55 protein-coding genes and 1 riboswitch (1 of these 56 running past the window's edge) are annotated in these 57054 nt (G+C 61.9%); of the genes, 22 read left to right on the top strand and 33 right to left on the bottom strand.

What is annotated here, in order from left to right; genetic code table 11:
• Window positions 1-62: 62 nt before the first annotated feature.
• From RhoBH5_RS25200 to RhoBH5_RS25185, 4 genes are all read left to right on the top strand, one after another.
• Entirely contained in the window at window positions 63-1502 is a 1440-nt protein-coding gene (locus tag RhoBH5_RS25200; RefSeq protein ID WP_042451887.1) for an aldehyde dehydrogenase, read from the top strand.
• Between the two features lie 121 nt (window positions 1503-1623).
• Window positions 1624-3030 (top strand): 4-hydroxyphenylacetate 3-hydroxylase N-terminal domain-containing protein, encoded by a 1407-nt coding sequence (locus tag RhoBH5_RS25195; protein WP_064443079.1) that lies wholly within the window; start codon window positions 1624-1626, stop codon window positions 3028-3030.
• Window positions 3031-3062: 32 nt separating this feature from the next.
• Entirely contained in the window at window positions 3063-4046 is a 984-nt protein-coding gene (locus RhoBH5_RS25190; RefSeq protein ID WP_042451892.1) for an NAD(P)H-dependent flavin oxidoreductase, read from the top strand.
• Window positions 4047-4062: 16 nt separating this feature from the next.
• Window positions 4063-5214: an acyl-CoA dehydrogenase family protein gene (locus RhoBH5_RS25185; RefSeq protein WP_054826793.1), complete on the top strand. Its 1152-nt coding sequence runs from the start codon at window positions 4063-4065 to the stop codon at window positions 5212-5214.
• Between the two features lie 78 nt (window positions 5215-5292).
• On the opposite strand, the gene RhoBH5_RS25180 is transcribed toward RhoBH5_RS25185, so the two are convergent.
• The 7 genes from RhoBH5_RS25180 to RhoBH5_RS25150 form a co-directional block, all read right to left on the bottom strand.
• On the bottom strand, window positions 5293-6069 hold the full coding sequence (locus RhoBH5_RS25180; RefSeq protein ID WP_042451896.1) for an enoyl-CoA hydratase: 777 nt from the start codon (window positions 6067-6069) through the stop codon (window positions 5293-5295).
• Between the two features lie 137 nt (window positions 6070-6206).
• A complete protein-coding gene (locus RhoBH5_RS25175; protein ID WP_270008919.1) occupies window positions 6207-7301 on the bottom strand; it encodes a CaiB/BaiF CoA transferase family protein in 1095 nt (364 codons plus the stop codon).
• Window positions 7298-8845, bottom strand: a complete 1548-nt coding sequence (locus RhoBH5_RS25170; RefSeq protein WP_064111573.1) for an acyl-CoA synthetase — start codon at window positions 8843-8845, stop codon at window positions 7298-7300. Before RhoBH5_RS25170 ends, RhoBH5_RS25175 begins: the two co-directional genes overlap by 4 nt.
• A gap of 59 nt (window positions 8846-8904) precedes the next feature.
• Entirely contained in the window at window positions 8905-9873 is a 969-nt protein-coding gene (locus tag RhoBH5_RS25165) for an NADPH:quinone oxidoreductase family protein (RefSeq protein ID WP_270008918.1), read from the bottom strand.
• Window positions 9874-10072: 199 nt separating this feature from the next.
• Window positions 10073-10909 carry an SDR family oxidoreductase gene (locus RhoBH5_RS25160; RefSeq protein ID WP_019749697.1) on the bottom strand — a complete coding sequence of 279 codons (837 nt, stop codon included), beginning with the start codon at window positions 10907-10909 and terminating at the stop codon, window positions 10073-10075.
• Between the two features lie 40 nt (window positions 10910-10949).
• Window positions 10950-11741, bottom strand: coding sequence for a maleylpyruvate isomerase N-terminal domain-containing protein (locus tag RhoBH5_RS25155; RefSeq protein WP_218749094.1), 792 nt, complete (start codon window positions 11739-11741; stop codon window positions 10950-10952).
• 13 nt (window positions 11742-11754) lie between these two features.
• A complete protein-coding gene (locus RhoBH5_RS25150) occupies window positions 11755-13209 on the bottom strand; it encodes an aldehyde dehydrogenase (protein ID WP_073512052.1) in 1455 nt (484 codons plus the stop codon).
• 115 nt (window positions 13210-13324) lie between these two features.
• Between RhoBH5_RS25150 and RhoBH5_RS25145 the strand changes: the two genes are divergently transcribed.
• Window positions 13325-14329: an AraC family transcriptional regulator gene (locus RhoBH5_RS25145; protein WP_064443074.1), complete on the top strand. Its 1005-nt coding sequence runs from the start codon at window positions 13325-13327 to the stop codon at window positions 14327-14329.
• Between the two features lie 42 nt (window positions 14330-14371).
• Here RhoBH5_RS25145 and RhoBH5_RS25140 read toward each other — a convergent pair whose 3' ends face one another.
• The gene (locus RhoBH5_RS25140) at window positions 14372-15259 is read right to left on the bottom strand and encodes a crotonase/enoyl-CoA hydratase family protein (protein ID WP_064111586.1); all 888 of its coding nucleotides are present in this window, start codon (window positions 15257-15259) and stop codon (window positions 14372-14374) included.
• 160 nt (window positions 15260-15419) lie between these two features.
• Here RhoBH5_RS25140 and RhoBH5_RS25135 point away from each other — a divergent pair, with 160 nt between their 5' ends.
• The 4 genes from RhoBH5_RS25135 to RhoBH5_RS25120 all read left to right on the top strand — a co-directional run bounded on the left by RhoBH5_RS25135 (window position 15420) and on the right by RhoBH5_RS25120 (window position 19044).
• The gene (locus tag RhoBH5_RS25135) at window positions 15420-16007 is read left to right on the top strand and encodes a TetR/AcrR family transcriptional regulator (RefSeq protein ID WP_211921402.1); all 588 of its coding nucleotides are present in this window, start codon (window positions 15420-15422) and stop codon (window positions 16005-16007) included.
• 334 nt (window positions 16008-16341) lie between these two features.
• Entirely contained in the window at window positions 16342-16623 is a 282-nt protein-coding gene (locus RhoBH5_RS25130; protein WP_211921400.1) for a hypothetical protein, read from the top strand.
• 25 nt (window positions 16624-16648) lie between these two features.
• A complete protein-coding gene (locus RhoBH5_RS25125; RefSeq protein ID WP_042451923.1) occupies window positions 16649-18013 on the top strand; it encodes an MFS transporter in 1365 nt (454 codons plus the stop codon).
• Window positions 18014-18162: 149 nt separating this feature from the next.
• Window positions 18163-19044 (top strand): A/G-specific adenine glycosylase, encoded by an 882-nt coding sequence (locus RhoBH5_RS25120; protein WP_007726916.1) that lies wholly within the window; start codon window positions 18163-18165, stop codon window positions 19042-19044.
• Here RhoBH5_RS25120 and RhoBH5_RS25115 read toward each other — a convergent pair.
• Window positions 19041-20066, bottom strand: coding sequence for a hypothetical protein (locus tag RhoBH5_RS25115; RefSeq protein WP_270008917.1), 1026 nt, complete (start codon window positions 20064-20066; stop codon window positions 19041-19043). The genes RhoBH5_RS25120 and RhoBH5_RS25115 overlap by 4 nt on opposite strands.
• 59 nt (window positions 20067-20125) lie before the next feature.
• A complete protein-coding gene (locus tag RhoBH5_RS25110; RefSeq protein WP_230359481.1) occupies window positions 20126-21037 on the bottom strand; it encodes a hypothetical protein in 912 nt (303 codons plus the stop codon).
• Between the two features lie 224 nt (window positions 21038-21261).
• On the opposite strand from RhoBH5_RS25110, the gene RhoBH5_RS25105 reads away from it, so the two are divergent.
• A complete protein-coding gene (locus RhoBH5_RS25105; protein WP_270008916.1) occupies window positions 21262-23949 on the top strand; it encodes a helix-turn-helix transcriptional regulator in 2688 nt (895 codons plus the stop codon).
• 38 nt (window positions 23950-23987) lie between these two features.
• Window positions 23988-24413, top strand: coding sequence for an HIT family protein (locus RhoBH5_RS25100; RefSeq protein ID WP_003945905.1), 426 nt, complete (start codon window positions 23988-23990; stop codon window positions 24411-24413).
• Here RhoBH5_RS25100 and RhoBH5_RS25095 read toward each other — a convergent pair.
• The gene (locus RhoBH5_RS25095) at window positions 24398-25135 is read right to left on the bottom strand and encodes an alpha/beta fold hydrolase (protein WP_065352849.1); all 738 of its coding nucleotides are present in this window, start codon (window positions 25133-25135) and stop codon (window positions 24398-24400) included. The two genes, RhoBH5_RS25100 and RhoBH5_RS25095, sit on opposite strands and share 16 nt — an antisense overlap.
• A 45-nt stretch (window positions 25136-25180) precedes the next feature.
• Between RhoBH5_RS25095 and mhuD the strand changes: the two genes are divergently transcribed.
• The 3 genes from mhuD (at window position 25181) to RhoBH5_RS25080 (ending at window position 26703) form a co-directional block, all read left to right on the top strand.
• Entirely contained in the window at window positions 25181-25489 is a 309-nt protein-coding gene (gene mhuD / locus RhoBH5_RS25090; RefSeq protein WP_007726927.1) for a mycobilin-forming heme oxygenase MhuD, read from the top strand.
• A gap of 88 nt (window positions 25490-25577) precedes the next feature.
• Window positions 25578-25716, top strand: a riboswitch (cobalamin riboswitch).
• 25 nt (window positions 25717-25741) lie between these two features.
• Entirely contained in the window at window positions 25742-25936 is a 195-nt protein-coding gene (locus RhoBH5_RS25085) for a CbtB domain-containing protein (RefSeq protein WP_003945915.1), read from the top strand.
• The gene (locus RhoBH5_RS25080) at window positions 25927-26703 is read left to right on the top strand and encodes a CbtA family protein (RefSeq protein ID WP_007726928.1); all 777 of its coding nucleotides are present in this window, start codon (window positions 25927-25929) and stop codon (window positions 26701-26703) included. The genes RhoBH5_RS25085 and RhoBH5_RS25080 overlap by 10 nt, the downstream gene beginning before the upstream one ends.
• Before the next feature lie 59 nt (window positions 26704-26762).
• Here the strand turns inward: RhoBH5_RS25080 and RhoBH5_RS25075 are convergent, their stop codons facing one another.
• Together RhoBH5_RS25075 and RhoBH5_RS25070 are read right to left on the bottom strand one after the other, a co-directional pair.
• Window positions 26763-28598 (bottom strand): flavin-containing monooxygenase, encoded by a 1836-nt coding sequence (locus RhoBH5_RS25075; RefSeq protein ID WP_270008915.1) that lies wholly within the window; start codon window positions 28596-28598, stop codon window positions 26763-26765.
• Window positions 28599-28739: 141 nt separating this feature from the next.
• Window positions 28740-29885 carry a hypothetical protein gene (locus tag RhoBH5_RS25070; protein ID WP_042451931.1) on the bottom strand — a complete coding sequence of 382 codons (1146 nt, stop codon included), beginning with the start codon at window positions 29883-29885 and terminating at the stop codon, window positions 28740-28742.
• A 220-nt stretch (window positions 29886-30105) separates the two neighbouring features.
• Here RhoBH5_RS25070 and RhoBH5_RS25065 point away from each other — a divergent pair, with 220 nt between their 5' ends.
• Window positions 30106-30885 (top strand): acetoin reductase, encoded by a 780-nt coding sequence (locus RhoBH5_RS25065; RefSeq protein WP_054826788.1) that lies wholly within the window; start codon window positions 30106-30108, stop codon window positions 30883-30885.
• A gap of 77 nt (window positions 30886-30962) precedes the next feature.
• On the top strand, window positions 30963-32231 hold the full coding sequence (locus RhoBH5_RS25060; protein ID WP_058039317.1) for a GAF domain-containing protein: 1269 nt from the start codon (window positions 30963-30965) through the stop codon (window positions 32229-32231).
• On the opposite strand, the gene RhoBH5_RS25055 is transcribed toward RhoBH5_RS25060, so the two are convergent.
• The 3 genes from RhoBH5_RS25055 to RhoBH5_RS25045 form a co-directional block, all read right to left on the bottom strand.
• Window positions 32210-32839 carry a DsbA family oxidoreductase gene (locus tag RhoBH5_RS25055; protein WP_228232432.1) on the bottom strand — a complete coding sequence of 210 codons (630 nt, stop codon included), beginning with the start codon at window positions 32837-32839 and terminating at the stop codon, window positions 32210-32212. The genes RhoBH5_RS25060 and RhoBH5_RS25055 overlap by 22 nt on opposite strands.
• Before the next feature lie 91 nt (window positions 32840-32930).
• Window positions 32931-33584 (bottom strand): response regulator, encoded by a 654-nt coding sequence (locus tag RhoBH5_RS25050; RefSeq protein WP_218749079.1) that lies wholly within the window; start codon window positions 33582-33584, stop codon window positions 32931-32933.
• Between the two features lie 48 nt (window positions 33585-33632).
• On the bottom strand, window positions 33633-34988 hold the full coding sequence (locus RhoBH5_RS25045) for a sensor histidine kinase (protein WP_230359477.1): 1356 nt from the start codon (window positions 34986-34988) through the stop codon (window positions 33633-33635).
• 24 nt (window positions 34989-35012) lie between these two features.
• On the opposite strand from RhoBH5_RS25045, the gene RhoBH5_RS25040 reads away from it, so the two are divergent.
• Together RhoBH5_RS25040 and RhoBH5_RS25035 are read left to right on the top strand one after the other, a co-directional pair.
• Entirely contained in the window at window positions 35013-35528 is a 516-nt protein-coding gene (locus RhoBH5_RS25040; protein WP_270008913.1) for a DUF4352 domain-containing protein, read from the top strand.
• A complete protein-coding gene (locus RhoBH5_RS25035) occupies window positions 35525-36007 on the top strand; it encodes a hypothetical protein (RefSeq protein ID WP_042923589.1) in 483 nt (160 codons plus the stop codon). Before RhoBH5_RS25040 ends, RhoBH5_RS25035 begins: the two co-directional genes overlap by 4 nt.
• On the opposite strand, the gene RhoBH5_RS25030 is transcribed toward RhoBH5_RS25035, so the two are convergent.
• Window positions 35982-36416: an OsmC family protein gene (locus RhoBH5_RS25030; protein ID WP_007726950.1), complete on the bottom strand. Its 435-nt coding sequence runs from the start codon at window positions 36414-36416 to the stop codon at window positions 35982-35984. The two genes, RhoBH5_RS25035 and RhoBH5_RS25030, sit on opposite strands and share 26 nt — an antisense overlap.
• A gap of 98 nt (window positions 36417-36514) precedes the next feature.
• Window positions 36515-37738: a TetR/AcrR family transcriptional regulator gene (locus RhoBH5_RS25025; RefSeq protein WP_039972781.1), complete on the bottom strand. Its 1224-nt coding sequence runs from the start codon at window positions 37736-37738 to the stop codon at window positions 36515-36517.
• Window positions 37739-38077: 339 nt separating this feature from the next.
• Here RhoBH5_RS25025 and RhoBH5_RS25020 point away from each other — a divergent pair, with 339 nt between their 5' ends.
• The 3 genes from RhoBH5_RS25020 (at window position 38078) to fadD5 (ending at window position 41528) form a co-directional block, all read left to right on the top strand.
• Window positions 38078-39067 (top strand): NAD(P)H-dependent flavin oxidoreductase, encoded by a 990-nt coding sequence (locus RhoBH5_RS25020; RefSeq protein ID WP_064075123.1) that lies wholly within the window; start codon window positions 38078-38080, stop codon window positions 39065-39067.
• Window positions 39064-39843: an enoyl-CoA hydratase gene (locus tag RhoBH5_RS25015; protein WP_270008912.1), complete on the top strand. Its 780-nt coding sequence runs from the start codon at window positions 39064-39066 to the stop codon at window positions 39841-39843. Before RhoBH5_RS25020 ends, RhoBH5_RS25015 begins: the two co-directional genes overlap by 4 nt.
• Window positions 39844-39938: 95 nt before the next feature.
• A complete protein-coding gene (gene fadD5, locus RhoBH5_RS25010; protein ID WP_042451945.1) occupies window positions 39939-41528 on the top strand; it encodes a fatty-acid--CoA ligase FadD5 in 1590 nt (529 codons plus the stop codon).
• Between the two features lie 57 nt (window positions 41529-41585).
• Here the strand turns inward: fadD5 and RhoBH5_RS25005 are convergent, their stop codons facing one another.
• The 8 genes from RhoBH5_RS25005 to RhoBH5_RS24970 form a co-directional block, all read right to left on the bottom strand.
• Complete coding sequence (locus tag RhoBH5_RS25005; RefSeq protein ID WP_007726965.1) at window positions 41586-42065, bottom strand: nucleoside deaminase; 480 nt, start codon at window positions 42063-42065, stop codon at window positions 41586-41588.
• A 77-nt stretch (window positions 42066-42142) separates the two neighbouring features.
• On the bottom strand, window positions 42143-44686 hold the full coding sequence (locus RhoBH5_RS25000; protein ID WP_003945604.1) for an ATP-dependent Clp protease ATP-binding subunit: 2544 nt from the start codon (window positions 44684-44686) through the stop codon (window positions 42143-42145).
• Window positions 44687-44983: 297 nt separating this feature from the next.
• Window positions 44984-45841 carry an esterase/lipase family protein gene (locus tag RhoBH5_RS24995; protein WP_270008911.1) on the bottom strand — a complete coding sequence of 286 codons (858 nt, stop codon included), beginning with the start codon at window positions 45839-45841 and terminating at the stop codon, window positions 44984-44986.
• A 38-nt stretch (window positions 45842-45879) separates the two neighbouring features.
• The gene (locus tag RhoBH5_RS24990; protein ID WP_047269726.1) at window positions 45880-46776 is read right to left on the bottom strand and encodes an esterase/lipase family protein; all 897 of its coding nucleotides are present in this window, start codon (window positions 46774-46776) and stop codon (window positions 45880-45882) included.
• A gap of 150 nt (window positions 46777-46926) precedes the next feature.
• Entirely contained in the window at window positions 46927-47265 is a 339-nt protein-coding gene (locus tag RhoBH5_RS24985; protein WP_333482270.1) for a histone-like nucleoid-structuring protein Lsr2, read from the bottom strand.
• A gap of 642 nt (window positions 47266-47907) precedes the next feature.
• The gene (lysS, locus tag RhoBH5_RS24980; RefSeq protein ID WP_065456175.1) at window positions 47908-49419 is read right to left on the bottom strand and encodes a lysine--tRNA ligase; all 1512 of its coding nucleotides are present in this window, start codon (window positions 49417-49419) and stop codon (window positions 47908-47910) included.
• Between the two features lie 11 nt (window positions 49420-49430).
• Window positions 49431-49934 (bottom strand): anthrone oxygenase family protein, encoded by a 504-nt coding sequence (locus RhoBH5_RS24975; protein WP_054826783.1) that lies wholly within the window; start codon window positions 49932-49934, stop codon window positions 49431-49433.
• Entirely contained in the window at window positions 49931-50764 is an 834-nt protein-coding gene (locus RhoBH5_RS24970) for an NAD(P)H-binding protein (RefSeq protein ID WP_270008909.1), read from the bottom strand. Before RhoBH5_RS24970 ends, RhoBH5_RS24975 begins: the two co-directional genes overlap by 4 nt.
• Before the next feature lie 80 nt (window positions 50765-50844).
• Here RhoBH5_RS24970 and RhoBH5_RS24965 point away from each other — a divergent pair, with 80 nt between their 5' ends.
• The gene (locus RhoBH5_RS24965; RefSeq protein WP_270008908.1) at window positions 50845-51804 is read left to right on the top strand and encodes an AraC family transcriptional regulator; all 960 of its coding nucleotides are present in this window, start codon (window positions 50845-50847) and stop codon (window positions 51802-51804) included.
• A 21-nt stretch (window positions 51805-51825) separates the two neighbouring features.
• Here RhoBH5_RS24965 and RhoBH5_RS24960 read toward each other — a convergent pair whose 3' ends face one another.
• The 7 genes from RhoBH5_RS24960 to RhoBH5_RS24930 all read right to left on the bottom strand — a co-directional run.
• On the bottom strand, window positions 51826-52248 hold the full coding sequence (locus RhoBH5_RS24960; RefSeq protein WP_003945445.1) for a rhodanese-like domain-containing protein: 423 nt from the start codon (window positions 52246-52248) through the stop codon (window positions 51826-51828).
• On the bottom strand, window positions 52245-52763 hold the full coding sequence (locus RhoBH5_RS24955; RefSeq protein WP_007726989.1) for a cysteine dioxygenase: 519 nt from the start codon (window positions 52761-52763) through the stop codon (window positions 52245-52247). The genes RhoBH5_RS24960 and RhoBH5_RS24955 overlap by 4 nt, the downstream gene beginning before the upstream one ends.
• A 261-nt stretch (window positions 52764-53024) precedes the next feature.
• Window positions 53025-53840 (bottom strand): type III pantothenate kinase, encoded by an 816-nt coding sequence (locus tag RhoBH5_RS24950; protein ID WP_007726991.1) that lies wholly within the window; start codon window positions 53838-53840, stop codon window positions 53025-53027.
• A gap of 3 nt (window positions 53841-53843) precedes the next feature.
• On the bottom strand, window positions 53844-54290 hold the full coding sequence (gene panD / locus RhoBH5_RS24945) for an aspartate 1-decarboxylase (protein WP_003945761.1): 447 nt from the start codon (window positions 54288-54290) through the stop codon (window positions 53844-53846).
• A 27-nt stretch (window positions 54291-54317) separates the two neighbouring features.
• A complete protein-coding gene (panC, locus tag RhoBH5_RS24940; protein ID WP_175280118.1) occupies window positions 54318-55250 on the bottom strand; it encodes a pantoate--beta-alanine ligase in 933 nt (310 codons plus the stop codon).
• Window positions 55243-56184 (bottom strand): Rossmann-like and DUF2520 domain-containing protein, encoded by a 942-nt coding sequence (locus RhoBH5_RS24935; protein ID WP_003945822.1) that lies wholly within the window; start codon window positions 56182-56184, stop codon window positions 55243-55245. The genes panC and RhoBH5_RS24935 overlap by 8 nt, the downstream gene beginning before the upstream one ends.
• Window positions 56185-56294: 110 nt before the next feature.
• Window positions 56295-57054 carry the 3' portion of a DUF6779 domain-containing protein gene (locus RhoBH5_RS24930; RefSeq protein ID WP_197486205.1) on the bottom strand. 362 nt of this gene lie beyond the right edge of the window, so the window shows 760 of its 1122 coding nt (coding positions 363-1122); the start codon falls outside the window, past its right edge; its stop codon occupies window positions 56295-56297.

The following is a 57054-nucleotide window of genomic DNA, read 5'->3' as shown; positions in this document are numbered from 1 at the left end:
GTTTGCCTACGTCCACGTGAGCGCCCCGATCCCCGCACACCCACCCACCGCAAGGAGCCTGCATGATTCTCACTCACTCCGCCCTTTACATAGACGGAACCTGGCAATCACCGACGATTTCGGACGCCATCTCGGTGCACTCGGCCAGTACAGAAGAGAAGATCGGCAGCGTGCCGGGCAGCGCAACAAACGACGTCGATTCTGCCGTCGCGGCGGCGGGCCGGGCCTTTCGTACGTGGTCGCGACTCGAGCCTGCCGACCGAGCCGACGCCTTGGATCGATTTGCCACAGCCTTGGGGCGTCGCGCCGACCTCACAGCCCGATTGGTCAGCCAGCAGAACGGAATGCCCGTATCGATCTCCACTGTCGCTGAAGGACAGGGACCTTCAGGGCTTTTGAGCTATTACGCCGCGCTTGCCCGCACGACCGAGCTCGAAGAACCCCGTCACGCGCTGGCCGGAACGGGAACCACCATCGTTCGGAAAGAACCGATCGGTGTTGTTGCCGCGATTGCACCGTGGAACTTCCCATCTCTTCTCGCAATGATGAAAATCGCCCCCGCGCTCGCATCGGGATGCACCGTCGTACTGAAGCCGTCACCCGAGACCTTGCTCGACGCGTTCGTCCTCGCCGAGGCCGCAATGGAGGCCGGTCTTCCTGCCGGTGTTCTCAACATCGTCACCGGCGGACCCGAAATCGGCAAATACCTCGTCGCTCATCCGGGTGTACACAAGGTCGCGTTCACTGGCTCTACACCGGCAGGCCGACACATCGGAGCAACCTGCGGACGACTTCTGCGTCCGGTATCGCTCGAACTCGGCGGCAAGTCCGCCGCAGTCATTCTCGACGATGCGGACCTCGACGCGACGATGGCAGGTTTGGCGACGGCATCGTTGATCAACACTGGACAAACCTGCTACGCCTCGACAAGAATTCTCGCGCCCGTCGGACGCTACGAGGAAGTGCTCGATGCCGTCACCGCAATGGTCGAGTCGCTGCCGGTGGGCGACCCGTTGGATCCCACCACCTTTATCGGCCCTCTCGTGAGCGCCGGGCAGCGCGAACGTGTCGAGTCCTTCATCGCCGCAGGCACTGCGGAAGGCGCACGGATCACGACCGGCGGATCACGACCGCGCACACTCGAGCGCGGATGGTTCCTGGAGCCAACCGTTTTCGGTAACGTCTCCGCAAACCACACGATTGCAACCGAAGAGATCTTCGGCCCCGTACTCTCTGTCATTCCATACACCGACGAGGCACAGGCCATCGCAATCGCCAACGACTCCGAGTACGGCCTCGGTGGAACCGTGTGGACTGCCGACTTCGACCGCGGGATGGAAATAGCCCGCTCAGTCGATACCGGTTCGTTCGGGATCAACGGCTACACACTCGATTTCGGGGCACCGTTCGGAGGCACCAAGGCCAGCGGCATCGGTCGCGAGCTTGGACCGGAAGGCCTGGCCGCATACTTCCAGACCAAATCGATCTTCACCACGGCCTGATTCGTCACCTGCGCCATCAATGGCCGGAAATCGTCGAGCACATGATGATTGCACACTTACTTAACGATCGTTAATCTAAGTTGAATGCAATAACCGCGACAGAAGATCAAGGAAGTATCCAGTGGCCGTGCGATCCAGTGACCAGTACCGAAAAGGGCTCAGCGACGATCGCCGAGTCTTCTACCGAGGCAAGAAGATTTCCGATGTCTACGCCGAACCCGAACTGACTCTCGCAGTAGATCATTCAGCACTGTGCTACGACATCGCCGACGATCGACCCGACCTCGCGGTCACCGATGTCGACGGCGACCCAGTCAGCGCGTTCTACGTGGCGCCGACATCTGCGGACGACCTGATTCGTCGCGGCGCCCTGATCGAGGAAGTATCGCGGCGCGGCGGCGGAACCATCGTCCTCAAAGAGGTGGGCAGCGATGCGCTGTTCGCCCTTCTTCGTGCAACCAGCGGTGAAGGTCTCGAGAATGCGCGCGCTTTCTACAAGCGGGTCTGCGACGGCGATCTCGCACTCGCCGTCGCGCAAACCGACGTCAAGGGTGACCGGTCACTTGGACCGCGCCAACAGGCAGACCCAGACCTCTACCTGCACATCGTCGACGAGGACGCCGACTCCATCACCGTGCGCGGCGCGAAGTGCCACACTTCGTTCTCGGCGAACGCCGACGAGTTGATCGTGCTGCCCACCCGCGCAATGGGCCCCGAAGACGCCGACTACGCAGTGTCCTTCGCCATCCCGATCGACACACCAGGTCTCGAGCTGTACGTCTCTCCCTACGCAGCCGGAGAACGCAACTCCTTCGAATTTCCGATCTCCACGAAACACAAACTCCTCGAATCGCTCACCGTCTTCAACGATGTCCGAGTACCGAAAAATCGAGTCTTCCTCAACCGTCAACCCGAACTTGCCGGACCACTCGCGTTGGCGTTTGTCGATTACCACCGTTTCACCGCCATCAACTACAAGTTGCCCCTACTCGACATCATGGTCGGAGCAGCTTCACTGATCGCCGAGGCCAACGGCATCAACAAGGCAGGCCACGTGAAGGGCAAGATCACCGAACTGATCACCTGGAGCGAGACCGTGCGCGGACTGGCTCAACTCGCCGCCGTTCGATCAAAGCCAGGAGCACACGGTGTCAGGCAACCAGATCCGCTTGCCGTCAACATGGCCAAATACCACTTCGCACATGGATTCCACAACGCGGTCGCCATCCTCACCGATCTCTCAGGTGGCCTCCTCGCCACCGGCCCCGGCGGTGAAGACTGGGAGAATCCCGAAATTCGTGTAGTTCTCGAAAAATACTACGCTGCAGCAGTTCCTGCCGAAAAGCGTCTCCGTCTACTCAACTTCATTGCGGATCTGACCGCCCGCGACTACGGCGGATATCAGTCAGTCCTGGCCACGCACGCAGAAGGATCACTCGAGGCCGAGAAACTGCAGATCTCACGCTCCTTCGATCCGACGAGGGCACGCGAATACGTCAGTGACCTCGCCGGAATATCCCACCTCTGACCATTCGTCCCGAGAGAACAACAAGGATTTTCATGATCTCGACAGCATTCACGGAAACGTTCGGCGTTCGCCACCCCATCGTCCAAGGTGGAATGCAGTGGGTCGGCAGAGCAGAACTCGTCGCAGCCGTTGCCAATGCCGGCGCATTGGGATTCATCACTGCACTCACGCAGCCGACGCCGGCCGACCTGGCGAACGAAATCGCCCGATGCCGCGACCTGACCGACCAACCGTTCGGCGTCAACCTCACAATTCTGCCGTCGATCACGCCACCGCCGTACGACGAGTACCGCCAGGTGATCGTCGACTCAGGCGTGAAGATCGTCGAGACCGCAGGTTCCAATCCCGGTCCTCACCTGCCGATCTTCCATGACGCCGGAATCAAAGTGCTCCACAAGTGCACAACAGTCCGACATGCGGTCAAAGCACAGGATCTCGGTGTCGACGGAATCAGTATCGACGGATTCGAGTGCGCCGGCCATCCAGGGGAAGACGATGTCGCAGGCTTGGTCTTGATTCCAGCTGCCGCAGAAAAGATTTCGATACCCATGATCGCTTCCGGCGGCTTCGCCGATGCACGTGGTCTGGTCGCCGCGCTGGCGCTCGGAGCAGACGGCATCAACATGGGTACGCGATTCATGTGCACCACCGAGTCTCCGATCCACCAGAACATCAAAGAAGCCATCGTCGCTGCAGACGAAACACAGACCGAACTGATCTTCCGACCACTCCGCAACACTGCACGCGTGGCAAGCAACATCGTCAGCCGAGAGGTTGTCGACATACTCTCCCGCGGCGGACAATTCGAGGATGTGCGCGACCTGGTAGCAGGAGCGCGTGGGCGAAGCGTATACGAAACCGGCAATCCCGACGCCGGTATCTGGACGGTCGGCACATCACAGGGGCTGATCCACGACATCCCCACCGTCGACGAGTTGGTCCAGCGCATGGTGTCCGAAGCAGAGGCCATCATCGGGGCACGCTTGCGTTCGATGACCGAACGCGTTTCCGTCTAGGACAGGAGAGCAACCCATGCGTCGAACACTGTTCACAGCCGACCACGAGGCCTACCGAGAGACTGTGCGCGAGTTCATTGCCCGCGAGATCACGCCTCACTACGACAGCTGGGAAGAAGCCAGGCTCGTCGACCGATCAGCGTGGCTCGCGGCCGGCAAGATGGGTATTGTCGGCCTGGCCGTCCCCGAACAATACGGAGGCTCGGGTGAACTCGACTACCGGTACCGGTACGTGGTCGCCGAAGAGATCGCCCGTACCGGCACCACCTCGTTCGGCGCCGGACTAGGCCTTCAGGATGACATCGTCATTCCGTACATCGCCGACCTCGGCACAGACGAGCAGAAAGCACGTTGGCTACCTGGTATGGCTGCCGGTGAACTCATCTGCGCCATCGCGATGACCGAACCGGGTACCGGCAGTGATCTGCAAGGCATCAAGACCTCCGCTGTTCGAGATGGCGACGACTGGATCTTGAACGGACAGAAGACGTTCATCACCAGCGGAATTCACGCCGACATCGTCATCGTTGCGGCCCGCACCGATCGCAAAGCGGGGTCGCGGGGATTCAGCCTCCTCGTGGTCGAACGCGGGATGGACGGATTCACCCGCGGTCGCAAACTCCACAAGGTGGGGTTGGCGGGTCAAGACACAGCCGAGTTGTCGTTCGACAACGTAAGAGTCCCGGCAAGCAACCTCCTGGGCGAGGAGGGCGGAGGCCTCATTCATCTCATGGAGCGTCTTCCCCGTGAGCGTCTGTCGATCGCCGCGAGCGCAATCAGTTCCGCGCGTGCGGCCTACGAATGGACCAAAGACTACGCGTTCGACCGCACCGCCTTCGGCAAGCCGATCGGCGACTTCCAGAACACTCGATTCGCCCTCGCCGAGATGCTGACCGAGATCGACGTGACACAGGCATACGTCGACAACGCAGTCCTGGCCATCAACGACGACCAACTGTCAGCAGTCGAAGCAGCACAGGCGAAGTGGTGGGCCAGCGAACTTCAGAAGCGCGTCGTGGATCGCTGCGTACAACTACACGGTGGATACGGCTACATGATGGAGTACCCGATCGCCCGGGCCTACGTAGACAGCCGAATCCAGACCATCTACGGCGGAACCACCGAAATCATGAAGGAGATAATCGGTCGCGACATCGCAAAGAGTTGATCAGCACCGAGAACGACCGTGGTCCCGAACATCCTGTGTTCGGGACCACGGTCGTTGTAAGCGCCGTTCTCGCTTCGTCTATCCGAAGACTGCTGCGCGCTTTTCCTGAAACGCCGCAACACCTTCGGCAAAATCACCACTACCCAACAGGTCGATCTGGCCTACGCGCTCGCGTGTGAACGCATCACCGAGTTCGGTGAGCGTAGCGTCGTTGATCGCCTTCTTGGTAAACCGAAAAGCAGGGGACGACCCGGCGACCAATCGGTGGGTCAGGTCTGCCAATTCCACCGCGAAGGCGTCGTCCTCGCACACGTGTGAGACCAGGCCGCAGTCGAAAGCATCTCGAGCGGATAATCTTTCGGCCAGCAGCGCCATGCGCATCGCGCGCGCGCGACCGATCGACGCTGCCACCAGTGCGGTAGCTCCACCGTCCGGCATCAATCCCACCTTGGTGAACGCGAGCAGAAAGTAACTCGACTCCGCCGCGAGCACGAGGTCGCACGCCAAAGCCAGCGAAACACCCACACCTGCGGCAGGGCCTCGTACCGCAGCGACCACCGGAAACGGAAACTCTCGAATGGTCTGCACCAAGGCATTGGCGGCATCGATCGTGTCCGCCGACGGCGGACCGGACAACGTCACGTCCGCGAGGTCCGCGCCCGTGCAAAAGGCCTTGCCCTCTCCTTCGAGAACCGCCACCCGCACGTCCGAGGATTGTGCGTGCTCGACGAAGATCGTGGCAAGTCTCTCCAGGGTTTCGGTAGTCAACGCGTTCATTCGCGCTGGCCTGTTGACAACTATGCGGAGCACCCCGCCGTCTTGGCTCGCGTAGACATCCGGTCGCGTTTCGGTCATTGAAATTCCTTGTCAGTCAGACTCGATCGAGTTGTGCTACAAAAGTTGATCTTCGCGATCCATCGACGATGAGTAGGGGGCAACGTAAGAACGATCGAGAGAGGCTGTCGCGACATTCCTCACCTGTACTTCTTCCCTCAGCCGCCCAGCCAATCCTTCGTCACGACGGTGGTGTCGGCCCCTGGTGGCCGAGCACCTGACGGCTGCTCAGTCCTGGAACGGGAGAACCGCGGCGCGGGTGCCGCCTGCACTATTCCGTCGGCCTCGACAAGAGTTCCCCGCTGGGCAAGATGCGGGTGCAGCGCGGCTTCGGCGAGACTCAGGACAGGAGCAACACAAGCGTCCGTCGATTCGAACAACGCTGCCCAGGCGTCTCGCGTGCGCGACGAAAACGCCTCCGTGAACCGTTCTCGGATTGTGGGCCAACCCCTTCGATCCATCTGTTCAGGCAACGATTCCGGCGCGATATCCAGGCCTTGGAGGAGCGCCGCGTAGAACTGCGGTTCGAGGGCACCGACTGCTACGAACTTGCCGTCCGAACATTCGTAGGTGTCGTAGAACGGCGTGGAACCGTCCAGGAGGTTGGTTGCACGTGAGTCACTCCACTGTCCGCTCCCTCGCAACGACCACATCATCTGCGCCAACACCGAAGTTCCGTCGACAATTGCGGCATCGACCACTTGTCCTTTGCCCGAACTCTCTCGCTCGTACAAGGCAGAGACGATTCCGAGGATCAAGAACATGGAGCCACCGCCGAAGTCCCCGACGAGGTTCAGCGGAACCGTGGGTTTCTCGGCCGGACCGATGGCGTGCAGGACTCCGGTCAGCGCCAGGTAAGTAATGTCATGCCCCGCCCGCTGCGCGAGTGGGCCGTCTTGGCCCCATCCGGTCATACGTGCGTAGATCAGCCGGTTGTTGAGTTCGGTGCACACGTCGGGACCGAAACCCAGCCGCTCGGTCACACCGGGCCGAAAACCTTCCAGGAGCACATCGGCTTTCGAGACGAGGGCTCTCACCAGCTCTCGGCCTGACTCGGTCTTGAGGTCGGCTTCCACCGACCGTCTCCCCCGCAAAAGTTGGTCCTGCTCCCGTGGCGAGATCTCGAGTCCACCAGACGGACGCTCGACTCGAACTACGTCCGCTCCGAGATCTGCAAGCATCATCGCAGCGTGTGGCCCCGGCCCCAACCCGGCGAGTTCCAGCACGCGAACACCGTGCATCGGGCCGCTCATCCGACGGATACCTCCCCTGAATAGTGTTCGCGCAGTTTCCCTTTGACCAGTTTTCCGGTCGGAGTTCGAGGTAGATCCGTACTGAACACGAGTCGCCTCGGCAACTTGTACTTGGCGATCTGTCCGCGCAAATGAGAAAGCAGTTCGTCGCGAAGCGCATCGCCGGCTTCGGCTTCGGGGACTGGCTCGACGACAGCCATCACTATCTCCCCCATCTCGTCGTCGGGCAACCCGATCACCGCCGCGTCCAATACCGAGGAATGCTCGATCAGCACGTTCTCGATCTCCTGCGGGTATATGTTCACACCACCCGAGATGATCATGAAGGACTTACGGTCGGTCAGAAACAGATAACCCTCCTCATCCATGAAGCCGACATCACCCGTAGTCGTCCAGGTCGGGTGGGCGGGATGCTGTGCTTCCTTGGTCTTTTCGGGCGCATTGTGATAATTGAAGGGCAATTCGTCACGTTCGAAGTACAGCGTACCCACCTCGCCGGAGGGTAGATCTTCGCCGTTCTCCCCACATACGTGGAGCACTCCCAGTGCGGCTCGCCCCACTGTGCCCGGCTTTCGCAGCCACTCGTCCGAGTGAACAATGGTCATGCCGTTGAGTTCCGTCGAGGAGTAATATTCGTCCAGAATCGTTCCCCACCAATCGATCATCTTTCGCTTCACATCGACAGGGCACGGTGCGGCTGCGTGGACGGCAAGTCGCAGAGACGATATGTCGTAACGGTCTCGGGTTTCCTGTGGCAGTTTGAGCATGCGCACGAACATTGTCGGCACCCACTGGCTGTACGTGACGCGATAACGCTCGATGTATTCCAGGGCCTTTTCCGGATCGAACCGATTCATCATCACTACGGTGCCACCCAGCGCCTGGACCGACGCGCACGTCCGGAGCGGAGCGGCATGATAGAGCGGCGCCGGGGACAGATAGATGTCGTCTTCGGTTACACCCCAAACACTTTGGTTCATTGTCGTCATCTGATCGCCGGGATCCTGTATCCGGCGATTCGGTAGAGCCGGTTTGATGCCCTTGGGACGGCCGGTTGTTCCCGACGAGTACAACATGTCGGCGCCGCGCGGTTGATCCGGGAGCGGTATGTCCGACTCCATGTCAGCCGCCTGGTCGAGGGAGTCGTATCCGTCTAGTTGACCGCCGAAGGAAAGCCTGGTCACCTGCCGGGGAACGAGTTCGGACAGCGTCTCTGCCAGCTCGCCCAGAGCAGCATCGACGATGACTACCTTTGCCTCGCAGTCCTCAACGATGTATGCACCTTCCGGAGCGGTCAGGTGCCAGTTGACCATCGTCAGGTAGACACCGGATCGCATAGCCGCCCAGTAGATGTCGAAGACCTGAACGTTATTGGTGGCGAGCACGGCCAGGTTGTCGCCTCGCCGCAACCCGAGTCCGTGGAGCACTCGCGCAATCCGAATCGAATTCGATTCCAATTGCGCGAACGTCACCGCTTCACCGGTCTCGGCAACGATTACCGCGGCCTTATCCGGGTTTGTCGCAACATACGCTCCGGGATACATGGTTTACTCCAAGGTTCGTTCGCTAAGGTCGTTTGTTCACAAAGTTGTTCGTGTAGAGATCATTCGAGAGACAGCGCGACTTTTCCTACCGCCGTACGCTCACGCAACGACTTCAATGCATCGGCGGCACGCGCCAAGGGGTAGAGGGTGGGCTCGGGCACCCTCAGAGCTCCCGACTCGAGCAGGGGGTAGAGCTCCTGCCATTGACGCGCCAGATACTTGGGATCAGTTTTCAGATATTCACCCCATCCTGCACCGGTAACCGAAATATTCTTCAGGAGAAGTCGATTGACTTTGACCGTGGGAATATCACCGCCGGTGAATCCCAAAACGACCAGGCGCCCGTTCGGCGCAAGGCTGCGCAGGCTGTCGGTGAAGCGGTCACCACCGACCGGATCGAGAATGATGTCGACACCGCGCCCATTCGTAATCCCTTGGACGCGTTCCTTCCACCCGTCGACCGACACGACGTGCGTTGCCCCGGACTCCGCGGCGATTTTCTCCTTCTCGCCTGTACTCACGACAGCGACGGTCTCCAGACCGAGCGCTGACGCGACATGCAACGCGGCCGTACCCAATCCACCGGCCGCGCCGTGAATCAGGACGGTCTCGCCGGCACGGTATCGCGCGCGTTCGTCGAGGGCGAAATGCGCAGTCAGATAATTCAGGAGAAATCCCGAGCCGGCCGAGAGCGAGACCGCATCAGGCAGAGCAAAGACATTGGACGGCGCGACCGCAACGGTCTGCTGCCACGCACCTTCCCCGGCCGTAAGCACGGCCACGCGCCGCCCGGGTGTGAAGCCGGACCCGGGTGGCGCGCTCCGAACGGTACCGGCGCCCTCAACCCCTAGCGCGCAGGGTAATTCGCGCACCGTTTGGTAGCTGCCCGTGGTCTGGAGAAGATCGGGGAAACTCACTCCGGCGGTGTGCAGATCAATTACCACCAGTGCCGGATCGACAGGTTCGTCGACATCGACCAACGACAGACCTCCGGGCCCCGTCGCCTCCATCAAGTGGACTGCTTTCATTCAAACTCCTCGGACTGGTCCCGGCGACTTCGTTGACAAACGGAATCCGCCGTAGCAACAGTTTAACGATCGTTAAGTAGGACTCTACGGCGACAGGCAGACCATGGCAATGGCGTCTGCCCGCGGGACGCCCCCGGGCCGTCGTCCTCGACGATGTTCGCGAAGCCACACTGGCAGGGAGCGGTTTTCGATCAGGTCGTCAGTACAGGTAATCCTCGCCGCTGGCGCGCACGGTTATGTCACTGATGCTGATACCCCATGGTTGATCAATGATGTGAACAACAGCGTCGGCCAGATCGTCGGGCTTGATCAGCCAGTATTCGATGGAGTCGACGTCCTTCTGCCCGGGGCTGAGGGTGCCGTCGGTTAGATGCCCGACGTTCTCCATGTAGGTTCCCGCACGTTGACCGGTGAGACCCAGGATCGCGTTCTCATTGACGATCCAGCTCGCCAAGTTTGTTCCTGTCACGCCTGTGGGCTTGACCGTCGTCACCTTGATCTTGCCCTTGGCTTCGATTCGCAGTGAATCCGAGATCGTGGTGACTGCAGCCTTGGTCGCGCTGTAGACGCCGGAACCGTCGATGCCTGCGTTTCCGAAGATCGACGAGATGTTGACGACCTGACCGCGTCCCTGCTCGATCATCTGGTCGTATACGGCGGAGATTCCGTTCACGACGCCCTTGATGTTGATGTCGATTGCCTTGTGCCACTTCTGCCACGCACGTTCGTGATCGGCGAAATACGCGAGAGGCATGACGCCTGCGTTGTTGACGAGTACGTCGAGCGCTCCGTACTCCGAAATGCCGTGCTGCGCCGCAGCGATGACCTGATCCATGTCGGTGACGTCGGCAATCTTGTAGGTACCGGTGAATCCCGCGGCCGCGATACCGTCGAATACAGTCTTCAGGCCCGCCTCGTTGATGTCCACGCCGACGACTTTGGCGCCCTGCGCTGCCACCTTCTCGGCGATGAGTTGACCGAACCCACCGCCTGCACCGGTGATGAGAATGACCTTGTCCTGCAAGTACTGAGACATAGCTGTTTCCTCTTGTTCTGGATCTCGGGTTCGTTGTGGGTCAGACGATGTCGATGGCATCGAGGACTGCGGCGACGGTCTTGCGGTCGCCGGAAACCTCGACGGCAGACCGCCATGCAGATCGGGTGGTCCCCCACCGCAGGAATTCGGTGGCCTGGGTGGTCGCGACGTTCTCCGGCACGTCGTCAGCTTCGGTGACGGTCACTCCCCCATCGCCATGAGAGATGACGAAAGTGCGCTCGGTGGCGCCGTTGAGGCGCAGTGCCACAGGCGATGTCAAGGAGGCGGCGACAGCTTCGCCGCACATCTGCGGGAGCCCCGCAACCATCCAGTCGATCGCCGGATCGACAGCGGCCGCCACGTCGATCTCACCGTGAGGAAACGGTCCGAACGGCGACAGAAGATCCGACGTCAAATGGACGAGATGGTCGAACGACACTGCGTCACTGAGCTGATGAAGGCGATAAGTCCCGAGGTCGAGCATCTCGAGTGTGTTGTTGCGAAGCTCCTCTGTCTGCAGCGCGGCCAACGTCGCGAGTCCCGCTTCGGATTGTTCCCGGTAGTAGTCCAGGATCTGCTCGTGCGGTAGATCGGCACGCTCGCGGACGGCAGCATCGTTGAGCCGCTCGGACTTTCCACTGGGGTTCGGCGGGAACACCAGATCCGGATCGGCGATGAAGTTGAAGAAGAACGCCATGTGACCGATGAGATCGTGGACGCGCCAACCGTGGCACGCACTGTCTGCTTCCCACTCGGTCGTGCCGAACTGCTCGGCGATTTTCACTGTGTTTTCTGCCAGCGCACGAGCGCCGGCGAGTCCTGCGTCGGACATGGTGGCTCGATTCTTACGAGGATGCGAGGAAAATGGATTTGAGCTGCTGGTACGCCGCGAGCCCTTCGGGACCGAGTTCACGACCCAGGCCGCTGGCTTTGACTCCACCGAACGGTGAACCCCAGTCGAGGTTGAAGGTGTTGACACCGAACGAGCCGGTCTCGACACGTCGAGCAATTGCGATACCGCGTTCCTCGTCGGAGGTCCATACAGTCCCACCGAGGCCGTACTCGGAGTTGTTGGCAAGCGCGACAGCCTCATCGACGTCGTCGTATGAAATGACTGACAGCACCGGCCCGAATACTTCCTGCCGTGCGATGGTGCTGTCGTTGTCGACATCGGCGAACACCGTGGGCTGCACGAAGAATCCGGTGTCGAGGTCGGCGGGGCGTCCGCCACCCGTGGTGACAGTTCCGCCCTCCGAGCGTCCCTGGTCGATCAAGGACAGCACACGTTCCTGTTGCCTTGCGCTCACCATCGGGCCGACGAACGTCGACGGTTCCATCGGGTCGCCGACCTGCAGACCCTCGGCCATCGCGGTAATGGCGTCGACGTACGTCCGACTATGGCTGCGGGGAACCAAGATTCGAGTCGACATATAGCACGTCTGCCCACTGTTGAGCAGGGATGCAGTTGCCAGACCGGTTACCGTCTCCTCGACATCCGCGTCGTCGAGGACCAGGGCCGCCGACTTGCCACCCAACTCCAAGGTAACGGGGCGAAGCATACCGCCACACACCGTGCCGATGTGTCGACCGGCCGCAGTGGATCCGGTGAAGGCTACCTTGTCGATCCCGGGATGCGCCACGAGATACTGACCGATCTCCGGTCCGCCAGTCACGATGTTGATGACACCCGCGGGAAGTTCTGCCGCAATGGCGGCCTCGGCCAATATATAAGAGTCCAAGGTGGTTTCGGGAGAGGGTTTCAGCACGACGGTGCACCCCGCAGCAAGAGCCGGGGCGATCTTGAACATCGAAAGCACAGCCGGGAAGTTCCAGGGCGCGATGGCAGCAACGACACCGATCGGCTCGCGTCGCACGATTGTCGTACCCGGCATCGGTTGGCTGGCCCGTCGCTCTTCGGTAGGCATCGACTCGGCGAGGCCTGCGTAATAGCGCAAAAGCTGGACGGGTGCGGCCCCCTCGGCGAAACGGGCGAGCTCGATAGGCATGCCGTTCTGGTGAGTGACCGCCGACGCGCGGTCTTCGGATCGTTTCTCGAGTTCGTCGGCGAACCTGCGGATGACACGCGCACGTTCTGCGGCGGAAAGATCGGCCCAGTCATTCCGTCGCAACGCTTTTCGAGCCGCTGATACAGCTGCGTCGACATCCGTCGATACGGAGGCGGGGAACGAGCCTATCTGCTGCTCTGTGAAAGGTGATACGGCTCGGATGATTTCGGAAGTATCCGGTGCTCTCCACAGTCCATCGATGAACAGTGCAGTGCGGTCGGTGAGTGTTGTCATTTCTGGCTCCTCCAGGGATGGCGCTCGACGTTGAACCAGCCAACCTGTGTTGATCATCACTGCTCAGGCGACGAGAAAATTGACATCATGCGCCAATTTATTTACATTTCGACACATGGCAGATCTGATCAGTGCCTCGTCGCTGACGCGACTGCCCGAGTTGATCTCCGAACTCGGTGGAGATCCGTACGAATTCCTCGACCGTGTGGGCATCGATCCGGCCATCATCGGCGCGTACGACCACTTCTTGCCGTTCAGTGCCTTGTCCACGCTGCTCGGACTCTGCGCGGATGAATTGGAGTCGCCCGACTTCGCACTCAGGCTCGCAGGCAGACAGGACCCGGACATTCTCGGTCCGGTTGCCATCGCGGCCCGCAGTGCCGAGACAATCGGAGATGCGTTGCATGACGTCGCCCGATACGCGCACGTGTACAGTCCGGCGTTGGCGGTCGATCTGACAGTCGGCGACACCGAGGTGTCCTACGGACTCGATACCGTGCTGCATCGACTTCCGTATCGGTCCCACGTCGTGGAACTGGCGATGGGCGTAACGCTTCAGACGTTCCGGATGATGGCCGGCCCGGATTTCCATCCGACGCACATCTCGTTTCAACATCCACGCATCTCCGAAATGCGCAGGTACGTAGAGCATTTCGGTTGTTCCGTCGAGTTCAGCTCGGATCGGAATCTGTTGACCTTTCCGCGCGGAGTCATGCAGCGCCACCTGCCCCGGGTGGATCCGTTGGCCTACGACTTCGCCGTGCGTTTCATGGCGGGTCGAGATCCGGATGTCGCGTTCCACGACGCGGTGTCGGCTTTGATCGTGCGTTCCCTGCCTGCGGGTGCAGCCACACTGAAGCAAGTCGCGACATTGATGATGCTGCACCCGCGAACATTGCAGAGACGATTGGCGTTGGAAGGCAAGGCGTTCGAATCGCTCGTCGACGATTCACGACGCGAACTTGCTCTCGGTCTTCTCTCGAACAGAGACGTGTCCCTCTCCGAAGTGTCACGCCAACTCGGCTATTCCGAACCGAGCACCCTCACTCGAAGCTGTAGGCGTTGGTTCTCCACAACGCCCCTGGAGAAGCGGAGGGCACTTACCCGCCGCACTGGTTGACCGCATGAGCTACAACGCCGACGGTTCGAAGGTCGTAGCGGCTCACCACCGGGGGCGTGGGAGATGGGATGAGAACAGATCTGGCATTGCGTCACTGCAACGGTCGGGAAACACCGCCTCTCGCTTTTCCAGAAACGCCGCAACACCTTCACGAACGTCAGCCTGAGCACCGCGAGCATTAATTCCGATGCTCTCGACGCGATGCGCGACCATGGGATGTTCGACTCCCAGCATGCGCCAGATCATCTGACGCGACAGGGCAACCGATACCGGCGCGCTGTCACGGGTCAGGCTATGCGCGAGCGCCGTCGCCTCCCCTGGAAGATCTTCGCGCGAATGCAGTCGGTAGACCAACCCGGCCGAAAATGCTTCCGCAGCAGTGAAGATCCGTCCGGAGTAGATCCAGTCGAGGGCTCGCTGGAGCGGAACCAGTTTCGGCAGCAACCACGACGAACACGACTCGGGCACGAGTCCTCGCCGATTGAAGACGAAACCCATCCTGGCGTCGTCGGCGGCCAAGCGAAAGTCGGCCGCAAGAGTCATGGTGATACCCACGCCGACCGCCGGTCCGTTGATGGCCGCAATGATCGGCTTCAATGAATCGAACATTCGCAGGACGACGCGTCCGCCGCCGTCCCGACGTAGATCGTCACCGTCCCGACGTAGATCGTCACCGTCCGCGTCAGTTCCGTTCGACTCGGCGCTCCATTCGGAGAATGTCTCTGCCCCCGAGGACAGATCTGCCCCCGCGCAAAACGCGCGGCCCGCTCCCGTCAGGATCACCGCGCGCACAGCGTCGTTCGCGTCGGTGGAGTCGAACGCTTCGATGAGCTCGTTTTCCATCGTCGTGGTGAATGCGTTCAGCTTGTCCGGTCGATCGAGGGTGATCACGGCGATACCGTCTTCGATACTCATCGATATGTGTTCCACAGGTACCTCTTTCTCCGGGTGGCGATCAGCGAACGATAATCGGTATTCTGCCCATATCGGCAGTTCAAGACGGTTCCTTTCCATCAGGTGTGTCCCGCGACTGTTCGGCTCTAAGCTGGGCAAGACGCAGGCACCGAGGAAATGAGAAGGAAACCGAACAATGAGTGGGGCGAAGACAGTCGTTGTCCGGCAACTCATACTCGATTCCGCTGTCCGAAACATGAACGAGCGCGGCTATCACGGGACGTCCATGCGTGACATCTCCGCCGGCGCCGATCTCACTGTCGCGTCCATCTACCACCACTTCAAATCCAAGCAGGAAATCCTTCAAGAAATCATGATTCGGGCGCTCCACGACGCCATCAGCATGACCCGCATTGCACTGCTGCGCTCCGGCGGCGACCCGAAAGACCAACTGCAAGCAATCGTCCGCGCTTGGGTCATGTTCCATACGACCAGGCGCGAAGACGCCCTCGTAGGAGCGACAGAATTGCGCAGCTTGGACGAATCGGGTCACCGTCTGGTCGTAACCCTGCGTGACGAGCAGGAAAGCATGTTTCGCGACGTCGTCGAACGCGGCATTGAAGAAGGTGCTTTCCACACTCCCTTTCCCCGAGATGCCGTGCGCGCCATCATCAACATGGGGCAGCAAGTCTGTGTGTGGTGGCGCGTCGACGGACCGATGAATGCGGAAGATATCGCGTCTCGGTACTGCGCATTGGCGACCGCGATGATCGAATCAAGCTGAGCTGGGCGACACCTCCGCCAAAGAAGATCTGAAGGGTCGCATTGGCTGAAGCCACTCAACGCCGTCGATGTGCGAGACCAGCGTGCCTCGACTTTCGTCCGCACCCCCGCCGCTCGAATCGGTATCTCCATTCCTGAGACCTGCATCACTGACTAATCATCATCTCAGGAGAACGATCGTTTGGCAACAGATTTCGAATCGCACCCTCCTCGCGGAGAAAGTCGCTGCAAAAACGCACTTTTCCCGACTATTGACATTTAACGATCGCTAGGTCAATGATGACTCGCAGCCGAACGATCGTTTGGCAAATTCGGAACGAAGGAGTGCGGGCCACATGACCACCTCCGCATTGCCCGAGATGACGCTGCACACGTCGCCGGCGGCCTCGACGTGGTCACCTTCGCCACCCGACTTTGCGAGCGCCTCCGGTACGGCAATGGCGGCGAGATATGACTTCTCGTATCGAAGAACCCACTCGCACTTGGATATTGCGTCACCACCTTTCGACCCAATACCCGGCGAGCACGATTCCGTCTGGTGCCGGCGCTCGGGACAAGCTCGTCGTCGGCCGCACACCCAACTTGCCGCAACTCACGTCCTGACCGAACTCAACTGAACGACCCCACAGAGAGCGAATCGCGATGACCAACAACACCGAATCTGCGGTGGAGCGCCCGGGCAGATCTCGGCGCGCGTCCTTTGCAGCCGCTATCTCCACTTCCCTGGAGTGGTACGACTTCTTCATCTACGCGACTGCCGCCGCGCTCGTGTTCAACTCGACGTTCTTCGCCACCGACAGCGAGGTGGTCGCTGCAATGAGTTCGTTTGCCACCGTCGCAGTCGGATTCATCGCCCGTCCTATCGGTGGTGTGCTCGCCGGTCATTTCGGTGACCGGTACGGCCGAAAGCCGGTGCTCGTTGCCGCCGTGGTCCTCATGGCGGTGGCAACCTCCTTGGTTGGTTTCGTCCCCAACACCAATGTCGTGTGGCTTGCCCCGGCCATCCTCGTGACGCTGCGAATCTGCCAGGGCTTGGCCGTGGGAGCACAGTGGGGCGGGGCCGTATTGCTGGCCACCGAGAACGCACCGGCGGACCGCCGCGGGCTCTTCGGCAGCTTCGCCCAACTCGGTGTTCCGATCGGTGTGGTGCTGGGCAATATCGTGTTCCTGGTCCTGACAGCAACTCTTGCGGCTGATTCGTTCCTCTCCTGGGGATGGAGGATCCCGTTCTGGATCAGCTTGGTCATGCTTCCAGTGGCATTCCTCATCCATCGCTATCTCGAAGAAACCCCCGAGTTCAAGGCACTCGCAGAAAAACTCGCCGAATCTCCGGTCGTTCGGAAGTCCCCCATTCTCGAAGTGCTCAAGAAGAATCCAGGCACAGTCCTCGCTGCAGCAGGCGCCAATGCCATCGGCGTGATCTTCTTCTACACGATGATCACCGGTTCGGTTCAGTTCGCGACCACCTACCTGGAAATACCGCGGTCGACGGTCCTCACCTACATCCTGATCGCATGTGCAATACAGATTCCCCTGGTTCCGCTGGCGGGATATCTGTCCGACCTCTACGGTCGCAAACTGGTCTTCGGCCTCGGCACCGCAGCCATGATGCTCTGGGGTATCCCGATGTGGCTGATGATCGGTGGATCCAGCCCGGACACGATCTGGCCGTTTGCCGTCGCGGTTATCGTCGGCGTAGTAGCAATGTCCCTCCAAACTGGCACGCAGGGAACACTATTCGCTGAACTGTTCCCACCGGAGATTCGATTCTCCGGCGCTTCACTCGGTTATCAGATCTCCGCAATCATCGGAGGTTTCGCGCCGATGATCATGGTGATGCTGATCAACGGAAATCCGGACAACGCATGGAAGGTCGGTTCCTTCCTCGCCGCTGCCGGTGCTATCGGATTGATCTGCCTCTACGTGATCATTCGCCGATACTCCGGAACCTCGCCGACCGTCGCAAGCACCCGTGTGGAGACCGCGAACGCTCAGTACGCATCATGATCAACCTGGGGTGAGTGGTCTCGATGCCACTCACCCCAGGTTTTCGGGTACGAGAAATCACTGTCGGCGACTGCCGATAAAGTGGCGTCCACAAGTCGACGTGTCCTTCGTCGACCAGGAGCACAGGTTCGAGGAGTGTGTCGGTAGCAGTGGCAGTGGAATCTTCGGTGCTGCTGAAGTGGTACTCCGAGACGGCTCGCGACCTGCCGTGGCGACGCGAGGGCGTCAGTGCCTGGCAGATCCTGATGAGCGAGATCATGCTCCAGCAGACGCCGGTGGTGCGCGTTGCGCCAATCTGGGAAGAGTGGGTCGAGCGCTGGCCGGTGCCGTCGGCGATGGCAGCGTCGAGCCAGGCAGAGGTGCTTCGCGCGTGGGGCAAACTCGGTTATCCACGACGCGCGCTGCGGTTACACGAATGCGCGGGCGTCCTGGCTGCCGAGCACGGTGACGTGGTCCCGGAAGACGTCGATACCTTGCTCTCGCTACCGGGAATCGGTTCGTACACCGCCCGCGCCGTCGCGTGTTTCGCCTACGGACAGCGAGTGCCTGTGGTGGACACCAACGTACGACGCGTAGTTGCGCGAGCCGTCCACGGCAATGCGGAACCCGGGAACCCGTCCAACACGCGAGACCTCGCCGACGTGGCGGCGCTGCTGCCGAGGACGCGTGCGCGCGCCGCCACCTACAGCGCAGCTCTCATGGAACTCGGTGCACTGATCTGCACGGCGCGGAACCCGAACTGCGAGAACTGCCCTTTGCCGAACTGCGCGTGGGTCGCTTCGGGCAAACCGGCACACACCGGACCACCCAAGAAGGTGCAGAAGTTCGCGGGCACAGATCGCCAGGTTCGTGGAAAATTGATGGCCGTTCTTCGCGAGAGTCACCGTCCGGTCGAGCGCGCGCAACTCGACATCGTCTGGCCGGCCGATCCGGGTCAGCGTGACCGTGCGTTGCATTCACTGCTGGTCGACGGACTGGTCGAGCAGACCGACGACGGCCTGTTTGCGCTGGCCGGAGAGGGTACGGCTTAGCCGACTCGCAGCGGGGTGCATTCTTCGGCTGTGGGTTCGTCGGTCTGGAGCGGTGCGACTTCCGGATCAGAACGCCGAAGTACTGCAGGAACGGCAGGCACCACTGGATCGCAAGGCGCAAGTGTCGGAATCTGTAGGGCAGCGCCGGGCGGGGGCCCGCTGGTGGAGGTCGCCGACTCGGCGCCGATGTTCGGGCTATCCGTGGACACCGCGCGCGACCCGTCTGGGGACAGCGCGATCAGCAACCCCGTCAACATGAGTAGAAGCGGCAGTACTATTGCCGCCGCCCACCGGACCCTGTTGACGGGCCGGACAGCCATGCCGCCATCGGACCGAACTTCGCTTCCGCGATCGGCCGCTACCAGCGCAGCCCCTATCGCCAGTTGGGTCCGCTCGCCGAGAAACAGGAAGCCGAGACCTGCCAGTTCAGCGGCTTCCGCGGACGGCTGCCGAGAGTCTTCCTTCACGAGCATCGCGACGAGCATCTTGGGCACAGGGTCTCGTTCGGCGACGAGGAGGTCCAATGTCGCAGCAAATGTCGAGCTGTCCGCAAGCAACTCGGCCGTGTCGTAACGATGCGCCGAGTCCACGACGCCTGCTCTCGGGTCGACGGCCGCGATCACGGTCTCACTGCCGTCCGGCCAGAACGCGAGAATCGGCGAAACACCAATGAGAGCGTCGACCGTCCGCAGGTAGGCAAGCCGTGCGTCGAGACCGTTGACCAACTCGACGTTCTCGAAAGGACTGGAGGACAACGAATCCGAGACAAGTTCGCGCACGTCCGCACGCTCGCACATCACTCCGACGACAGTGGGGCACAGATTCGAGCGCAGAGCTCGACCGGTGGCGACCTCGGCCGCGGAGGCGAGTGCGCGCGCCGACGCTTGCGGAGAGGGAACAGTCCCGTCTGCACCCCAGGGGTGACGGAACTCGTCGATCGAGCCAAGAAGGGGTGTGTCTGCATCTACGAGAGCTGTTGAAATTGACTGATTTTCGAATACAACGCCCAGGCTTTCACGCACTGGATCCTCCATTGACTGCTACTGACTGTTACGAGTGTTGCCATTCCTGCGAAGCTGTATCAGAACGTCAGGCCACCGACCGCCATCGCACCTGGTTCCAGCACCACATCCACCGGCGCTCGGCCGTCGACCGTGACGCGATACGTCCCCGGTAGCAGTCCGACAAACGAGAAGTGACCCTCGAACGGTTTCACCGTCCGCGCTGTCGCGTGCCCGCATTGATCGACGCCGTTGATCACCACCGCCTCCGAGATGCCCGATGTCACCAGACCTGAGATTCGTCCATCTGCCGAGACAGCAGCCCACTGGCTTCTCTGACCACCAACAGAAATCCCGTACGGATCACACACTCCCGGGGTGGTCGCCACCCGCACCGTGACATCGCCCGACCGCACGCGAACCGCCCCCCGATCTGCGGTGACCAGTGCAGCGATCGGTAGACCGTCGGCGTCTTCCCGCTTTCCCGCAGTCATCGTCGCCGTTCGGGTGAAGTACCGGTCCGCTTCCAGATTGCCTATCAGGCAATGTAATCCGACCTCGTCGACACCCGAGCCGTCTCCGCAGTAATCAGGCACGGACGGCAGAACGAAACCTCGAGGCACCGGAAGTTGCACGACCACGTCGGAGAGCGGGTTGCCCCGGACACCGATGTCGATGACATACGTCACCGGATCACCCTCTCGGACAATGCCGTTGGACGGTCCCGAATCGAGCCCTGGACCGTCAGCGGGATCGAAGGGCGGTGCACCGTCAATCGCCGTCAGCTCGACGGTGAAGGGAGGCACGAACTCTCCCTCGGCCGCCAATCGAACATCCGACTGCATCGGCAGCAAGCCGAGCGCAGCAGCGCCGACCACCAGAGCTCCGGTCACGACAACTATGCCGATACCTCGCACTCCTCGGCGCCACGCTCTCGGCCGGAGTCCGACGACAACGGCCTTCGACCGCACCTCTGACAGACGAGTTCTCACGACGCTCCTTCGATGTCTGACTCTCGGGCCTCCGACAGGCGCTCGCGGCCACATTTGGCGAATCCCGAGCTACGTTCAATAGAAGTCGCTCGAGGGACTCGAAAGCCAATGGTGACGGCGTGATTGTGTGGGTGAACTTCTCTCAGCCGGGGTGAATTCCCGGGTGAATTGCCCGGGATGGCACGCTCTGGATTCGCACCAGCTACGCTCCTCCCTGTAGATAGATGGATCGAGACAATCCGCCCAAACTCTTCAATCATTGCGGGGCGCGAAAGCAGAAAGGGTCCGCGCTGATGTTCGGGATGGACGGCCACGACTGGGCAGCTATTCCCGAAAGGCGCACCCTCGCGACGTCGATTCCCCGGCAAGCGCTCTTCGACAAACTTGACCGACGTGCCGCGCTGACAATCGTCCGTGCACCGAACGGCCACGGGAAATCGTCGTTGATCGCATCGTGGCTGCGCGCCCATTTGGCATCCGAACGAATACTCGTCTGGGTCTCGGCCCCACGGCCCTCGTCGACACTCGAAGATTTCTGGGCCGTTGTCCTCGATCGAATCCACGCTGCCGGAATCGCACTGCCCGACGTCGACGATCTCGCCGATCCTTTCACCGCTGTCGCCAAATCCCTGAACGCCCTCAGCCGCCCCGTGCTGCTCGTGCTGATCAGGCCGGATCTGATATCGGAACCAGAGTTGGACGATCAGTTGATCGAACTCCTCGCCCTCTGTCACAACCTGGACCTCGTGGTCACGCTCTCGGGCTTCGGCATGTTCTCCGAGCCGTACCTGCTCGACACGGACCACGAGGTGATAGGCGCGAGTGAGCTGTTGTTCACGAGAGCCGATACCGCCCATTTGCTCGCACAAGCTGACGTAAACACGACTGACGGTGATGCCGAACAAATCACATCCCTGACAGGTGGGCTGCCAGCGCTGGTTCGTGTCGCCGTTCCCGCCGTCCAGACATCGGGTAGCCGCAACCGCGAGCAGATGATCAGGAAGAACATCGCGCAGGCGATCGACGACTACGTGAACAAATCCGTTCTCATGACCGCTGATCATGTGAAACAACTCGAGTTCCTGCTCGCGACGGCCTTTGCGCGATCGATCACCGTCGACATCGCCGCCATGCTGTTCGAGTCCCAACACCCTGAGGATGGCGAGACCGTTCATCAGATTCGCGTGCGCCTGGCGATACTGGAGACAGCCGGGTTGTTGTCACGGGTCGAGACCGAAGCCGAAGAAACCTGGGAGCTGCCGCCTGCCATTCGTCGATCGATACTCGCGCACCAAAAGCGCGCTGGAGTCGATCCGGCGCAACGTCTTTCGTTCCTCGCACACAACCGACTCGACCACGGTCATCACGCGTCGGCGCTGGACTACGCGGTCGAGGCACAGAACTGGACCCTGGCAGTAGACATCGTCGAGCAACACTGGGTGACGATGATCGTCCACAATCTGGACTCGGTTCGCTCTGCTCTCCAACGGATTCCGGCGGAAGCAGCGGACAAACACTCTGCCGTGGAGGCAGGGCGCGCACTGTTCACGATGCATCCGAGCGAGCGCTCGACGGTAGTCGACTTGCTACCCGAATCGCCGGCAGAACTGTGGGCTCTCGGCGCTGAAGCCGTCGCGAAGGACGCCTTGAGCATTGCCTGCGTTCAATCGATCATGCTCAGGATGGCAGGCGAGTACGGGCTCGCAGCAGAAACCACCAGGCGCCTGTCTCATCTCAGTCGCAGTGCGCTGGAGAACAACCCGGAAGCGGTCAGCGCACAGCTCCCTCTCATGCGACTTCAATGGGCGATCAATTTTCAATTGAGCGGCAGGTTCACAGAATCCACGATCAAGGCTCGAATGGCGTACCACGGCGCCCTGTCTCATGGAGTCGACTTCATCGCTCGTAACTCTGCGGGAAGTGCCGCCCTGAATTGGGCGCTGGCTGGTGAGCCGCGGCAGGCCACACACTGGTCCGAACTCGAACAGAAGCATCCGGACCCCGGCGGTTGGCTCGAACCTGTGGTCAAGATCGCCGGCCTGACAGCACGGGCGCTCACTGCTCTCGACACACTCGACTTCGACGACGCACGTCTCGCATTGACCGAACTCGGTCTTCCGTCCGACACCGAGGAACTGTGGGCATTCGTCGTCTATGCGCATTGCCAATTCGCCTTGACCTCCGGCGACCACACTGCGGCACTACTGTTGCTCCACAATGCGATCGAAGCACATTCCAAGCAGTACACGGCTACATCTTTCGCGCTTCCTCTGTTGCAATCCGCAGAGATCGATCTCTTGCTCGCTCTCGGACAGGGGAACAATGCCGTAGCACTGGCCAAGGAGATCATCGATCCTGCAGCCAACCCGTGGACGCTCACGTCGGTGGCGCGTTTACGTCAGCGGATCGGCCAGAACGAGGCCGCGGTGGCGCTGTGTCACCAGTTCGACTGGTCTGGCGTATCCTATCCGCGGGCACAGATGGAATCGCTTCTGGTGCAAGCGGTTGCCCACTCCGAGCTGGGTGAGCCACGCCTCGCCTCTCAGGAGTGGTCCAGAGCGTGCAGCATCGCGGATCAGACCGGACTTCTACGTTCGTTCGCGACCATCGCATCGTCGGACGTCGAGAAACTCGAATCGATGGCCGAAACGAAATCGCGTGCACTCGCCGAATTCTCGAAAAGGGCTCCTGCGGAATCTTTTCCGGAATTCGTACATATCGTGGAGCTGACCGAACGCGAACAGAAAGTCCTCTCACTCCTGGCGCTCGGCATGGGGTCGGCTGCGATGGCCGACAAACTGTACGTGTCCGTCAACACCGTCAAGACTCAACTGCGCACTCTCTACAAGAAGCTCGACGTACACAATCGAAACGAAGCGATCACGAGGGCACGCCAACTGCGCTTGCTGTAGTCGGGGTCGGATCTGATTTCGGACTACATTCTGTAGGCATGAGCACCGATTCCTGCGTCTTCTGCAAGATCGTCGCGCTGACCGAGCCGGCGATTCTCGTTCACGAGAGCGAGACAACTCTCGCATTCCTCGATGCACGGCCGGTGAGTCGCGGACACACCCTGGTGGTCCCCAAGCGTCATGCAGAGAACCTCGATGCTCTCGAAAGTCACGAAGGCGCAGAGATGTTCCGCGTCGGCACGCTCATCGCCGGAGCTCTACGCCGCTGCGACATCGCCGCTGACGGAGTCAACTTTCTCGTCAACGACGGGCGTGCCGCGGGCCAAACCGTGTTCCACTCGCACCTGCACGTCGTCCCCCGCCATCGCGGCGACAAGGCGAAGTTCGCTGCTGGACTCCTCGCCAGGCGAGCCGTCGAGCTGGAGCAGGTGGGCGCGTCGATCCGAAGTCAGCTCACGGTCTGAAGGAATTCCGTCACCACTTCGCGATAGCGCTGCGGTTGATCGTCGTGGACCAGGTGGCCTGCATCGGCAATACGTACGTACCGAGTTCCCGGCCTCTCGGCCATCTCTCGCATCTGTCCCTCGGGGGTGATGGTGAACTCTCCCTCGATCAGCAAGGTCGGCACCTCGATCGCCTTCCACTGATCCCAGAAATGCCTCGTGCCCCATTCCTCCGAGATGTCGCGGAAGGTCGACACGTCGCCGTGCAGGTACCACCCGTCGTCGCGGCGGTCGAAAGAGTCGAGAAAGTACTGGCCGGCGACGGGGCCGAAGAATTCCTTCATCGCCTCCTCGGAAGCAAACGGCTGCGGCCACGCCGAGATCATCTGCGCCCAGTCCGCAGCGGTGCGTCCACGAAAGTCCGGGGCCATGTCTTCGAGGACCAGCGCACAAACCTTTTCGGGATGCGCGGCGGCGAAGCACCACGCATGCAGAGCCCCCATCGAATGACCGATCACGATCATCGGCTCCTCGATGGACGCAACCGCCGATGTCAGGTCCTCGACGAATGCCTCGGTAGTCAGTGCCGCTGGCGCCGGCCTGCCGTGACCGGCAGCGTCGAAGGTGTAGACGTGGCCGAACTCGCGGATCCACGGCACATGGCGACGCCACGTTCGGGAGCTGCCCATGAGGCCGTGCAACAACAGAATCGGTTGTCCCGTTCCACCTTCGTCATGCAACACGAGTGTCACGGTACGCGGTGAAGGTGCGCGGGTAATGTCGCTTGCATGGCAGTCGTGAAGATCAATGCAATCGAGGTCCCCGAGGGCGCCGGCCCCGAACTGGAGAAGCGCTTCGCAGCACGCGCTCACGCAGTCGAGAACTCCCCGGGCTTTCTCGGATTCCAACTCCTCCGCCCCACCGCCGGTGAGAGCCGCTACTTCGTGGTGACTCAGTGGGAGTCCGAGCAGGCGTTCGCCGATTGGCGTGACGGCCCCGCCCGTGAAGCCCATTCCGGCGAGCGCGCGAAGCCCGTCGCTTCGGGTGCGTCGTTGCTCGAATTCGAAGTTGTCCTGGACGTCGCCGCAAAGAGCTGATCTCGAGCGATTGTGCCTGCCTTGGCGGGCACAATCGACGGTCATCTCGGCTTCACGCGTTGACACGGTGCGGGCTGTAGTGCAAAAGTTCGCATGTAAACGCGATGGTCCGACAGGAATCCGGTGAAAGCCCGGAGCGGTCGCGCCACTGTAATTCGAGGTGAAGTGCCTTTTTCGGCACGACTATTTCGACAGCCAGACACTTCGGCCATCGCATGGACCTAGGGGACGCGAAAATCCCAGGAGGCTTCGATGGCTCTCGCCTATTCTCCCGATACGTCGATCGATTCGACTCGTCTTGCTTTCCTCGCCGCTGCAGTAGTTCTGTTCGCGATGCTGGCTCTCTACCTGGTCGGGTTCGACCAGGGCGCTATCTCTCGCACCGGCATGTACATGCATGAATTGATGCACGACGGTCGACACTTGATGGGCCTGCCGTGCCACTAGTCGACAATTTCACGAAGCTTCTCATTCGTGGTTTGTTGGCTGGTCTGATCGCAGGCATCCTTGCCGGCGGAGTTGCATTCGTGCTGGGTGAACCGCACGTCAACGCTGCCATTGCGATCGAAGAAGCCAACAGCGCCACCGGTGAGGTTTCCGGCGAAGCCGCTGGGCATTCGCACGGTGACGAAGAAGAACCACTGGTGAGCCGCGACGGGCAGCGCGCCGGGCTGTTCCTGGCCACGGCGCTTGCCGGACTGGCGCTCGGGGCGATCTTCTCGGTCGTTGCCAATTACGCTCGACGACTCACCGGAATGTCCGGGCCGTTGTTGGCGATCACCATCGCCGTCGGTGGTTGGCTGGCTATCGAGGCTGTCCCCTTTTTCAAGTACCCGGCCAATCCGCCGGCCGTCGGAGATCCCGACACCATCAACCAGCGCACACTGCTGTGGCTGGCCGCCGTGATTCTCGGGCTGCTGTCCGTCACCGCGGCAGCAGCGGCTGCAAAGGCAGTTTCCGGGCACGAGTTCCTCAGTGTGCGCATCGCTGCTCCGGTGGCTGCGTTCCTGGTGATCGTCGCGATCGGTTACGTCTCGCTTCCCGGCATCAACGAGGTGGGCGAGGACTTCCCGGCAACTCTGCTGTGGGAGTTCCGACTTTCCTCGCTCGCTACGCAGGCGACGCTCTGGCTCGTACTCGGGTTGGCATTCGCCTTCCTCACCGAGCGCGCGACCAAGAACACCGAAGTAGCAAAGAAGTACGCCCTTCGCTGAACCTGCTGTGCGCCTTTATTAACCTCCCGCGGTTAATAAAGGCGCACAGCAGTTCTGTTTCAGCTCAGATGATGCACTTCTTGCAGTCCGTACACCGGCGTCGGGATGCCCTCGTAACGCGCCTTCAATTGCAACGCCAAGTACAGCGAGTAGTGGCGCGACTGGTGCAGATTGCCTCCGTGGAACCACAGCGCTTCCTGCTGCGTCGGCTTCCACATGTTGCGCTGCTCGCCTTCCCACGGTCCCGGATCCTTGGTGGTATTCGAGCCCAGGCCCCACACCTTGCCGACCTTGTCGGCGGTGTCCTGACCGATCAGATCCGCCACCCAGCCATTCATCGAGCCGTAGCCGGTCGCGTAGACCACCACGTCGGCAGGCAATTCCGTACCGTCTTCGAGGATCACGCTGTTCTCGGTCAGCTCACGAATGTTGCCGTGCGCGAGCTTGATGTCTCCATTGGCAACCAGTTCGGCAGCGCCGACATCGATGTAGTAGCCCGAGCCACGGCGTAGGTACTTCATGAACAGGCCCGAACCGTCGTCGCCCCAGTCGTGCTCGAAGCCCGCCTTCTCGAGGCGATCGTAGAAATCCTTGTCGCGCTCACGGATTGCGTCGTACACCGGGATCTGGAACTCGTGCATGATCCGGTACGGCAGCGAACCGAACGTGAGGTCCGCCTTGTGTGTCGTCATGCCGGCGGCCAGTGCTCGCTCCGAGTACAGATCGCCCAAGCCCAAATCCATCAGCGAATCCGACTTCACGATGTGCGTCGAGCTGCGCTGCACCATCGTGACGTCGATACCGTTCTCCCACAGTGCGCCGCAGATGTCGTGCGAGGAGTTGTTGGCCCCGACCACGACGACCTTCTTGCCCACGTACTGATCCGGGCCGGGGTGCTTGCTCGAATGGTGCTGATCGCCGAGGAACTTGTCCTGCCCGGGGAACGTCGGAACGTTGGCCTTGCCGGACATACCCGTCGCCATCACCAACTGCTTGGGACGCAACGTCAACTTCTCGCCGTTGCGGTTGACCTCGACGGTCCATTCCTGGGTCTTCTCGTCGAACGACGCCGAGGTGCAGGTCGTGGAACTCCAGTACGGAACCTCCATGACCTTGGTGTACATCTCGAGCCAGTCGCCGATCTTGTCCTTGGGCGCGAACACCGGCCAGTTGTCGGGGAACGGCATGTAGGGCAGGTGGTCGTACCAAACCGGATCGTGCAGGCACAGGGACTTGTAGCGTCCGCGCCACTGATCGCCGGGTCGCTCGTGGCTGTCGATCACGATGGCCGGTACTCCGAGCTGACGCATCCGGGCGCCGAGCGCGATGCCGCCCTGGCCGCCGCCGACGATCACGACGTAAGGCTGTGTGGTGTAACCGAGTTCGCGGTCTTCGATCTCCTTCTGCTCGGCCCACGTGATGCGGTTCGGGTCTGCCCCATGCTTGGCGCCGCGCGGACGACGAGTGCCCTTACCTTCTTCGTGTCCCTTCAATTCCTGCAGCGACGTCAGCAGGGTCCAACCTTCATCTCCCTTCAAACGAAGGTGCCCGTGCGCGCGACCGGTTGCAGTCTCGAACTCGATCCAGGCTGACGTGACGCCGTCTGCTTCGTCGGGTGTCTCGGTGGTCCGGAATCCCGAAGGGTCGGTGTCGTCGAGTCGCGCGGAGAGCATGTCGGCGATCTGCTCGCGACCTTCGACGGTCTTGATGTTCCAGGTGAACGACACCAGGTCTCGCCAGAAGCTGTCGAGTGCGAATTTGCCTGCCACACGCTCGATGTCACGAGCCGCGAGGGCCGACTCGAAATCCGCCAGCCAGGCGTCGACGCGCTCCTGAGGTGTCACCGCCGTCAACTTCACCTCGGGGGTGACTGCGGAATCGATGGTTTGCGTCATCACTTCTCCTTGTTTGTGAATGTGACACACAGCACATCCCATAAGTGGCCCCGGTCACAAGCGTTGCAGTCTGTTGCAATCAGCGGGCGCGGTGCCGCCGCCCGATACCGGTTACCCCGCACCGATGTGCGGGCAACCGACTCACCCCTCAGCAGGCTTGAATCTGCCGAGTCCCAGCGACTGAAATCCCACAACGTAGAACAACGTCCACAACACGGCCCAATCCACGAAACCCAGTGCATTGCCGTGTAATCCGTCGACAACTGCCGGCTCGTGAAGAATGTGCTCTGCTGCAAAGCGGTAATAGAACAAGAATGTGACCACCGCGAGCACAAACGTGAGCAGCGCGCGGATCGCCAGGTTGACCCCGTCCGCAAAGCCCGTGGGTTTGTTACCGAAGGCGTTGGCCCAGAAGATCATCCAGAATGCCCAGCACACCCCGAGCTGCGCCGGGAACTGATGGACCACACCACCCAACTCGGCAACGGCATCGCTTCCCAAAAGTGCCTTAACCACTGGAAGCGCCACGAAGTACAAGCCGGTTCCCACGGCGAAGTTACCGATCGTGGCTGCGAGCGCCGTCTTTCCCCCACCGCCGAACAGTCGCCACGGCCAGTTGTCGAGCGTCTGGCCAGTCAGGATCACGACCACCACGACGCAGTAGAACCACCCGAGCACGGTGTCGACGGTCATCAACGGATCCGTGGCGGACAGCGACACGGACGGCAGACCGAACACGAAGTACAGCGCCAGCGTCGGGACGGCGACAAACGCGATCTCACACAAACCCACCAACGGCTGCTTCATCCCCAGGGAAGTCCACGGCCAATGCTGCCAGTTCAGGACCACCATCACCCAGGTCCCGAAGCCGAAGAGCACGAACAGCGCACCCGCGAAATATCCGAGGCCGCCCTCACGATCGGCCGCGAAATCCGGGTACAAACTCCCCAAGCCGTTTGCCAGGAGCCACGTCACCACGACGGCGAAGACCGCGGTCGCGACCATGATCGCCAGGCCTTTCGCCGGCTGCGGGAGTCGGTCGAAGCCGGCGAACTCGCAATTGAAGCCGATGAACACCACAAAAAGGATTGCCCAGAAAAGCGCCGCGTTGAACGGCAGAGGATAGAAACTCCAGGGACTGGTGGTCGGATCGGCCAGAAGGTACCAACTCGCCACGGCCAGCACGAGAACGATCACGAGGTTCGCGATCCCGAACCCGATCCAGCGGCGTGACGGTTGTCGGCTCGGCGTGGCCGGTTCCGTGGGTGTGTCGACTGTAGCGGTCATGTGCCCTCTCCCAGATTGTCTCGCAGGATGATTCGCGAAGTGGTGGCGCAACTATGGAGCCGTCGCGCGGGATACCGGGAGGGTTGCCGAGGGTTGCAACCGCTGCCCCATTCTGCGGAATTGCAACACGGTGCAACCCTTCCGCATTGTGGTCGCCGTCACATACAAATCACTCACCGGTTCCCAGGCAACCGGTTCACTGCTTACGAGGAGAAACTGCATGAGCATCACGGGCAAGGTAGTACTGGTCACCGGCGCCGGCCAAGGCATCGGACGCGGAATCGCTCTCCGCCTCGCCCACGACGGCGCCGACATCGCGTTGGTCGACCTCGACCAAACCAAGCTGGATGCGGTTGCCGACGAGATCAGACAGATCGGCCGTCGTGCAACGACGTTTGTCGCCGACGTCAGCGATCGCGCGCGGGTTCACGCAGCCGTCGAACATGCACACCAGGAATTGGGCGGATTCGACGTCATCGTCAACAACGCGGGAATCGCTCTCGTCGGCCCGATCTCCGACGCGACGCCGGAAGAGGTCTCCAAGATCTGGAGCGTCAACGTCGACGGTGTCCTGTGGGGAATTCAAGCTGCAGCAGCAAAGTTCCAAGCGCTCGGTCAGCGCGGAAAGATCATCAACGCGTCATCCATCGCCGGTCACGACGGGTTCGCCATGTTAGGTGTTTACAGCGCAACAAAATTCGCGGTCAGGGCCCTCACTCAGGCTGCAGCCAAGGAATACGCGTCCGACGGAATCACCGTCAACGCGTACTGCCCCGGCGTCGTGGGCACCGACATGTGGGTGACGATCGACAAGAGGTTCGCCGAATTGACCGGTGCACCAGAGGGCGCCACCTACGAGAAGTTCGTCGGCGGAATTGCGCTGGGTCGAGCTGAAACCCCCGACGATGTCGCCGGTTTCGTCTCGTACCTTGCCGGGCCCGATTCCGACTACATGACCGGTCAGGCCGGTCTCATCGACGGCGGCCTCGTCTACCGCTGACCGCGGTGTCTTCACTGAAAGCGGTGTCTTCGCTGAAAACGGTATCTTCGCTGAAAAAGCGGTTGCCCGAGCCCGCGATGCCGCCCGGCGAGGATCCTCGCGACTACGCGAGGACCCTCGCCGCGGTGTACGACGCGACGATGGCCGGAGACCGCGCACCGGCCCGCCCCAGGGACGTGGTCCGCCAATCGTGGCAACGCCTGCGCGAGTTAGGTATCGACCCCGAACACAACCGGGTCGAACCGTCCATGGACGTCGCCGAACTCGATCTCCGTCGTCGTGAGTCCGGACTGTACGACGTGCTCGACGACGTGACGCGTGGACTCGAATCGGTTACCGCGAGCGGTGAGAACATCATGGTCGTCGCAGATCTTCGCGGAACTGTACTGTGGCGCAGCGGGTCCCATCGAGTACTGGACCAAGCTGCGCGTCTGGGATTTGTCGAGGGTGCGAACTGGGCCGAGGACAGCGTCGGCACCAACGCCATCGGAACGGCATTGGTGTCACGACAGGCGGTTCAGATCTTCTCGGCGGAACACTATGCGCGCAGCCATCATCCGTGGACCTGCGCGGGGGCACCCATCCGCGATCCGCGGGACGACCGTGTCATCGGCGTCGTCGACATCAGTGGTCCCGCCAAGACCGTCCACCCCACCACACTCGCTCTGGTCGACGCCGTCGCACGCCTCGCGCAATCACACCTACGCGACAAGCATCGGGACAATCTCGATCAATTGCGTTCTGTTGCAGGGCCGATGCTTGCACGTAGCGGATCACCGGCATTGGTGATCGATACTCATGGCTGGGTAGCGGCGGTCGATGCGCTACCTCATCGCTCGCGCGTGCTGCTCCCCGCGGCTTTGGCTCCCGGCAGGACGTGGTTCCCCGCTTTGGGTCTGTGCGAACTGGATCCACTTCCCGGCGGGTGGGTGGTCCGGCCGATCGTCACCGGCGAGAAAATCAGTGCGCCCACGGTGCATATCGATCTGCGCGATTCCGAGAACATGTCGGTGACCGTCACGTCGGGGTTGGGCGAATGGGCCTACTCCCCGACCCAGCGGCATGCGGAGATTCTGTTTCTCCTCGGATCCGAGAGGCGTGGACTGACCGCATCGCGGTTGGCGCAGGATCTTTTCGGTGACCCGGCCCGCACGGTGACCGCGCGGGCCGAGATGTCGCGTCTGCGCAAGAACCTTGCCGGAGTTGTTGCAGCGCAGCCGTACCGGTTCGTCGATGCAGCGCACGTCACGCTTTCCTGCCCCGACGACGGTGCACATCTGTTGCCGTTCTCGAACGCCCCGGCAGTTCGTGCCGCTCGCCTTACTCAGGCCGGTTCGGAGGCCTGAGTAAGCAACTGCAGAAACACCTCTTCGGGTTGAGCGCCGGATACTGCGACCGCACGGTTGGCGACGAAGAACGGAACGCCGCTGACCTGCAGTTGGCGGGCCATGGACAGATCTTCGCGAACAGCCTCGGCTGCGGCATCGGAGCCCAGTTGCTCGCGCACGACGTCGGCGTCGAGGCCGACGCTCACGGCCAACTCGACCAGCACCTCACGGTCGTCGATCACCTTGCCGTCGCTGAAGTGCGCTTTGAACAGCGCTTCGAGGAGTTCGTTCTGCCGCTCACCCGCGAGATGCAGCAACCTGTGCGCATCAAAGGTGTTGGCGGCGATCACGGTGTCGAAGTCCAAGGTCAAGCCGACCTCGGCTGCCGTCGCGCTGACGTGGGCGAACATCTGACGTACCTGTTCAGGCGCCATCCCCTTCATCTCGACCAAGGCGTCGAGTTCGGTTCGTCCCTCTCCCACCGGGGTCTCCGGAGCGAGCTGGTACGAGCGCCAGATGACGTTGACGCGGTCCTTGTTCTCGAAACGATCCAGAGCCGAAAGGAACCTGGTCTTTCCGATGTAGCACCACGGACAAGCGACGTCAGACCACACTTCGATGGTCACGTCTTGGTCAATCACGATTTGATCAGTCACCGAAGGTGCAACAACGAACAGGGCCGGGATTAGTCCCGGCTCACGTCACGAGGTCACAGAATCACGTGACCAGACCACACCGGAACGCGATCAACGACGCACTCACCCGGTTGGGCACACCCAGCTTGGCGAACAACGAGGAGATATGCGTCTTGACGGTGGTCTCACCGAGGTACAGCCGCTCCGCGATGACGCTGTTGGCCGCGCCTGTCGCCAGGATTGTCAACACTTCGCGCTCACGCTCGGTGAGCGAAGCGAGGGGAGTCAGGTCGGGTGTTTGCCGACGCGGTGCCGAGGCCACGATGGCACGTAGAGAATCGGAGCTGAACAACGAGTGGTCCGACGCCACCACCCGTACTGCCTGCTGGAACGCCTGTGGGGCCGCGTCCTTGCTCAGAAAACTGTGCGCGCCCGCCTCGACCGCCTGCACGACCATGTCGTCGACGTCGAAGGCGGTCATCGCAATGACCTTCGGCGGATTGCTCATGGTCATCAACTCTCGGGTGGCCTCCAAGCCACCGACCCGTGCCATCTTCAGATCCATCAGCACCACGTGCGGACGAAACCGAGTGACTTTGGCTGCGACCTGATCGCCGTCCTCGGCCTCGGCAACCACCACGATGTCCGGCGCTGCTTCCAGGATGTCCTTCATTCCGCGCCGAACCCAGGCGTCGTTGTCGACGATCAAAACTGTGATGCGCGAGTCAGCGTCCATAGTGCGCTCAGATTACCCAGAGCCCCCGACAGTCGGAGGGTGGGAGGGTTACGACGACCAGGGCACCCAGCAACTGACGAGGAAATCGTCCCCCAGCGCGCCTGCCTCCACCTTGCCGCCGATCTCTCTTGCCTGTTCGGCCAACCCGCGTAGGCCGGACCGTGAACCGATCGACGTCATGGGTGCAAGCTCGCTCAGCTTGTTGCGTGCGAGGATACGAATTCCGTCGTGCGGCGACCCGGTCACCGAAACGACGAGCATCTGGTCGCTCGCGTACTTCTGGACGTTGGTCAACGATTCCTGAACGACGCGATAACAGACGTGCCCCGCCAGCATTCCGACATCACCCGGGAGCAACTCCGATTCGAGACGGCAGTGGATGCCTGCCGCGCGTGCACTGTTGACCAGGTCACCGATCGCGTCGATCCCCTGGTGCCCACCGTGTTCGCGGCGATCGCCGCTTCCCCTGAGCACTCCGACGATTCCCTTCAATTCGTCCAAAGCCTCGTGCGCGGTGGTTCTGATCATCGCTGCGGTGTTGACGACCTTCTCGGGATTGTCTGCCGCGCTGACCTGCAACCCGCCGGCGAACAATGAGATCCGGCTCAAACTGGCCGCGATCGTGTCGTGCATGTCGCGAGCGATCCGCGTTCGTTCCTCGGTGCGAATCATCTCGTCGCGCATCACATCGGTTTTCTCGGTGGCAAGATCCCGTACGTGCTCTGCCTCGACGAGTTCGGTTCTGGTCCGAATCAGGAGCGAGAGCGCCACGACGATGCCGACCATGACGGCTGCGACGAGCCACGGGATCCAGATGGCGACGTCGTATTGAACAACCGCCGAACCGTCCTTGGGTTTCATCGTTCCCATCGTGAGAACGGAGTACTCACGATTGCGAAAAGCGTCGTAGGTCAACGAAATTCCGCACGCGACGAAGACAGCTGCCGCAGCGGCAGCAAGCCGAGGCCCACGCGCGATCCGAGCAACGGCGAACAATGCGATGAGCGCCGCCGTCGCATCGGTGGGGAAGAACAACGGGCCGACCAGCGTGATCGCCAGAACCACCCAGGGATACTGATGGCGCCACACAAGCGATATCCCACCGGCCACGCCCAGGACGAACCCGATACCGACCAATACCGGTGGCATATTTCCCGACGCGCCTGCGATGCCCACCGTCATGAAGGAACAGAAAAGGCTGAACGCGACAGCGGCGGTAGTCCATACGCGTCGTCGCACAACGGTTCCTTTGGTGGTGATCACCGAGCAAGCGTATCCACCGCCACCGACGCCTCGAATCAGCCGAACGGGTGGACGAACCGCCAGGCTCCGACCGAAAGGATGAGGCGGACCGATCTTTCGACCGAAGCGGTGAGCAGTCCTCACATCGTTGACTTGTGCCATACCAACTCTCGAAAGGCGCACATCATGCGATCACTCCGCACTCCCCTCGCCCTCCTCGCCGTCGGCGCAGCCCTGTTCGCAACCATCGCCTCGGGCGAGACCGACGAAGCGAAGGAGGTCGACGACAACGGTTCTTCCGCCGCACCTGCGGCCGCCTTCGGAATCGGTGACGTCGTCGAACTGGGCGACTGGCGCGTCCAGGTACACGGCGTCGTCGATCCCTACGTCTCGACCAATCAGTTCATCACCGCTGATCCCGGAAACCGCTACGTCGTGGTCGACACCGAGGTCACCAACAACAGTGACAAGCCGTCGACGGTCTCGTCGATGATGTGCTTCGAACTGCAGGACTCGGCAAACAAGTCGTACAACATCACGTTCACCGACAGCAGCACTTCGAGTGTCGACGGAGAGCTCGCGCCGGGCGCTGCCAAACGAGGCGAATTGGCGTACGAGGTCCCCGAAGCCGCCACCGGTCTGCGCCTTCAGTTCAAGTGCGATCTGTTCTCGTCCGGCTCGGCAACCATCAACCTGTCGTGAACCGTCCGGGCGATCTGCTGCTGAATCCGTGGGCACTGGTCTCGGTGGCCGTCATCTTGATCAACGACCACGTACTCAAAGGGGCATTCGGGAACACGATGACGGGCAAGCTGTCCGACGTTGCCGGTGTGTTCCTGCTTCCCCTGCTTCTGCTCTCGGTTCTCGAGGTGCTCAGGCGAAGTCTGGTGGGGCGAGCAGCGATCGCCTGGTCCATCGCAGTCACGGGGATCGGCTTCGCCGCCGTGAAGGTGATATCGCCGATCGGCGACGCATACGAGTGGGTGATCGGGTTTCTCCGCCTGACCGCAGGAGGATTCCGCGGAGATCTCTTGCCGATCCTGGTCTATCGCGATCCCTCGGACCTGTGGGTGCTCCCGATCCTGTTCGCGAGCTATCTGGTCGTCACACACCACCGCACTCGGGCGCCGGAGGGGGCGCCCGAGCGCGAGATGATCAGTCCAGGGCCGCATCCAACGTGATGTCGACGCCGGTCAGTGCCTTGCTGACCGGGCAGGTTTCCTTGGCCGCCTGGGCAACCTTGGCAAAACCGTCGGCGTCGAGGCCGTCGACCTCGGCGCGAACGGTGAGCTTGATTCCGGTGAGCTTGAATCCGACCGTGTCGGGGCCGAGTGACACGTCCGCGGTGATGTCGAGGCTCTGGGGGGTCCCGCCGGCCTCGGCGATCAGGGCCGACAACTGCATCGCGTAGCAGGACGAATGCGCCGCGGCGATGAGTTCCTCGGGGCTGGTGGTTCCGCCGGCCTCCTCAGCTGCGCGCTTGGGGAACGACACGTCGAAGGTGGCGACGCCCGAGCTGGTGAGTTCCACCTGTCCCGATCCGGCCTCGAGGGTGCCGTTCCAGGCGGTGCGTGCGGTACGAGTTGGCATTGCTGTCCCTACTTCCGTCTTCACATGATTCGGTGAACGCCTTGCGATCACGAACCTACCCGCGATACGTGAAGTCACACCTACTGTTTCGGGCGGGACTACCCGAGGAGCGTCGCGGACAGCAGTTTCTCGACGCGGGCCTGCGCGGAGTTCTCCGAGGAAAAGTGCACGATTCGGCCGATGTCGAAGACCAGTCCGAGCGCCGCGTGAACGAGGAACCGCGCTTGGACGATCGTCAACTCCGGACGCGCCTCGACACACAAGTGCGCCCACTCCTCGACGTTCAAACGCTGAATGTTGCGCAACTCGGTCCGTGATCGATCCGGCAAGCTGCCGATCTCGGCAAAGTACACGGCCAACAGTTCGCTGGTTCCGAACGAAACCTCGACGTACATCTTCGCCAACGTCTCGACGGCCGCGAGAGGAGTCTCCGACTCAGCCAACGCCGAGCCCAACGTCATAGTCAGACGATCGGACGCACGGTGGAAGGCCGCAGCAAGAAGGTCAGCCTTGCTCGCGAAGTGCCGATACACACTCGACGCGTTGATACCCGCCGCGGCACCGATCTCCTCGATGCTCACGTCGTGGTAGCCGCGCTGATAGAACAGCAACACTGCTTCCTGAAGCAGCACTTCGCGTTTCGACGTCCGTACGAGGCCTGTTTTGCGTTCGGACGCCCCTGCCCTCGCGCCGTCCTCCTCGGCAGCGGGCAATTCGACGCCGATGACGGACCAGCATGCCGCAAGAATCAGCGCTTCGATCTGCTTGGCGGACAACGCGGATCGATGACCGGTGATACTGGCGATCACACTGAGCACGGCGGGCGCGATGAGTTCTACATCCGCCGGGTCGAGTTCCGGACGAACCGCTGCCAGCGGCTCGGCGATCCGAAGATTGAGCGTGCGCATTCCCACCCGCAATTGCTCACGATCCTCGTCGACCAGATACCTGCCCTCCCATCGGTAGAGCCCTCCCCGGCGCCGATTCTCGATCGTCGCGCGGATGACACCCACCATCGTGGAGTTCAACTGCTCGCGTGGATTTTCGTTTCCGTGCACAGCTGGATCGCTGGCATCCAACAACGCCTGCGTCAGGTTGTTCACGGTGTAGACGAACAGGGCGTATTTCGTGGGGAAATGACGATAGAGGGCCGGACCGGAAATTCCGACCTTCGCTGCGATCTCGTCGATGCCCACCGCGTGGTAGCCACGTTCGCTGAATGCTTCCGCAGCAGCGGCCGCGATTTGCGCCTTCCGATTCTTCGGACGCGTCCGTGGTGCAGGGTCGCCGCCACGCACGGAGACGCGTGTCTGTCCGGGCACCTGACCCTCCACTTCCGTTGCTTTCTCTTGCACTGCCTTCGTCCGCTGCACCGCACTTCCACGGGCGCGAGTCCGAACGGATCATGTTAACCGTCGCGAAGGTCGCAATTCGCGCCCGGTACTGCTTCACCCGAAACCCTACAACGCAGTTGTAGCGGCGGACGGATTCCGGAAAAAGAGTCTTGACACCCGCTCTCTCAGCGGTGTTATGTTAGTGACGATTCGCACAACCTCGCACGTAGTCCGCTGGCGGGCTCGTTCCCTGCGGCGTGAAGTTTTCTTCGCCCGCAAGAGGGTTCGATGCCGAATGACCGACCGTAAGAAAGTAGTTGTGAGCAGATGATTCGCACTCGCTTCACCGAAATGTTCGGCGTTGACCATCCCATCGTGCAAGGGGGCATGATGTGGGTGGGACGGGCAGAACTTGTTGCGGCCACGGCAAATTCCGGCGCCCTCGGGTTCTTGACGGGCCTCACTCAACCCACACCGGAAGACCTCGTCAAGGAAATTGCTCGAACCCGCGATCTCACCGACAAGCCTTTCGGCGTCAATCTCACTATTCTGCCGTCGATCACGCCGCCGCCGTACGCCGAATACCGCCAGGCGATCATCGAATCCGGGATCAAGATCGTCGAAACCGCCGGTTCCAATCCGATCGATCATCTTCCGCATTTCAAGGACGCGGGCGTGAAGGTTATCCACAAGTGCACTGCAGTTCGACATGCGGTCAAAGCCGAGAGACTGGGCGTCGACGCCGTCAGCATCGACGGCTTCGAATGCGCCGGGCACCCAGGCGAGGACGACATACCAGGGCTCATTCTGATTCCGGCGGCCACGCAGCAACTCACGATTCCGGTGATCGCTTCAGGCGGAATCGCAGATTCACGTGGACTCGTCGCGGCGCTTGCGCTCGGAGCAGACGGCGTCAACATGGGAACTCGCTTCATGTGTACCGCGGAATCCCCTGTCGCACAATCGGTTAAAGAGCAGATTGTCGCAAACACCGAACGCGACACCAAGCTGATCTTCCGGACCCTTCACAACACCGCGCGCGTAGCCGCGAATGCGATCAGTGCCGAGGTCGTCGACATCGAAGCACGTGGCGACGCGCAGTTCAGCGACATTCAGCATCTGGTAGCCGGAGCCCGCGGACGCAAGGTCTTCGAGGACGGCGACCTCGATGCAGGCATCTGGTCCGCCGGACAGAGCCAAGGATTGATCAACGACATCCCGACCGTCGCAGACATGATCGACCGCATGGTCTCGGAGGCCGAACACCTCATCACTTCACGGCTTTCCGGATTCGTCACCGCTGTGAGCGCGGCATGACCGCCACCGTCGAGACGGGCTTTCGCTCCGAAATCACCGACGGTGTACTGCGATTGACCTTCGACCGCCCGAAGCGGATGAACGCGATCGATCTGCCCACGATGACTGCTTTCGCAGCTGCCGTCCACGACGGCGGCGCAGACCCGGCCGTTCGCACCATCGTCATCACCGGATCCGGTCGAGCGTTCTGCACCGGAGCCGACCTCGCCGCAGCGGCCGTCAACCCCGCAGACCCGAAAGTCGTCATGGATGCGGCGACGTCGCTGATTCGCGCCATCACCAGCGCCCCGGTCCCGGTGATCGCCGCGGTCAACGGCCCGGCCGCCGGCGTCGGAGTGTCCATCGCTCTAGCCGCGGACCTGACGTACGCCGCATCGAGCGCCTATTTCCTCCTCTCCTTCGTCAACATCGGTCTGATGCCCGACGGCGGCGCCAGTGCGTTGGTACCGGCAGCGATCGGACGCGCCCGAGCGGCCGAGATGGCATTGCTGGGCGAGCGAGTTTCCGCCGAGGACGCAGAGCGGTTCGGGCTCGTGTCCCGCACCGTCGCCGACGACGCGTTCGACGCACTCGTCGACTCCGTCGTCGATCGCACGTCGAAGGCTCCCCGACGCGCCCTCGAACTCACCAAGCGCGCACTCAATGCGGCGACACTGGACCGCCTCGATGCTGCGCTGGAGCTCGAAAATACCGGTCAGGCAGAACTTCTCACTGGCGAGGACTTCAAAGAAGGCGCGATGGCGATGCTGCAGAAACGCGCACCCCACTTCAAGTAATCACTGCGAATTTTCGTTAACAAAACCACTGTACGAATCGACGGCTCACTGTAGCCTGAGTCACACAATCACCCACGCATGAGAGGAACCCATCGATGGCCTCCACCGATGCAGTCTCCGAGGCGCAGCGTTCACGCCGCACCAACTGGAACAATCAGATCGCCAGGCATGCGCAGATGATTCCCGATCGCACCGCACTGCGATTCCTGGGCGATTCCATCACCTGGAGCACCCTCGACGCACGCGTCGAGAAGCTGGCGGACGCTCTTGCCCGACGCGGCGTCAGCTTCGGCGACCGCGTGCTCATCCTGATGCTCAACCGCCCCGAATACCTCGAGGTCGTGCTCGCGACCAACGCACTGGGCGCCATCGCTGTTCCGGTGAACTTCCGTCTGACACCACCCGAGGTCGCTTATCTGGTAAACGACTCCGGCTCCAAAGTCATTGTCGCCGAAGGACCGTTGGCTCCGTTGGCCGGAGCTGCGCGAGCCGCGTCCGAGGGTATCGACATCTCCATCACCGTAGGCGCCCCCGCCGAGGGTGACAGCCTGAATTACGAGGACTTGATCAGCGAAGAGGGCGAGTCGCACGCGTTCGTCGACATCCCGGACGACACTCCTGCACTCATCATGTACACCTCGGGAACCACCGGTCGCCCCAAGGGCTCGGTGCTCTCCCACTCCAACCTGTCTTCGCAAGCATTGACCTGTATCAGGGCCTTCCACCTGTTCAATGCCGATTCCATCGGCTTCTGTGCGTCGCCCATGTTCCACATCGCAGCCCTCGGTTCCATAGCGCCGAGCCTGCAACTCGGCACGACCACGGTGATCCATCCGGTCGGCGCATTCGACCCGGGTCAACTACTCGACATTCTGGAAGCCGAGAAGGTCACCAGCTTGTTCCTCGTGCCCGTGCAATGGCAGGCCGTGTGCGCAGTACAGAAGGCGCAACCTCGAGCACTGTCGCTGAAGAACATCTCGTGGGGCGCCGCACCGTCGTCCGATACGATCCTGCGGGCAATGGCCGAAACCTTCCCGGACGCATTCAATGTCGCGGTCTTCGGTCAGACCGAGATGTCGCCCATCACTTGCGTTCTCGACGGCGAGGATGCGATTCGTAAGCTCGGATCCGTCGGTCGGGTCATCCCGACCATCTCGGCCAGGGTCGTCGACGAGAACATGGACGACGTGGCACCCGGTGAAATCGGTGAAATCGTCTACCGCGGGCCCACGATGATGAGCGAATACTGGAACAACCCCACCGCCACCGCTGACGCCTTCCACGGTGGATGGTTCCACTCCGGCGATCTCGTTCGAGTCGACGACGAAGGCTTCGTCTACGTCGTGGATCGCAAGAAGGACATGATCATCTCCGGCGGAGAGAACATCTACTGCGCGGAGGTGGAAAACGTTCTCTACGAACACGAATTGATCGTCGAAGCGGCCGTCGTCGGTCGCCCCGACACCAAGTGGGGCGAGGTGCCGGTAGCGATCGTCGCGATGGCGCCAGGTTCAGCCGTGGACCTGACCATCGAGGAGCTGAGCAGCTTCCTCAACGATCGTCTCGCGCGCTACAAGCACCCGAAGGACATCGTCGTCGTGGAAGCACTGCCGCGCAATGCAAGCGGCAAGGTCGTCAAGGGTGAACTGCGAGAGAAGGTTCGAGCGGTCGACGCAGTTTCCTGACTTCACACGCAAACGGGCGGCACCTCCAGCGAGGTGCCGCCCGTTTGTGTGTGCCCGTCAAGCACTCGGCGAATGCAACTTCCGATGCAGTTCTCGCACCAGCGGAACCAACTCCGGCACCGGGCCTTCGACCGGGACGTTCGGCGCAACCTCGTTGACGGACAGAGACTTCACCGGCGCCGGGGACACACCCCACTCCGCGAGCCAGTCGCCGAGTTGAGCCGAAGAGCAGATGTAGACGATCCGTCCGAGGCCCACCCACGCGTGCGCGGCCGAACACATCGCGCAGTGCTCTCCCGAGGTGAACACCGTTGCCGTCGAACGCTCGTCCGGCGTCAGATACTGGGCCGCCCACCGAGCCAGCTCGAACTCGGGGTGGCGAGTGTTGTCGCCGCCCGCGATCCGGTTTCGATCTTCCGCCAGAAATGTTCCGTCGGCCGCTGCCAGGACGGAACCGAAAGGTTCGTCGCCCGCATCCAATGCTTCCGTTGCCAATTCGACGCAACGACGCAGGTGACCCAGTTCGATGTCGTTCATGTGTACGCCCTCTCCCGTGATACACGAAACGGGCGGCACCGGTGAGGTGCCGCCCGTTCGTTACCTACTCTGCTGTACTACTCTGCTGCGCTTTCGCTTTCGCCGGCCTTGGTCAGCTCGATCGGCGGTGCGTCCGGCACGTCGATCGGCTTCTTGGTAGGCGTGAACGTGAACTTCGCGTCCTCGCCCGAGCCTTCGCCGTCCCAGTTCTCGACGTCGACGAGCACGATGTGGCCGGGTCCGATCTCTCCGAAGAGGATCTTCTCGGACATCTGGTCCTCGATCTCGCGCTGGATGGTGCGACGCAGCGGTCGTGCACCCAGTACCGGATCGAATCCGCGCTTGGCCAGAAGCGACTTGGCCTTGTCGGTGACCTCCATGGCCATGTCCTTGTTCTTGAGTGCCGCCTCGACGCGAGCGAGCATCAGGTCGACCATCTGAACGATCTGCTCGTTCGTGAGCTGATGGAAGACGACGATGTCGTCGATACGGTTCAAGAACTCGGGACGGAAGTGCTTCTTCAGCTCGTCGTGAACCTTGAGCTTCATGCGCTCGTAGTTCGACTCCGTGCCCGTTCCCGAGCTGAAGCCCAGGCCGACTGCCTTGGAGATGTCAGACGTACCGAGGTTGGACGTGAAGATCAGCACCGTGTTCTTGAAGTCGACGGTACGTCCCTGACCGTCGGTGAGACGGCCGTCCTCGAGCACCTGCAGGAGGGTGTTGTAGATCTCCTGGTGTGCCTTCTCGATCTCGTCGAACAGCACGACGCTGAACGGCTTGCGGCGCACCTTCTCGGTGAGCTGGCCACCCTCTTCGTACCCGACGTACCCGGGAGGGGCACCGAACAGACGCGAAGCGGTGAAGCGGTCGTGGAACTCGCCCATGTCGATCTGGATCAGAGCGTCGTCGTCGCCGAACAGGAAGTTGGCGAGCGACTTCGCGAGCTCCGTCTTACCGACACCGGACGGGCCGGCGAAGATGAACGAGCCCGAGGGACGCTTGGGATCCTTCAGACCTGCACGCGTACGACGGATCGCCTTCGAGACGGACTTGACCGCCTCCTCCTGGCCGATGATCCGCTTGTGCAGTTCCTCTTCCATGCGGAGCAGACGAGTGGTCTCCTCCTCGGTGAGCTTGAAGACGGGGATACCGGTCCAGTTGCCCAGAACCTCGGCGATCTGCTCGTCGTCGACCTCGGCAATGACGTCCAGGTCGCCCGCACGCCACTGCTTCTCACGCTCAGCGCGCTGAGCAACGAGGGTCTTCTCCTTGTCACGCAGGTTCGCAGCCTTCTCGAAGTCCTGCGCGTCGATAGCGGACTCCTTCTCGCGACGCGCGTCGGCGATGCGATCGTCGAATTCGCGCAGGTCCGGCGGTGCAGTCATCCGACGGATGCGCATTCGCGCGCCCGCCTCGTCGATGAGGTCGATCGCCTTGTCCGGCAAGAAGCGGTCGTTGATGTAGCGGTCGGCCAGCGTCGCCGCTGCCACGAGAGCACCGTCCGTGATGGAGACACGGTGGTGAGCCTCGTAGCGGTCACGAAGACCCTTGAGGATCTCGATGGTGTGCTCGACGGTCGGCTCGCCCACCTGAACGGGCTGGAAACGACGCTCGAGGGCAGCATCCTTCTCGATGTACTTGCGGTACTCGTCGAGCGTGGTGGCACCGATGGTCTGCAGCTCACCGCGAGCAAGCTTGGGCTTGAGGATGGAGGCCGCGTCGATAGCGCCCTCGGCCGCGCCCGCACCCACGAGGGTGTGCAGCTCGTCGATGAACAGGATGATGTCGCCGCGGGTGTTGATCTCCTTGAGAACCTTCTTCAGGCGCTCTTCGAAGTCACCGCGGTAACGGCTGCCGGCCACGAGCGACCCGAGGTCGAGCGTGTACAGCTGCTTGTCCTTGAGGGTCTCGGGGACCTCACCGTTGACGATTGCCTGAGCCAGGCCCTCGACCACAGCGGTCTTACCGACACCGGGTTCACCGATGAGAACCGGGTTGTTCTTGGTACGACGCGAGAGAACCTGCATGACACGCTCGATTTCCTTCGAGCGGCCGATGACCGGGTCCAGCTTGCCTTCGAGGGCAGCTTGCGTCAGGTTGCGACCGAACTGGTCGAGCACGAGCGAGGTGGACGGCGTGCCGGCCTCTCCGCGGGTGCCACCGGTTTCGGTGGGCTCTTTGCCCTGGTAGCCCGACAGCAGCTGGATGACCTGCTGGCGGACGCGGTTGAGATCGGCACCGAGCTTGACCAGAACCTGGGCTGCTACGCCCTCACCCTCACGGATGAGACCGAGCAGGATGTGCTCCGTACCGATGTAGTTGTGTCCGAGCTGCAGCGCTTCGCGCAGACTCAGCTCGAGGACTTTCTTGGCGCGCGGTGTGAAGGGGATGTGACCGGACGGAGCCTGCTGGCCCTGGCCGATGATCTCCTCGACCTGGCTGCGGACTCCCTCGAGGGAGATACCCAACGACTCCAACGACTTGGCTGCGACACCTTCGCCCTCGTGAATGAGGCCGAGAAGGATGTGCTCCGTGCCGATGTAGTTGTGGTTGAGCATCCTGGCTTCTTCTTGAGCCAGGACAACAACGCGCCGCGCGCGATCGGTGAACCTCTCGAACATCGCTCTCCCTCACACTCTCCGGCGGGCAGGTTCGAGACCGGATGTCTCGTCCCTGGTCGCCGCGTTTCGCTCCGGCACTACAGACTGATCGCCTCGCCGGTCAGCGGACTGACGTCCACGAATCGACAAAGGTTGCACGACCCCACTTATTACTCTAGAGGGCGCGAAGTCCACCTGCTGCTCCTCCACCCGATTGGCGGCGGAAGCCGGACTGCTTACCGTTCACAACGTCGCAGCTGAGGGAATCGTTTCCCGGTTCCTGTACGCCTGAAGCGAACAGCGATTTTCGACGCCTGATCAGCCGAATATCGGGAGTACCCGAGCGCACGGCACCTCACGCGGATCCGACGGATCCAGCGCGTTGAGCGTCAGAGTCGCCGTTCGCCGCGACGCCACCAGCGCGATGTGATCCGACAGGTCCTGCTCGCAACCGTCCTGAACAACTATGTTCGACGCGTTCGACGCGGCCAGTATTCCGCTGCTGTACGGAACGACCACTTGATCGAACCGAGTCACGATGTTGGTGTACTCGACGTCATCGGAGTAGACGCCCGCGTCGCGCAGTTCGGTGACGAAGCTGGCGTTGTCGAAATCCGGTCCCCCGACGCCTTCCGGCGGGCCGACCTCCGAGCCGTCCCACAACGGAGCGATGGAGACGATCTTGGAAACGTGCGTGTCGCCGCCGAGGAACTTGGCGTAGTACGCACTGACCGTCGTCCCCTGAGAGTGTCCGATCAGGTCGACCTTCGAGGCACCCGTCGCAGAGAGAACGTCGTCGACGAAGTCCGACAGCTGCCCTGCGCTGTCTCCGAGTGGTGCGAGACCGCCGGCTGCGGAAATCGGCCACGGCTGGTCCGTTCGATTCCCGAAGGTGAGCGCGAAAACGCAGTATCCCTCGTTGGCCAGTACGGGTGCGAGTACACCCCAATTGGTCTGACGGTTGGCCGCCGTCCCGTGCACCAGGACGACTGGATCAGGATGAGCAGCGGAAGGCGTGCACGAGAAGTCGTTGGTGCCAGGGGCCGATCCGCCCGGGTTGGTCGCTTCGAGGGCGATTCCGCTGAAGAAACCGGACGGAACGGGAAGAGGTTCGTTCGCCGACGCAAGAGACGGCGCGGACACGGCCACGGCTCCCGCCACAGCGAGAGCGCCCACGCATGTTCGAATCCCCACCGAAGGCCTCCGCATAGTGATCAACCCACGACGGGCAATACCGAGTTGCACGGTACCGGCCGCTGATGCGCGGGGTCGAGTGCATTGAGAGCAAAAGTCGCGGCGCGCAGCGATGCCGCGATGGCGAGGTGATCGGAGATGTCTTGCTCACAACCGTCCTGGACGACGATGTTGGTGGCGTTCGGCCCAGGCTCCAGCCCATTTGTATACGGCAGCACCAGTTCGTCGTAGCGGGTCGTGATGTTCGTATAGTGAACACCCGGCGCGTAAACGCCTCCCGCACGGAGATTTTCGATGAACTCCGAGCCTGCCCCCATGTTCAGACATGCCTTGCAGATCGGGAATCCGGCCTGCGCTGCCTCGGATACCCCGAGTTCGCGAAGGCTGCGGCCGACACTTGCCTGCTCGTTTCCGAGCGTTCCCTTCCACAGCGACGCCACCGAGACGATGTTGTCCACTTTGTCGGCACCACCGAGGAACTTCGCGTAGTACCCGTTGATGATGGTGCCCTGGGAATGTCCGATCAGATCTACCGATGTAGCACCCGTGGCATCAAGTACTTGATCGACAAAATTCGACAATTGCGCTGCGCTGGAAGGAATTTCCTGCATTCCACCGATGGCCGACAACGGCCACGGCTGCTCGGGGAAGTTGCCGTATGTCAGCGCGAAGACGCAGTAGCCCTCGTTGGCGAGCAACGGCGCATAGGTGGCCCAGTTGGTCTGCCTGTTTCCACCCGTTCCGTGAACGAGCACAACCGGATTGGGATGTTCGGCAGTCGGTTTACACGAAAAGTCATTGGATCCAGGAGCTGAACCGCCAGGATTTCCCAACTCCTGAGGAACACCGGCAAGGAAGGCATTGGGCACGGGCAACGGGGCCTGAGCCGAAGCCACGGAGGTGAACCCGACGAGCATCAGAGCGGCAAGAACCACGCCCCCGAACAACCTGTTTCTGTGCACGACCGACTCCTCTACGAGAGATGCGAACCGTGCAGACGCTAACAAACTAGAACGCGTTATCAATCCGTTTCGGCAAAATGCGCCCGAATCCATTCGCGATCCATTTCAGACGGCCTTTTCGTAGGCTCGGCGCACCTCGGCGGAAATACGACCGCGGGCCGAAATCTCGAAGCCGGCACCCTTGGCCCATTCGCGGATGGCGGCACTCTGATCGCGGTCCGCAACGGGACGGGATTTGGTCACCGCTCCGTTGACTGATTTGGCGGAATTCGACTTTCTCGCATGAGGAATCCACTTTTTCAGTGCATCGCGCAGTTCCGCGGCGTGGGCGGCGGTGAGATCGATTTCGTAAGCAACTCCGTCGACGGAAAACTCCACAGTTTCGTCCGCGGGCGATTTTTTGTCCAGATCGTCAACCATCGTGACAACAACCTTTTTCACCACGACCATTCCTCCCCAGATCCTTCGATAAGCAGCGACAATAGCACCTGGACAAACGTCCTGTCTTGGCTCGTCAGGATGATTGGGACTTCTCGCCGCCGGGTATGCCGGTCGACTTGTCTTGCGACAAGGACAGTGCCGATACACTCCTCGCGACGCATCGGGGGATGCATCCAGACGGGGGAATCATGACAGACGACGGCTCGAGAAAAGACCTCTACCGAGCGCAATCTTCGCCTCCAAGAACAGCACTCTCGCCAGTATCGCTTACGGCGGACCCACGAATTTCACCATCTCCGGACGCCCTGCGATCCGGTACACCGCAACCGTCACAAATATCCCGGCGGACAACGAATGCGATCCGCCCTCAGCACAATTCGATGTCGTCACCACACCCGGATACTCCACAGCCGAGGTCATGGTCTTCCTTGTCCAGTCGGATCAGGGACTACCTGACGCACTCAACCAGGGCACGATCGACCAAATCATCGCAACAATTCGTAAGTCCGAAACTCGGGCGACCGCGCATGGATGAATCCTTTGCCGCAGGCGAACGTCGTTGGGAACTATCGAATACCTTGGGAGCGCCCCAACTGAAAAAGGTTCAGCCGCAACATGTGCGGCCGAACCTTGATCGAAGTAAAGCTAGCGAGCGGACGGACGAACGATCGGGAAGAGGATCGTCTCGCGAATACCGAGACCAGTCAAAGCCATCAGCAGTCGATCGATTCCCATGCCGGTGCCGGTGGTCGGCGGCATGCCCTGTTCCATCGCGGCGAGGAACTCCTCGTCCAGCACCATCGCTTCGTCGTCGCCTGCCGACGCGAGGCGCGCCTGGTCGACAAAGCGCTCACGCTGGATGACCGGGTCGACCAGTTCGGAGTAGCCGGTCGCCAATTCGAATCCGCGGATGTAGAGGTCCCACTTCTCGGTGACACCCTTCTTGCTGCGGTGATCACGGGTCAGGGGCGACGTCTCGACCGGGAAGTCACGGACGAACGTCGGCCCGTACAGCTGATCGCCGCACTGGTGTTCCCACAACTCCTCGACGAGCTTGCCGTGGCCGTAGCCCTTGTCCTTGGGAACCTCGAGGCCGACCTTCTCCGCCAGAGCGAGAAGCTCGTCGACCGTCGTATCCGGCGTGACCTCGGTGCCGATGGCAGCCGACAGCGACGGGTACATCTCGAGAACCTGCCACTCGCCACTGACGTCGTACTCGGAACCGTCGGCGAGGGTGAGGACCTGCGTGCCGAATGCTTCCTGCGCAACTTCCTGGACGAGTTCACGAATCATCTTCGCGGAATCGTCGTACGTGCCGTAGGCCTCGTACGTCTCGAGCATCGCGAACTCGGGCGAGTGAGTGGAGTCGACGCCCTCGTTGCGGAAGTTGCGGTTGATCTCGAAGACCTTCTCGATACCGCCGACGACGCAACGCTTGAGGAACAGTTCCGGCGCGATACGCAGGTACAGGTCGATGTCGAGGGCGTTCGAATGCGTGACGAACGGGCGAGCTGCCGCGCCGCCGTGCAGCGTCTGCAGCATCGGCGTCTCGACCTCGAGGAAGCCGCGGCTCTCGAGTGCATTGCGCAGCGCACGGACAACAGCGACGCGCTTGCGGGCGTTGTCCCGAGCCTCGGGGCGAACGATCAGATCCGCGTAGCGCTGACGCACCCGGGACTCTTCGCTCATTTCCTTGTGAGCAACCGGCAGGGGGCGCAGCGACTTGGACGCGATCTGCCACGCGTCAGCCATCACGCTGAGCTCGCCGCGACGGGAGCTGATGACCTCACCGTGGATGAAGACGAAGTCGCCGAGGTCGACGTCGGACTTCCAGGCAGCCAGTGCCTCTTCGCCGACGCCGGCGAGGCTGATCATGGCCTGCAGCTGGGTACCGTCGCCTTCCTGCAGAGTCGCGAAGCACAACTTGCCGGTGTTGCGCATGAAGATGACGCGGCCGACGACGCCGACCAGCACACCAGTCGCCGTGTCCGGCTCGAGTTCCGGGTACTCCGCGCGGATCTGCGCGAGCGTGTGGGTGCGATCGACCGAAACCGGGTACGCCTCCTGCCCCTGCGCCAGGATCCGTTCACGCTTCTCGCGCCGGATACGGAGCTGCTCGGGGGTGTCGTCGACTGGCTGGGCTTCTACATCACTCACGGGGTACAAGACTACTGGGCCGTGTCCACCGCGTTTGTTGCTGGTAGCACCGCGGCCACCGCGAGCACGATTCCCGACAGCAGGTACAGCCCGACCCGAACGTGATTCCACATAGTCCAACCCGCCTCGTACGACGCCCATGCGGCCGCGTCGGTAGTGCTGACCGAGGCAAACGCGTCGTTGCGAGGGACGTGGTAGATCGCGGTCACCGCGAAGGACGCGAGCACCCCGACGCAACCAACGACAGCAAGGACCCAGCCGTCCGGTCTGGAGATCGCTGCCCAGATTCCAGCGGCGATCGCGGTGAGCGCCGATCCGACCAGCGGCAGCATCAACGCACTACGCGGCGCTTCGACGTTGATCGCCTGCATCGACGTGATCGCGGTATGTGCATCGACCGACCGCAGAGCGGGCATCACGAAGGACGAGAAGGCAAACAACGCACCACCGGCGACGAGCGCGCCGAGCGCAGTCACCCCGAGCAGCAGCTCCAAGAAAATCTCGGATTTCTTCACGACCAGACCCCCGTTCGGGCAGCCTCGGCGGCAAAAGTGGTGAAATCTCGAGCGGGTCGTTCCAGGACCTCTTCGACGGCGCCGGTCACACTTTGATTTCGTCCGTCGAGAACCTCGGCAAACAGGTACCTGAGTAACTCCACGACGTCACTCGGGACGCCGACCTCCGCCATGCCGTCGGAAAACTGTTTGAGTCCAATTCTTTCGAATGTCACGAGACGACCCGACGCCGTCGAAATCGCATCCACCGCCGCCGCGAAAGTGAGCAACTCCGGACCTGTCACCTCGAGAACTCGGCCAAGGAGGTCGGTTCGAGTCAATGCGGCCACCGCCACGTCGGCGAGATCGTCGACGTCGATGAACGGCTCCCCCACCTCACCGACCGGAAGTGCCAGGTGGCCTTCCCGAATCGGATCGAGTAGGTACCCCTCACTGAAGTTCTGGGCAAACCAACTGGCCCGCACCACAGCCCATTCCAGACCGCTGTCGGCGAGAACCTGCTCGGCTTTCTGCGCCGCCGGTTCACCGCGCCCGGACAGGAGCACCATGCGACGAACCCCTTCGCGGTACGCAAGCTCCGCGAACTCCTCGATGTGGGCGCTCGATTCCGGAACAGCCAGATCTGGCGCATACGTCACATATGCCACGTCGACGCCGGACACTGCTGGCTGCCACGTCGTCTGATCGTTCCAGTCGAAACGCGCCCCGGATGTTCTCGACGCGATTCGGGTACGGATTCCCACCGCCGTCAGCCTCTGCGCAACGCGCGCACCGGTCTTGCCGGTACCACCGATCACTACTGCCGATTGAATGTCGCTTGTTGTCGTCATGCACTCATTCGACCGCGGAGCGTCAATACGATCCATAGCCGAAGGTCGCAAAAACATACGCCAGCGTCTACCGTCGAAGCATGGATGCATTGTCGATGATGCTGGCGGGATCGCGGGCGGAGGGCGCTTTTCTACTGCGCTCGCTGCTCGATCCACCGTGGTCATTACGTATCGAGGACCACGCACCGATCACCGTGCTGGTTCTGGTTCGAGGCAGCGCGGTCGTCGTCTCCGACACCGGACAGACAGAAGATCTCGAGGCCGGCGACGTTGCACTCCTGCGCGGCCCCGATCCCTACACGGTCGCCGATCACCCGGACACCCCGGTCCACGTACTCATCGACGAGGCACAAAACTGCGCTGCGGTCGACGGATCACCACTCGAGGACATGTCAGTTCACGGCATTCGCACCTGGGGCAACTCGACCAGTGGTCAGACCGTCATGCTCACGGGCACATACCGTTTGGACTCCTATGTCAGCCGTCAGATCCTCGACAGCCTGACACCCGTCGCGGTAGTAGGACGCAGCATCGAAACCGCGCCGATGACAAACCTTCTGGAACAACAGATCGCCGCCGACGGGCCCGGACAGGAAGTGTTGTTGGACAGGCTCCTGGACCTGGTCCTGATCTCAGCGGCCCGGACCTGGTTCGCCGAGAACCCGAATCGATCACCGCGATGGATCAAGGCCTACGAGGATCCCGTCATCGGGCATGCCTTGCGGCTCATACACAATCGGCCGGAACACCCCTGGACGGTCGCGAGCCTGGCCCAGGAGTCCGGCAGTTCACGAGCAGCCTTCGCGCGCCGGTTCACCAGCCTCATGGGGATCGGACCCGTCGGCTATCTGACCGAGTGGCGCTTGTCGGTGGCGGCGGATCTACTCGCAGACCCGGCACGAACGGTGTCGTCGATCGCGCGAGAAGTGGGCTACTCGAGCCCCTTCGCCCTCACAACCGCGTTCACCCGTCATCACGGAATGAGCCCGAAGATGTACCGCCAGACCCGCTGTGCGCCTTTATTAACCGCCCGCGGTTAATAAAGGCGCACAGCAAATACCTCAATGAGCCGAAACCGCCGCCAACTCGCGGGAGCAATGACGCACTCCGCTGAGCGCACCGAGCAGGCCGGCGGCCTTGATCGCCTGGTACCCGCCCACGAGATCGGTGGCCTTGTGCAGACCCAACTGCTGCAACGACGCTGCGGCCAGGCTCGAGGTGTAGCCCTCGGAGCAGACGATCACCCACTCGACGTCGTGGTCGGTGGCCAACGCGAGGTGTGCGCTGCTGGTGGGGTCGAGGCGCCATTCGAGCACGTTCCGCTCGATCGCGAGTGCACCGGGAAGAGTTCCCTCGATGGCGCGCTGCGCCTGCGGGCGAATGTCGACGAAGATCGCGCCGCGGTGGAAGGCTTCGGTGAGCTGGAAGACGTACATACGATCGATCTGTGCGCGAGCGTCGTCGAGCATTTGGTCGATGGTCATTTGGTGCCCCCCTCGGGCAGGTCGGTCAGCTCGGTACGGGTGCGGCGAAGTGTCCGGTGATCCGTCACTTCGTAGAAGGACATTGCCGTCAGCGGCGGCGAGTAGGCGTGAACGCTCAGAGTCGGTGCATCAGAGCTGATTTCGATCGGAGCACCGGGAGCATCCGTCGAACGCACGACATCGTGAACCCATCCGAGCGGGAACGAAGCCTGATCGCCGGCATCGAGCTGGCGTTCCACCAGGGCGTCACCGGCCCAACGGAATTCGGTGAGCGAACCACTGAGGACGGTCAAGGCACCGAACGAGCCTGCGTGGTCGTGCAATTCGGTGTTGCGTTCGGGCACCCAACTGATGAGCCACACATCGACGTCGTCGTCCGCGTGCAAGCGGGTGGACCAACGGTCGAGCGTCGGGAAGGTGTCGGGGATGAGGTGATCGAAACGGCCGTCGAGCACGCCGTTTGCTCCCTCGTCGGTCAGACGCAGCAGATCGGCCGGGCGAAGGCGGGTAGGCAACGACGCACCACTCGGACGGCGTCCGGACGCCCCACGATTAGCGCTACGACCTGCGGAAACAGCACGATCAGCAGCGAGAGTCGGGGTCAAAACAGAGAGATCTGCAGAATATGTGGATAGCACGAGCTAGCTCCAAGGAATGTGAATTGGTCAAGGCAGCGGTCAGCCTCGACAACACTCCTGAGCACCCATGCAGCGATTCACGAGCACCATTGTGGCATAACTTTTGCAATCGCGAAACCGCTGGAACGAAACCATCGATCAGGCGACGGGTCGTCGACCGGATCCACGACGCGCCTGATTGCGCTCGAAGACCAACCTCAGCCCCTCGAGGGTGAGGTCCCGTTCGAGGTGATCGATGGTGTCGGACTCGGGAATGATCAGCGGTGCGCTGTCCCCGGTCGCGATCACGGAGACGTCGTCACCACCGAACTCCGGTAGTTCGTCGCGGACGCGGTTGACCAATCCGTCGACGAGGCCTGCAAAGCCGAATACCGCACCGGACTGCATGCATTCGACGGTATTCTTGCCGACCACCGAACGCGGGCGCACCAATTCGACCTTGCGCAGCGCAGCGGACTGCGACGCCAAGGCATCGGTCGAGATCTCGAGTCCGGGCGCGATGCAGCCGCCCAGAAACTCACCCTTGGCGGAAACGACGTCGACACAGGTCGACGTACCGAAGTCCACGACAATGCACGGCCCCTCGTAAAGATGGTGAGCGGCAAGGCTGTTGACGATCCGGTCGGCTCCCACCTCTTTGGGGTTGTCCACCAGCAGTGGCACACCGGTGCGAATACCCGGTTCGACCACCACATGGGGAACGTGACCCCAGTACCGCTCGAGCATCACACGGATTTCACGCAAGACGGACGGCACTGTCGACAGCGCCGCAACGCCGGTGATCTGATCGACATGAGAACCCAACAGCCCACGGAAGGTCAACGCCAACTCGTCGGCAGTCATCCGAGGATCGGTTCGCATTCGCCAGTCCTGCAACAGCTTCGAATACTCACCAGTCCCGGAGAACAGACCGAGAACGATGTTGGTGTTCCGGACGTCGACCGTGAGCAGCATGGATTACACCAGGCTGGATTCGCGCGAGGCCTCGAGCGTCGACAGCATGCGTGGGGTGATCAGACCCGAACCCTCCGGCGCGTGAGCCGGGTCGGAACCGAGTTCGATCTGCTTGTTGTCGGCATCGACGAAGACGACGCGCGGGGAGTACTCCTTGACTTCCTGCTCGTTCATCACGCCGTAGGCGATGAGGATGACCAGGTCGCCTGGCTTGACCAGATGCGCTGCCGCACCGTTGATTCCGATGACACCGGTTCCGCGCTCGCCGGCAATGACGTACGTCTCGAGACGCGCACCGTTGTCGATGTCGACGATGCACACCTGTTCGCCTTCGAGGAGGTCTGCGGCGTCCATCAGATCCTGGTCGACGGTGACGGAGCCGACGTAATGCAGGTCGGCGTGAGTCACGGTGGCGCGGTGGATCTTCGACTTCATCATCGTGCGAAACATATCCAGGTCCTTACTCGTGAAAAGTGCTCAGTGAGACAGCAGGTCGTCGATGGCGTCGGCGGATGGGTCGGTGTCACGCTCGAGGAAGCCGGTTCCCACCGCGACACCGACGTTGTCGATCAAACGGGTGGTTCCGAGCTTGGCGGCCACCAACAGTCGACCGTCACCTCGCTCGGGCGCGGGGCCCAGATCGACGCCCCGAACCTCGAGGTAGTCGACCTCGATTTCCGGAACAGCTGCCAGAACAGCGCGTGCGGTTTCCAGGATTGCTTCCGCTCCCCCAGCCGCCGCGTGTGCACCGGCGATCAGAGCGGCGGACAGCGCGACCGCTGCCGCGCGCTGGTTCTCGTCGAGGTAGCGATTGCGAGAGGACAACGCGAGACCGTCGAACTCGCGAACCGTCGGAACTCCGATGATCTGTACATCGAAGTTGAGATCCCACACCATCTGACGGATGAGCGTCAGCTGCTGGTAGTCCTTCTCACCGAAGTACGCGTGATTGGGTGCCGCGATCTGCAGCAACTTCGCCACTACCGTCAGCATTCCCGCGAAGTGAGTGGGGCGCGCTCCGCCTTCGAGTTCGCTACCCAACGGGCCCGGCACGACGGTGGTGCGCTGGCCCCGCGGGTACATCGTCTTGGCGCTCGGCGCGAACACCAATTCGACGCCCTCGGCGCGCAACAGGTCGAGATCCGCATCGAGAGTGCGCGGGTACGCGTCCAGGTCTTCACCGGCACCGAACTGGAGCGGGTTCACGAAGATGGAAACGATCACGACGGCGCCGGTGACCTTGGCCTGACGAACCAGTTCGATGTGGCCGGCATGCAGCGCACCCATCGTCGGAACGAGCGCCACCTGACGCCCGACACCTCGCAGTGCCCGCGAGACGCGCCGAAGCTTGTCCGGATCGTGGTGCACCGTCAGTTCGCCGCGCTTGTATCCGCCCTGCAGATCACTCACGACGGTCACCTCCCGTTTCAGTCAAGATGTCGAACAATTCGGTGGGGGCGCCCACCCGCTGGGCCGATCGCAAGGACATCGCCCGATAGCCGGCAGCGAGCTCCGGATCCAGGTCTGTCAGTACGCGCAAATGTGTGTCGACAGCAGCAGCGTCGCCGCGTGCCACCGGGCCGGTCAACGCCGAGGGACCGCGTCGTAGCGCGTTGTCCAAGGCCGCCGACAGCAGCGGCTGCAGGACTCGCTCGGCCACTCCACCCGGATCGCCGTCGACCAACTGCTGACCGAGCAGCTCGTCACCTTGCAACGACGCTCGCAGGGCCTCGACGGCGTCGACCACGAGCGTGACCAGGTGATTACTGCCGTGAGCCAGTGCGGCGTGGTAGAGCGCGCGGTTCTCCTCGCGCACTCGGACGGGCTCGCCGCCGATCTCGAGGACCAGTGACTGCGCGATCGCGTAACCGATGTCGTCGGCAGCGGTGATTCCGAAGCATGCCGACGACAGCCGTGCGGTGTCCTCGTCGTGACCGGTGAACGTCATCGCCGGATGGATAGCCAGGGGTAGTGCGCCCAGTTCGGTGAGTGGAGTCAGGATCGCGATCCCGTTGGCACCGGACGTATGGGCGACGAGCGTGCCCGGCTTGACGGCATGGGTGGCCGCCAGACCTCGAACAAGATCCGCAAGTTGATCGTCAGGAACGGCGAGAATCAGCAACTCGGAACGAGCTGCGACGTCGGCGGCCGGAAGAATTTCGGTATCGGGAAGCCGCTTCACAGCGCGGGCAACCGAGGCGCTGGAGACGGCGGAGCAAGCGCTGACAACATGACCGGCTCGCTCCAATGCGGCACCGACAGCTGTTCCGACCCTGCCTGCGGAGACAATTCCTACCGTCAATCGCGCAGGTGCAGGTCCATTAGTGATCCCGAAGGAAGTCACCGGATTCCTCTCGTTCGTTCCAGTCCCGCTCGGCGGGTACCAGACGTTCTGCGTCCGAGGATATCCTTCGCCCGAACCGTCATGCCATGGCCGGGCGAGTGATCTGCGACTCAGTCCTCTCGGCGACGGCGTCGGCCGGAGCCTTCGGACGGGTTGTTCGAACTCAGGTTTGCCATGATTTCGGCGACGGTCAATCCGTTGGAATGAGCACCACTGGCGGCATCTTCCGGAGCGGCACGGCGACGACGTCGCGGCTCCGCGTCAGGCTCCGCAGCGGATTCGGGTTCAGCTTCCGCGACAGCTTCGGGAACAACCGCGCGAACAACCTCGGGCACCTCTTCGACGACAGCGTCTTCGATGACGGCATCTTCGATGTTCGGGGCCTGGGCGGGAGCCTTGACTTCAGGCTCGACCGGCGCGACCGGCTCCGAATCCTTCTTCACCGGAACGTCTTTCACCGTTCGTGTCGGCGAGGAACTCACCGGAGAACTCGGTACTTGGTTCCCGCTCTGGGGCTTCTGCGTCTCTTGTGGCTTCTGCGTCTCTCGAGACTTCTGGGTCGGGATGACGCGCGGCGCCACGAAGCTGCTGTCACGCCACGACGTCTCCGCGAACACGACGGTTGTCTCAGCAGTCACCGGATCGTCGTTGGGCGAAGCCAAGCCGCCGACGTTCGGTGCCGGTTGGCTGGGCCCGCTCTGGCCGGCGCCGGGAACGTACAACCCCGACGGTGCCGGCTGGTACGCGCCGTACGAACTACCGCCAAGTTCCGGCACTCGCGTCGAATCGGTCTTGAGCGCGGTCTGTTCGGGCAGCAGCCCACCTTCGAACAGTGCTTCGAGGTTTCGGCGCAGCGCCACCAATTCGGCG

The sequence above is a fragment of the Rhodococcus sp. BH5 genome, assembly GCF_027583855.1.
GTDB lineage: Bacteria > Actinomycetota > Actinomycetes > Mycobacteriales > Mycobacteriaceae > Rhodococcus_F > Rhodococcus_F qingshengii.
Note: the sequence above shows the minus strand (reverse complement) of the source record. Positions and strands in the feature narration are given on the sequence as shown.

What these genes read in the sequence shown, in the direction of transcription:
- RhoBH5_RS25200 (WP_042451887.1), top strand. Translation starts at nt 63, where the DNA reads ATGATTCTCACTCACTCCGCCCTTTACATAGACGGAACCTGGCAATCA.
- RhoBH5_RS25060 (WP_058039317.1), top strand. Translation starts at nt 30,963, where the DNA reads ATGCCGCCCGGCGAGGATCCTCGCGACTACGCGAGGACCCTCGCCGCG.
- RhoBH5_RS25145 (WP_064443074.1), top strand. Translation starts at nt 13,325, where the DNA reads ATGGCAGATCTGATCAGTGCCTCGTCGCTGACGCGACTGCCCGAGTTG.
- RhoBH5_RS24965 (WP_270008908.1), top strand. Translation starts at nt 50,845, where the DNA reads ATGGATGCATTGTCGATGATGCTGGCGGGATCGCGGGCGGAGGGCGCT.
- RhoBH5_RS25065 (WP_054826788.1), top strand. Translation starts at nt 30,106, where the DNA reads ATGAGCATCACGGGCAAGGTAGTACTGGTCACCGGCGCCGGCCAAGGC.
- RhoBH5_RS25030 (WP_007726950.1), bottom strand. Translation starts at nt 36,416, where the DNA reads ATGCCAACTCGTACCGCACGCACCGCCTGGAACGGCACCCTCGAGGCC.
- RhoBH5_RS25130 (WP_211921400.1), top strand. Translation starts at nt 16,342, where the DNA reads ATGACCACCTCCGCATTGCCCGAGATGACGCTGCACACGTCGCCGGCG.
- RhoBH5_RS25180 (WP_042451896.1), bottom strand. Translation starts at nt 6,069, where the DNA reads ATGACCGAAACGCGACCGGATGTCTACGCGAGCCAAGACGGCGGGGTG.
- RhoBH5_RS25085 (WP_003945915.1), top strand. Translation starts at nt 25,742, where the DNA reads ATGGCTCTCGCCTATTCTCCCGATACGTCGATCGATTCGACTCGTCTT.
- RhoBH5_RS25155 (WP_218749094.1), bottom strand. Translation starts at nt 11,741, where the DNA reads ATGTCCGACGCAGGACTCGCCGGCGCTCGTGCGCTGGCAGAAAACACA.
- RhoBH5_RS25005 (WP_007726965.1), bottom strand. Translation starts at nt 42,065, where the DNA reads ATGAACGACATCGAACTGGGTCACCTGCGTCGTTGCGTCGAATTGGCA.
- RhoBH5_RS25100 (WP_003945905.1), top strand. Translation starts at nt 23,988, where the DNA reads ATGAGCACCGATTCCTGCGTCTTCTGCAAGATCGTCGCGCTGACCGAG.
- RhoBH5_RS25015 (WP_270008912.1), top strand. Translation starts at nt 39,064, where the DNA reads ATGACCGCCACCGTCGAGACGGGCTTTCGCTCCGAAATCACCGACGGT.
- RhoBH5_RS25000 (WP_003945604.1), bottom strand. Translation starts at nt 44,686, where the DNA reads ATGTTCGAGAGGTTCACCGATCGCGCGCGGCGCGTTGTTGTCCTGGCT.
- RhoBH5_RS24960 (WP_003945445.1), bottom strand. Translation starts at nt 52,248, where the DNA reads ATGACCATCGACCAAATGCTCGACGACGCTCGCGCACAGATCGATCGT.
- RhoBH5_RS25045 (WP_230359477.1), bottom strand. Translation starts at nt 34,988, where the DNA reads ATGGCACAAGTCAACGATGTGAGGACTGCTCACCGCTTCGGTCGAAAG.
- RhoBH5_RS25105 (WP_270008916.1), top strand. Translation starts at nt 21,262, where the DNA reads ATGGATCGAGACAATCCGCCCAAACTCTTCAATCATTGCGGGGCGCGA.
- RhoBH5_RS25165 (WP_270008918.1), bottom strand. Translation starts at nt 9,873, where the DNA reads ATGAAAGCAGTCCACTTGATGGAGGCGACGGGGCCCGGAGGTCTGTCG.
- RhoBH5_RS24950 (WP_007726991.1), bottom strand. Translation starts at nt 53,840, where the DNA reads ATGCTGCTCACGGTCGACGTCCGGAACACCAACATCGTTCTCGGTCTG.
- RhoBH5_RS25135 (WP_211921402.1), top strand. Translation starts at nt 15,420, where the DNA reads ATGAGTGGGGCGAAGACAGTCGTTGTCCGGCAACTCATACTCGATTCC.
- RhoBH5_RS25050 (WP_218749079.1), bottom strand. Translation starts at nt 33,584, where the DNA reads ATGGACGCTGACTCGCGCATCACAGTTTTGATCGTCGACAACGACGCC.
- RhoBH5_RS25170 (WP_064111573.1), bottom strand. Translation starts at nt 8,845, where the DNA reads ATGTATCCCGGAGCGTATGTTGCGACAAACCCGGATAAGGCCGCGGTA.
- RhoBH5_RS25125 (WP_042451923.1), top strand. Translation starts at nt 16,649, where the DNA reads ATGACCAACAACACCGAATCTGCGGTGGAGCGCCCGGGCAGATCTCGG.
- RhoBH5_RS25150 (WP_073512052.1), bottom strand. Translation starts at nt 13,209, where the DNA reads ATGACAACACTCACCGACCGCACTGCACTGTTCATCGATGGACTGTGG.
- panD (WP_003945761.1), bottom strand. Translation starts at nt 54,290, where the DNA reads ATGTTTCGCACGATGATGAAGTCGAAGATCCACCGCGCCACCGTGACT.
- fadD5 (WP_042451945.1), top strand. Translation starts at nt 39,939, where the DNA reads ATGGCCTCCACCGATGCAGTCTCCGAGGCGCAGCGTTCACGCCGCACC.
- RhoBH5_RS25020 (WP_064075123.1), top strand. Translation starts at nt 38,078, where the DNA reads ATGATTCGCACTCGCTTCACCGAAATGTTCGGCGTTGACCATCCCATC.
- RhoBH5_RS25070 (WP_042451931.1), bottom strand. Translation starts at nt 29,885, where the DNA reads ATGACCGCTACAGTCGACACACCCACGGAACCGGCCACGCCGAGCCGA.
- RhoBH5_RS25160 (WP_019749697.1), bottom strand. Translation starts at nt 10,909, where the DNA reads ATGTCTCAGTACTTGCAGGACAAGGTCATTCTCATCACCGGTGCAGGC.
- RhoBH5_RS24990 (WP_047269726.1), bottom strand. Translation starts at nt 46,776, where the DNA reads ATGCTCGTCGGGTTCACCTCCGTGGCTTCGGCTCAGGCCCCGTTGCCC.
- RhoBH5_RS25190 (WP_042451892.1), top strand. Translation starts at nt 3,063, where the DNA reads ATGATCTCGACAGCATTCACGGAAACGTTCGGCGTTCGCCACCCCATC.
- RhoBH5_RS25185 (WP_054826793.1), top strand. Translation starts at nt 4,063, where the DNA reads ATGCGTCGAACACTGTTCACAGCCGACCACGAGGCCTACCGAGAGACT.
- RhoBH5_RS24970 (WP_270008909.1), bottom strand. Translation starts at nt 50,764, where the DNA reads ATGACGACAACAAGCGACATTCAATCGGCAGTAGTGATCGGTGGTACC.
- RhoBH5_RS25040 (WP_270008913.1), top strand. Translation starts at nt 35,013, where the DNA reads ATGCGATCACTCCGCACTCCCCTCGCCCTCCTCGCCGTCGGCGCAGCC.
- RhoBH5_RS25175 (WP_270008919.1), bottom strand. Translation starts at nt 7,301, where the DNA reads ATGAGCGGCCCGATGCACGGTGTTCGCGTGCTGGAACTCGCCGGGTTG.
- mhuD (WP_007726927.1), top strand. Translation starts at nt 25,181, where the DNA reads ATGGCAGTCGTGAAGATCAATGCAATCGAGGTCCCCGAGGGCGCCGGC.
- RhoBH5_RS25075 (WP_270008915.1), bottom strand. Translation starts at nt 28,598, where the DNA reads ATGACGCAAACCATCGATTCCGCAGTCACCCCCGAGGTGAAGTTGACG.